Below are 49,043 nucleotides of genomic sequence, written 5' to 3'. Positions count from 1 at the left end.
AAGGCACTTGACAAGCTCACGCCGGAGCACGAGGCCCCGGAGCAAACGAAGGTTCGGGAGAGAATATACGTGATTCGTTTGCACTAGGTTTGCCAAGAACTGAACGTGCGTTTCTAGCTTGCAAAAGCTCTCCTTGACGAAGGCATAACATGTGGTACCCAACCCACGGATAGCAGCGTGCCGACCGTCGCTCGCATTTTTGCTCTCGCGCCACGTGCTCAGGCAGAAAAAATAGAGGGTTTGACAAAAACGTTCATAGCAACGAATCTCAGACACTCTATTTTGCCGTTTATCCTCGGTTTGGAGCAGTAAAGACTGAAATAACGTTGCCCAGCTTCGTTACATTTTGGGAAGGGTTATTTTTACACAGATAGCGATCAAAAGCTTCGTTATAAAATTTCGTTCACGTTCTGAGTCACATTTTCGATCAAGAAAAAAATAAACCAGTTTAACTGGTAAGTGAAAGTGACAAATAACACTGAGCCTGAACAGATTTGTGATCAGGCTAGCGTCTTTAGGCGCAGTTTGGCAACAGGGGTTATATCCCAACAGCAAACCACCCGCCCAACGGGTGGTCATGATTGCCCGAGGCTCATCCGTAACGGACTTTACCTCTGCTTGCTTATTTTAAAATAAAACCTCGACACTTCTCTCCGTAAGCATGTCCATCCATGCTTGTTCCGGCTCCTGATCGGTAATTAATACATCGATATCTTCAAATTCCATAAGCTTCACAAAAGCCGTTTTGTCGAACTTGGAATGATCGGCAAGAAGAAGAGCTTTGCCGGCCTGCTGGAGCATCGTTTTTTTTAGCTCGCATTCGGGTTCGTTTGAATCCATAATGCCCTTATCCAGGGAGAGCGCTTTGCAGCTCAGAATAACTTTATCTACATTGTATTTCATCACGGTTTCCTGTGCGCTGGTGCCGACAAGCGACATCGATCTGGCCCGCAAAGCACCGCCCGTAGAAATAATGTTGATTCCGGTGCTGATCAATTCCTGCAAAATATGAATCGAACTCGTGATGACCGTAATATTTTTGCGCTGGTTCAGCAGTTTCATAAGCTCCAAAGAGGTTGAGCTCGGATCAATCATCAATGTATCGCCATCGTTAATTAAATTTAATGCCTTGGCGGCGATTTGCCGTTTAATTTCCGAATTGGTTGCGTTACGGGTAGTGAAGGGCAAGTCCTCATTAGTGTGACTATTCGTAATCGCGCCGCCGTATGTCCGGGTGACAATCCCTTCTTTCTCCAGCTTCTCCAAATCGCGGCGGATCGTCTCTTCAGTCACATTGAATTTCTGGCTGAGCTCGGAGACGAGAACACGCTTATCTTTTTGCACCATATTTATTATAATTTGTCGTCTTTCAGCTGCAAGCATGAGAACTCCTTTCTTCGTTCTTCTTTGTTTTTTATTAATTATATGTTTAAAAAACAGAAAAGTATAGGTTTGTTACAATTGTGTTAACGAAGTCAGATAAAAACAGAAGAAACAACATTTATTTATGTTTGTTTATGTTGACTTAAAAGACAAACGCAGGTACGATGAGTTTAAGGAAAGGGAAAACCACACTTTTTGATCTTGATTGCAAGGGGTTGATCTCATGAAAAATTATATCGCTGTTGATATCGGGGCTTCCAGCGGCAGACTTGTTCAGGCGCGGCTTCAACAGGGGCAGCTAGAATTGTGTGAGCTCCACCGTTTTCCCAACGCTTTTAGTGATAAGAATGGCCGTAATTATTGGGATGTTGACTATCTTTATCGTGAAATTATTGCGGGCTTGCAGAAGGCAAAATCGAAGGGCATCGAGGAGTGCTATTTAGGAATTGATACGTGGGCCGTAGACTACGTGCTTTTGGATCACGCCGGACACCAGCTGGAGGACGTTTATGCTTACCGCGACGCCCGAACAACCGGGGCGCCTGACCGATTCCACAAAATGATATCCCGGGAGGAGGTCTATGCAAAAACGGGGATACAGGAGCTAACCTTTAATACGCTGTATCAGTTGTTTGTGCATGACCGGGCCCAATTGCGCCAAGCCGATAAAATCGTACTTATACCGGATTATTTATATTATCGATTGAGCGGACGGCTAATGAACGAGGCGACCAATGCTTCCACCACGCAAATGCTGAATTTGGGCACGCGGGAGTTTGATCTCGAATTGCTGGAGCTGCTGGAGCTGCGGAGAGACCAGTTCGCCGAACTAACAGAACCAGGCCAAGCTTTGGGCAGCATCTGGCCGGAGCTCGTGAAGCAATATGATCTGCCGGAATGTGAGCTGATTGTGGTCGCGACCCATGACACGGCATCGGCCGTAGCCGGTGTTCCGGTACAGCGGGATCGCTCTTGGGCTTATATTAGCAGCGGAACCTGGTCTTTGCTTGGAACGGAGCTCACCCAGCCGTTAAACAACAAGGCAGCAATGGAAGCTAATTATACGAATGAATGGGGCGTCTACGGCACTTACCGGTTTCTGAAAAATATAATGGGCCTTTGGATGATCCAGGAAGTCAGGCGTGAGTGCGGAGAGCAGTACAGCTTCTCGCAGCTGGCCCAGCTTGCAGCGGCAGAAGTTCCGTTTCGCAGCCTCGTTCCGTGCAATGATTCCCGCTTTCTTCATCCTAGCAGCATGACCGCAGAAATTCAGAACTGCTGCAAGGAAACGCAGCAGCCTGTCCCGCAAACAGTCGGCGAAATCGCCCGCTGTATATTCGACAGCCTGGCCTTGACCTATTTGGATGCTTTGCATGAGCTTGAAAGGCTGCAGGGAGAAGCCGTTGAAGTTCTTCACATTGTGGGCGGGGGTTCCAACAACGAGCTGCTTTGCCAGCTGACCGCAGATGTGCTGGGAATTACCGTACAGGCCGGTCCAACAGAATCGACGGCGCTTGGAAATGTTGCCGTGCAAATGATCAGCTCGGGAGAGATTGACGGAATCGCCGAGGCGCGAGAATTGATCGGCCGTTCGTTTCCGGCCAGCGTGTACCAGCCTAGGCCGCTTGCCGATCTGGACCAAGTGCGGCAGAGATGGGAAGAGCTGAGCTGTCACTTTTCAAGCTGATACAACAAGCTGATACAATTAATAAATTTGAAATTTACAGGCAAAGGGGCAGCAGACATGAATCAAACCGTTCGCAACAGTTATCTTGAAGCCAAAAATCTATATGCTGAGCACGGCATCGATACGGATGAGATTTTGCAGAAACTGGGAGAAATCAAAGTTTCTCTCCATTGCTGGCAGGGGGACGATGTCAAAGGCTTCCTGTTTAAGGATAAGCAGCTTAGCGGGGGCATTGCGGTAACAGGCAGTTACCCTGGCCGTGCAGAGACACCGGAACAGCTGCGCCAGGATTTAGAGAAGGCGCTGTCCCTGATCCCCGGCAAACATAAGGTGAATTTGCATGCGATATATGCGGATACCGATGAACAGGTCGATCTCGATCAGCTCGAGCCCCGTCATTTCAGCAAGTGGGTCGATTGGGCAAAGGCGCAGGGTTTGGGACTGGATTTTAATCCGACGTTGTTCTCTCATCCTTTGGCCGAAGACGGTTTTACACTTAGCCATCCGGATGAAAAAACCCGCCGCTTCTGGATCACACATTGCCGGGCAGCGCGCAAAATTGCCGAATATTTCGGCAAGGAGCTGGGACAGCCGTGTGTCACCAATCATTGGCTTCCGGATGGATATAAGGATACTCCAGTTGACCGTTTGGCGCCGAGGGTGCGATTGCAGGAATCCCTGGATGAAATTTTCAAGGATGAGATCAGCGAGGCTTACAATATTGACGCCGTGGAAAGCAAGCTGTTTGGCATTGGCTCCGAGAGCTATGTCGTCGGTTCGCACGAATTTTATATGGGGTATGCGATTAGCCGCGATAAAGCGATTTGTCTGGATGCCGGGCATTTTCACCCTACGGAAGTCATTTCCAACAAAATATCGTCTGTACTGATGTTTACAAAGCAACTATTGCTGCACGTAAGCAGACCGGTTCGCTGGGATAGCGATCATGTGGTGACGATGGACGACGAATTGCTTGAAATCGCCCGTGAGCTGGTGCGGGGCGACTTTCTATCCCGGACCCACGTCGGTCTCGATTTCTTCGACGGCAGCATTAACCATGTGGCAGCCTGGGTCATCGGCACGCGCAATACAATCAAAGCGCTGCTTCGCGCGATGCTTGAGCCTGTTGAATTGCTGCGCAAGCTGGAGAACGAACGGGATTATACTTCCCGTCTTGCTCTGGTGGAAGAATTCAAATCGTACCCGTTCGGAGCGGTATGGGATTATTATTGCGCGACAAAGGGTGTCCCTGTTCGTGAAGAGTGGCTGGCAGAGGTTAAGGACTATGAGCGGGACGTACTGTTGAGGAGATAAATATAAACAGGAGAAGGAGAGAAACGACGATGACGACTTTTAAACAGCAAAATGTATTATCGGACACGCCAGGCATGAATATCCCTTTTGTACAGGAAATGGCTGAAATTACGCAGCATATGTGGAGATTTGGCTGGGATGAACGGAACGGGGGCAATGTAAGCTGTATACTCGAAGAAGCGGAGGTTGCTCCATATGTAAATATTAACAAGGTCATTCGCACGATCAAGCCGGCGTTTCCGGTGCACGAGTTGGCGGGCAAATATTTTATCGTAACCGGTTCAGGTAAATATTTTAAAAATGTAGTTTCCGATCCGGAAGCCAATCTTGGGGTGCTTCGTGTCTCCAAGGATGGTCAGCAGCTGGAACTGCTGTGGGGTTTAAAAAACGGCGCCGTACCGACAAGTGAGCTGCCATCGCATTTTATGAGTCATATCGAACGGCTGAAGGTCGATCCGGATCATCGGGTCGTCATTCATAATCACGCGACGAATGTCATTGCCATGACTTTCATTCACGATTTGAACGAGGACAAGTTCACAAAGACGCTTTGGGAAATGTGCACGGAATGCATCGTTGTTTTTCCTGACGGAATAGCCGTTATTCCATGGATGGTGCCGGGCTCCAGTGAAATCGGGAGGGAAACGGCTCAGAAAATGAAAGATCACCGGGCGGTGGTATGGCCGCATCACGGCATCTTCGGCACAGGCAGTTCCATTGATGAGGCGTTCGGGCTCATTGAGACGGTTGAGAAAGCCGCGCAAATCTATATGCTGATTGTAAATCAGCCGATCAAACAGTGCATTACAGATCAGGAGCTGGCTGATTTGGCCAAAGCATTTGGCGTAACGCCGCGGCCAGGCATCTTAAATGTCTAATACAGACAGAGTCCCGCCGTTGAGAATAAATTCATAATCCAGCAGACGCAGTGAAGGGCATGCTTTCGAGCAGGCCCTTCACTGCGTTATTATGTGATCTCACTTTTCATTTTCGTGTATGCTACATACGCTATATACGCCACGACTATTCCTAAATTCGTTCGGCGTGATGCCGGTAAATTTTTTGAATATTTTTGAAAAGTAGCTTTGGTCATGATAATTAAGCAGCGTGGAAATTTCCGAGATCGGCTGGTCGGTGAGCATTAGCAGGGAGCGGGCTTCTTCTATTTTGGTTTGCTGGATGTAGTCCCGCAGGGAGCAGCCAACCTCTTTCTTGAATAGCCCTGATAAATAATGGGGATGCAGCGCTGCCTTTTGGGCGAGATCAGCCAGGCTGATTTTGTCGTAAAGATGCTTGAAAATATAGTCTAGGCAAATGTTAATCGGTTTGGAGTATCGGTTTCGCTTCGTTTGATGGACGCGTTCGGCAAAATCGGCAAGCATTTCTTCAATAAAACTGTCTACAGCTTTACTGTCTTTAATTTCTTCGACGCTTTGAATATATAAATCGCTTATCGTCAGCGCGGTTTCATATTGTAATCCGCCCTCCACGGCAGCCCGGGTAGCCAAGGTGATCACCGTGATGGCTAAATTTTTCTTGTTTCTTAGCTGGCTAGTCTTGGCCAGCAGCCCCACTTGGCCGGAACTGGGAAGGTGTCTCCAATGGCGAACGACCTCTGCTTTATTCCCCTCCCTGATCGCTTGCATCGTTTTTTTCTCAAACAAGGCGTCATGATGCATGGCCGTATTCTGGCGATTTTCCGAAATCGTCAGGCTGGGTGCTTCGATGGAAACAGGCTGTCTTGTCAAGGAGTGGCTCAGCGCATAAATTTGCGCGGGATCAAGCTCCTCCTGGTACAGCATGTAATGCAGGTGCATGGCGGCGTAGACGTTATTAATGATCGATAGGACTGGCAGAGAAGCGTAGTAGGAGAACAGCCCGGCCTGCCGGTCGCTCGGTATCTGCAGATCGCTCAGCAGAGATTGGATCATGCCTTCGGATAATTCAGAGTCTGTTGAAGGCCCCAGCATAATTACGCTGTCCGCGCGATCCGCTGCGGATGGAATAGGAACGGAAATGATCGTTTCCAGGTAATCGGTTCTATACAGGGCAGGGAAACGTTGGGCCGCTTTTAAATCATAGATTTGATTCAACCAGCTTAGTTTGGATGAATAGAGAGGATTGAGAACAAAGTTGGCGGAAAATTCAAGCTCGATCTCCCGTTTATCATTGAAAACGAACAGGGGGATTTTGAACGATTGCCACATTAGTTTACATATGTAGTTCAACTGCTGACTCGTTAGAATAGACATCCGTGATCACCTTTTGATTAAAATATCCGCTTTGATAACAACATAGCATACTTGCTTGGGAAGAGCGATGGATATAACAAAATGATGTGAAATTAACACCTAGAAAGTGAATAAAACACCATAATAAAACGTGGAATGAACTTATAATATTAGCTATATGCAGAATGAAAGCGATTACTATATTCAGCGGCAGGAGGAGCCTATGAAAAGAGATCTGAAGTCGTTAGTTGCGCAGATGACCCTGGAGGAAAAGGCTGGATTGTGCTCTGGCTTGGATTTTTGGCATTTAAAAGGAATTGAACGTCTCGGCATTCCATCCATCATGGTGACGGACGGTCCGCACGGCCTGCGCAAGCAGGCAGAGGGAGCGGATCATTTAGGCTTGAATCAAAGTGTTCCCGCAACGTGTTTTCCTTCGGCGGTAGGTTTGGCAAGTACATGGAACAGGGAGCTGATCGGGCAAGTCGGAAAAGCGCTCGGCAAAGAATGCCAGGCCGAAAACGTAGCGGTCCTGCTGGGACCAGGCGCCAACATTAAACGCTCGCCGTTATGCGGCAGAAATTTCGAATATTTCTCCGAGGACCCGTTCCTTTCATCGGAAATGGCTGCTAGTCATATTACAGGCGTACAAAGCCAAGGGGTGGGCACGTCACTAAAGCACTTTGCCGTCAACAATCAGGAGCATCGCCGGATGTCGACCGATGCAATTGTGGGTGAGCGAGCGCTCCGGGAAATCTATTTGGCCAGCTTCGAAGGCGCTGTAAAAAAAGCGCAGCCATGGACGGTCATGTGCGCGTACAATAAAGTTAACGGCGAATATGCATCAGAAAATAAACGGTTGCTAACAGATATTTTGCGGGAGGAGTGGGGCTTTGAAGGGGTCGTCGTCTCTGACTGGGGAGCGGTGAATGAACGGGTGCAAGCTCTGACAGCGGGCCTGGAGCTGGAAATGCCGTCAAGCTCCGGCGCGGGCGAGCAGAAAATAATCGCAGCGATTCAGGATGGAACGCTCGCCGCAGAAGTACTGGATCAAGCGGTGGAGCGGCTGCTCGGTCTTATTTTCAAGGCCGTGGACTATAAGCAGGCGGAGGCCGCTTACGATCAGGAAGATCACCATCGGCTGGCCAGAGAAGCCGCTTGCGAAAGCATGGTTCTATTGAAAAATGAAGACCAGCTTCTGCCGCTGGCCAAAGAGGGGACGATCGCTGTAATCGGTGCGTTTGCGAAGGAGGCAAGATATCAAGGGGGAGGCAGCTCGCATATACTGCCCACAAAGCTGGACAACATCTATGATGAAATAGTTCAAGCTGTGGCTGGTGCTGATGTGCTATATGCCCAGGGCTATCCCCTCGAACATGATGATATCGATCACAAGCTTATCGAGCAGGCCAAGGAGACGGCAGGGAAGTCAGAGGCAGCGGTACTGTTTATCGGCTTACCTGATCGTTATGAATCCGAAGGCTATGACCGGGAGCACTTGAGCATTCCTGCAAATCAATTGGCACTCATTGAGGCCGTAGCTTCTGTTCAGCCCAACCTGATCGCTGTACTTAGCAATGGAGCACCGATTGAAATGCCATGGCTGCCTAAGGTGAAATCTGTACTGGAAGGTTATTTGGGCGGACAGGCGCTCGGCGGAGCTATTGCTTCCTTGTTGTTCGGAGATGCCAACCCATCAGGCAAACTGGCCGAAACGTTCCCCGTGAAGCTAAGCGACAACCCGTCGTATTTACATTTTCCGGGGGATGGAGATGTGGTGGAATATGGGGAAGGGATATTTGTCGGATATCGTTATTACGATACTAAAAACATTGAGCCTTTGTTCCCGTTCGGTCACGGTCTCAGCTATACAGAATTCAGTTACCGCAATCTATCTATTAGCTCCAAGCAGGTAAGGGATACCGAACCGGTGGAGATCAGCGTAAATGTGAAGAACGTGGGGGCTCGGGCTGGAAAGGAAATCGTGCAGCTTTATATCAAGGACGTACAAAGCAGCGTAAGCCGGCCGGAAAAAGAGCTTAAGGGCTTTGAAAAGGTGCATCTGGAGCCTGGGGAGGAAACCAAAGTTACTTTTACGCTGGATAGGCGTTCGTTTGCGTACTATGATGTGTCTCTAAAGGACTGGCATGTGGAAGCAGGCGAATTTAAGGTATTGATCGGGAAGTCCTCGCGGGAAATTGTAATAGAAGAATCGTTATTCGTAACTTCCACTACGCCTGTGAAGAAGATAAGGGTGGACAGAAATACATTGGTCGGAGATTTGCTGGCGGATCCGCTGCTGTCTTCCCGCGCGTCGCAAATGCTGGATAAAATTAATGAAACCCATCCGTTCGCACAAATGGCGGGGGACGGAAACATGTCCGACATGCTGGCGGCCATGATGAAGTATATGCCGCTGCGCGCACTGGCTAATTTTAGCGGGGGAACCTTTACGGAGGAAATGCTGGAGGACATGATTGCCAAATTAAATGAAGTCAGCGCATAAACGAGGGCAATTCAGAAAACGCAGCAGCCGCAGCAGGAGGCTAACTCCTAACTGCGGCTGCGATGTTTATTGGGATGCCGGTTTAAAGCGAGGCTTCCTATTTGTTTTTTAACAGATCGCGGATTTCGGTTAACAGTTTTTCCTCGTTGCTGGGTTCGGCTGGTTTTTCCGGTTCCGGTTCTGCTTTATTTTTAAATTTGTTGAGCAGCTTAATGAAGAGGAAGATGGAGAAGGCTATGATCAGAAAATCGATGATCGTCTGAATGAAGGAGCCGATTTTAATCGAGGCTTCATTCACCTCAATGACTATTCCGGAAAAATCAAGGCCGCCTAATAGAATGCCCAGCAATGGCATAATAATATCGTCTACGACGGAGCTAACGATTTTTCCAAAAGCGGCACCAATGATAACAGCGATCGCCAGATCCAGCACATTTCCTTTAAAAGCAAACGTTTTAAACTCTTTCCACATGAAATTCCCTCCTGAATGATAAGTTAATGCCTCTTGGTGAAAATCTACTAAGTTAACAAGCTTATTTTAGATTAAATGAAGCTCTTCTTTTAGACAAGAAGAAAAAGCCCCAAATTCGTAGCTTTATCGACCCTATCTCAACCGCTCCAGCAGCGAAAAAGCATTTGGGAAGCTTGAACAGTGATCAATTTGATGGTCATTATTCAGGATGATGGTATAATTGCAAGAATAATGCTAATGATCAGAACAAGTTCAAGCAGAAGAAGGAGTATGCAAAATATGTGGCTGTTATTCGCTTCGCTCGCCGCGATCAGCTTTGGGATGCGCGGTATTTTGTACCATTGGTCTTCCAAACAAGGGATGGATCGTAATCTGATGCTATTCGGAGTGTTTTTTACCGGGGCGATCGCCAGCTTGGCTGGCAGTATGATTTTTGGACAAACCTGGACGATTAGCGCATTAACAGGTTTGTTTATGGGGGCTTTTTCATTTATAGCTAATGCTTGCATGTTCCAGGGGTTTGCTGTAGGCAAGCCGTCGCTTATTGCAATTTTAACCGGGCTCCCGCCTGTTGTAGTAGTTACTCTTGCCTATGTTATATGGGGGGAGACGCTCTCCATCGGGCATATGCTCGCTTTTATACTCATCATTGCTGGCATATTGACCGTGAGGTATTCGAATGACCTTAAGGTCGGCAATCTTCAGGGCGCTCAATGGGGATTGCTGGCGATGTTATTTTTCGGCTTTAACGATATGGCTGGCAAATTGTCTACTAGACTAGAAGCCGAGTTATTTCCTACCTTGTTTTATATGTTTTCTATTGGCTCGCTTTGTTTTGCTGTTTGGTGGCAAATTGATAAAAATCGTAAACGAAAAGCTGGTTCAACTACATATTCTTCTGCCGCTAGTCAAGGACGGTGGAATGAACGAAATACATTTTTTAGCGGCATGGCAATCGGTTTAACGAATTTCTTCGGGATGATTCTGATTATTACAGCCTTTAAATTCGGCATTACCGGCTTGGTTTCCGCCGTCGTCGCAATGAACGTGCTGTTAATATTGCTATATACTCGCGTATTCGTTAAAGAGAAATTCAAAAGGCTGGAAGTGATCGGGATGACGATATGTATTGTCGGTATGATTGCTCTCAGAATTTTTTAAAGACGGAAACTTGAGTGGGCAATTGATAGTGAGAACAAGTAGTAAAGTTGTTTAATAAGGGAACAGATGTGGACTGAATAATAAGGGGCTGCCCGAAGCAGCATTTCTGCGGGGGAGGGCTCCTTTTTTGCTGTCTTGTAACCATCTGCTAGGAAATAGAAATATATTTATGTAAAATATAGTAATTAATAGATTCATATGGTATATTCAACTTGTGGACGTGCTATAAATTGGTAAAAATGGAATGGTCCATAATAAATCGAAGGAAGGTGAACGCCAAAGGTAGGGATCATGTAGCTGGGCCTAGCGTTCGAGCTGTGATTGCCGCTAAAATTACGTCTATACATGACAAAGTACAATCTATTCAACGTATACAGTGCTCCGCTATATATCGAGACGGATGGCTATTGCTTTAAGATGTAAAAAAAATTGCTGATTGAGAGGATGAGAATAAGGATGAGATGGACAGCATTCAAAAAAACCGCTTCGATCTTTATGGCTGCAGTTATGTCATTTACGATCGTATCGGGTGTATTCACCGTCAATTCAAGTAAGGCTTTGGCCGCACCATCTGCAGAGGAAACAAGGTTTCTTCAACTTTATCAGCAGCTTAAAGATCCAGCGAATGGATATTTTTCGCCGGAGGGCATTCCGTATCATTCTGTGGAGACATTGATGAGCGAAGCTCCAGATTATGGGCATATGACGACCTCAGAGGCATACAGCTACTGGATGTGGCTGGAGGTGTTATACGGTCATTATACCGGAGACTGGAGCAAGCTCGAAGCAGCATGGGACAACATGGAGAAATACATTATTCCTATAAATGAAGGCGACGGCAAGGAAGAGCAGCCCACGATGAACTATTACAATCCGAACAGCCCCGCGACTTATGCCGCAGAGTATCCGCAGCCGGATCAATATCCAAGCTTGCTTAGCGGACAGTATCCGGCAGGAAGAGATCCGCTGGACGCAGAGCTGAAGGCGACTTATGGCAACAACCAGACGTATTTGATGCATTGGCTGCTGGATGTCGATAACTGGTATGGGTTCGGAAATCTGCTTAATCCGTCCCACACGGCAACCTATGTGAATACATTCCAGCGGGGGGAACAGGAATCGGTATGGGAAGCAGTGCCGCATCCATCCCAGGACAATAAGACGTTCGGCAAAACCGGGGAAGGCTTTATGTCCTTGTTTACGAAGGAAAGCGGGTCTCCAGCCGAACAGTGGCGCTATACGAATGCCACCGATGCCGATGCACGGGCAATCCAGGCCATGTACTGGGCCAAGGAACTGGGCTACAACAATACAGTATATTTGAACAAAGCGAAGAAGATGGGCGACTATTTGCGTTACGGTATGTACGATAAATATTTCCAAAAGATTGGAAGCGCTTCAAATGGGACGCCGGCCGCAGGTACAGGCAAGGACGCCAGCCATTATTTGATGGCTTGGTATACGGCATGGGGCGGCGGTCTCGGCGGGTCAGGCAACTGGGCTTGGCGGATCGGAGCCAGCCATGCTCATCAAGGCTACCAGAACGTTGTAGCGGCATATGCCCTTTCCGATCCGGATGGGGGATTGATTCCCGCATCTCCAACCGCAGGTCAGGACTGGAGCACTTCCCTGAAACGGCAATTGGAATTCTATGCCTGGCTTCAATCTGCTGAAGGCGCTATCGCCGGCGGTGCAACGAACAGCTGGGATGGAGCGTACAAAGCGTATCCCGCAGGCAAGAGTACGTTCTACGGGTTAGCTTACGATGATGCGCCTGTCTACCATGATCCGCCATCCAACAACTGGTTTGGCATGCAAGCCTGGCCGGTAGAGCGGATTGCAGAGCTCTACTACATTCTTGCTGCCAACGGGGACACGGCTTCGGAAAATTTCCAACTCGCCAAGCAGGTCGTTCAAAAGTGGATCGACTGGTCGATAGACTACGTATTCGCTAACCAGCGTCCTGTAACCGATTCGGAAGGTTATTATTTGGATCAGCAGGGGAACCGCGTACTTGGCGGCAGCAATCCTTCCATCGCGACTGTAGCTGCGCCGGGTGAGTTCTGGATTCCTAGCAATCTCGAGTGGTCCGGCCAGCCGGCAACCTGGAACGGTCTGGGCAATTATAACGGCAATCCAAATTTGCGCGTCGTCACAAAGAACCCGGGTCAGGATGCCGGGGTGCTGGGCAGCTATATTAAGGCGTTAACGTTCTTTGCCGCAGGCACTAAAGCCGAGAACGGAAGCTACACGGCGCTCGGCAGCCAGGCGGAGCAGCTGGCTAAATCGCTGCTGGACACCGCATGGGGCTATAACGATGGTATTGGTATTACGACCATCGAGCCGCGTGAAGACTACTACCGCTATTTCACGAAAGAAATTTACTTCCCAAGCGGCTGGACAGGCACGTTTGGCCAAGGCAATACGATTCCAGGATCGTCTACCGTACCGTCTGATCCGGCCAAAGGCGGCAACGGTGTTTATGCCAGCTACACCGATGTTCGCCCAGCGATCAAGAACGATCCGCAATGGTCGTATTTAGAAAACAAATATAATACCTCTTGGGACCCGCAAACGCAAAAATGGACGAACGGAGCCCCGGAATTCACTTATCACCGTTTCTGGTCGCAGGTTGATATGGCTACGGCTTATGCCGAATATGACCGTTTGATTAACAACGGTCAAGGCGGGCCGGTTGAGCCAACAGCTCCAAAAGCCCCGTCCAAGCCGAATGCGGCAGCAGGAGATGCGGTCGTTAATCTGTCCTGGAATAATGTCAGCGGATCAGATATCTACACGGTGAAACGGGCCACGACAAGCGGAGGACCGTACACTGCATTGGCAACGACAACTGAGCCTGCTTATATCGATGCCAGCGTAGTGAACGATACAACTTATTATTATGTAGTTAGTGCGTCCAATGATGTGGGCGAGAGCCCGGACTCCCCCGAAGCAAGCGCAAAGCCAACTGCTGCGCCGACTCCGGTGGAAGGTGATTTAATACTGGAATATCGCACAAACGATACCAACCCCGGGGATAATCAGTTCCGTCCCCAATTCCGCATCGTCAACAACGGCAGCACAGCAATTTCATTAAGCGACGTGAAGATTCGTTACTTCTACACCATTGATGGTGACAAGCCGCAGCAGTTCCATTGCGATTACGCTGCGGTCGGCAGCGGTAACGTAAGCGGTACTTTCGTCAAGCTGGAATCTGCCAAGACAGGCGCCGATTATTACGTGGAAATTTCATTCGGCTCAGGCGCAGGGAGCCTGGCTCCAGGCGCCAGCACGGGAGAAATTCAGGTTCGGGTCAACAAGACGGATTGGTCCAACTATAACGAAGCGGATGATTATTCCTATGATGGGACGAAAAGCAGCTTTGCCAGCTGGGAAAAAGCACCGCTATACTTGAACGGAAATCTTGTCTGGGGGATGGAGCCGTAAGGTGAGGAGTTTGATATTATTTTAACTAGCTTCCAGTCTCACTTTATAGGGTGCCTAATTTGCGTATGTCAGCAAACTAGGCACTTTTACTTTTTTGGAATATACTGATTTCATGTTAAGCCGTGTTTTGGTTAAATGTGATCATTGTTGTCATCTTATCAGCGTACAGCTGTGATAAAATTTAAGTGGAAGGATCAGGAGGTTGATCGATGGAATGACATTCGTGCGCAAGCTGGCAGTATTTACGTGGCTTCAGGCATTATCCTGCGTGTTCCCTTTGATTATTTTCGGAGCGCTCGCTCTTACGAAGGTTGTTGCATTGCCAGGATTGCCAAGATATGATTGGATTTTGCTTATTTGCCTACTCGCCCAAGCAGCGATGATGATAACCAAACTGGAAACATGGGATGAGCTTAAGGTGATTTGTATGTTCCATGTGATCGGGTTAGGCTTGGAGATATTCAAAGTGCATATGGGGTCATGGGCTTATCCGGAAGCAGCCTGGAGCAAAGTGTTCGGGGTTCCGTTATACAGCGGGTTCATGTACGCCAGCGTAGCAAGCTATATATGCCAGGCATGGCGGCGGCTCCAATTGCAAATTACGGGCTGGCCGAAATCGGGCTATGCGGTTGCCATAAGCGCGGCCATTTATTTGAATTTTTTTACGCATCATTTTATCGGCGATTATCGCTATATACTAATGGTTCTCTTATTTATTGTCTTTTTACGCTGTACAGTGTATTTTACGCTAGAGGAAACAACGCTGCGAATGCCGCTGCTTTTATCGTTTCTGCTTATCGGCTTCTTCGTCTGGATTGCGGAGAATGTGACGACGTTTTTTGGAGCATGGAAGTACCCGGATCAGGAAGACGTATGGCGGATGGTTCACATCGGGAAAATTAGTTCCTGGTTTTTGCTCGTTGTGATTAGCATCATCATTGTGGCCCAGCTCAAGCATGTCAAAATGGGGAGCAGCATTGCTCCGCATGGTGGGCGGACGAAAGAATGGGAGAGTCGGACATGAACAATTCAAAAGGGATTTCGTATTACATCCTTTGGCTCATCGGTGCTTGTTTGCTCGTTTATTACAGCAGCAGCTTCTTCGCTATGATGGGGAATAAGGGTACGATTTTGTACAAAATGGACAACATGCTCCTGGCCAACATCTTGTATGCCTTTGCATTCGGGATATATTTAAGTTTGCTGAATGGACTGCCAGGACGGCGGAAAATGAACAAACCGCTGTTTTTCGGCGTGTTTTTACCTTGCTTGCTCATTTTGATTTATCCGATGGTTGTTACATATTTGAAGCAAATTTATGTGGAGGAATATTTTAAAATTGTTCGCGAACGGGAATTTTTCTTTTTTGGCCTGATGAGCGGTCTTACGTTGATCAAGAGCTTGTTTGCTTCGAGATAGAGGTGGAGTGAGTAAAAAAGGATAAGCGGGACTTCGACTTAGCTTAAGAAGTTGTTATTAAAGGGGGACTTTGACGAGGATGTCATTCGATAACCTAGTAACATTAGTCACCGGCGGAGCACAGGGGATTGGGAGGGGCATTGCTGAAGCCTACGCCAAGCGCGGAGGTACGGTCGTTATCGCTGATGTCAATTTGGAGCAAGGTGAGTCGGCCGCAGAAGCCATCAGGCATAACGGCGGAAAGTCACAATTTATTTTGTGCGATGTTCGCCATGAACGGGATATTATTGAAGTAATTCAACATATTGAACATGAGTATGGGATCATAGATATCGTCATCAATAATGCGGGCGTGTCGAGGTTCAAATCGCCTTTGGAGCTGACGGCCGAAGAGTGGGATGACGTGCTTAACACTAATGTGCGCAGTTGTTTTCTTGTGGCCCGGGAAGCGGCCAAGCTGATGAAGCGGAATACCCAAGGAGGCGCCATAGTCAACATTGCTTCCACACGCTCGGTCATGTCCGAACCGAATTCCGAAGCCTATGCGGCATCAAAGGGAGCGATTGTGGCCCTTAGCCATGCGCTGGCGGTCTCGTTAGGCCCTGATCGTATTCGGGTGAATTGCGTCAGCCCCGGATGGATCGAAACGGGAAGCTATGAGGAGCTGCGCAGGGAGGATCACGCCCAGCATCCGGCAGGCAGGGTAGGCAAGCCTGAAGATATTGCTCAAGCCTGCCTGTATTTAACCCATCCCGACAATACTTTCGTCACCGGAACGCATCTCATCGTGGACGGGGGAATGACCCGAAAGATGATTTACGAACAATAGTCATTAGGCAGCACAGTGTGTCACCGTTAAAAGTTTTAAAAGCTGCCTCATCAGATGAATCCCATCAGCATCCCGCACATAGCGCCTGCAATGACAACGCACCAGGGAGGCAACTTCCAGACGACAAGCATTGCGAACAGGCCTAAGACTACAATAAAATCGTACGTGGAAACGACCGCTCCGGTCCAGATCGGATCGTATAATGCGGTCAGCAGCAGGCCGACGACAGCGGCATTGATGCCCTGCAGCGCTCCCTGAACCTTTTCGCTGCTGCGCAGGTTGTCCCAAATCGGCAGAACGCCGGCCACTAGCAGAAATCCCGGCAAGAAGATGGCTGCGGTTGCGATGACCGCGCCGGTAATTCCGCTATGCAATGCACCTAAATAAGCGGCGAACGTAAATAGCGGCCCGGGCACAGCCTGGGCTGCGCCATATCCGGCGATAAAATCGGACAGACTAATCCAGCCGCGCGGGATGACCTCCTCCTGAAGCAGCGGAAGGACAACATGCCCTCCGCCGAAGACGAGGGACCCTGCCCGGTAGAAGCTGTCAAATAAATGTATTTCTTCTCCGCTTGACCATCGGCTCAACAGGGGAAGAAGCAGGAGCAAGGCGAAATACAGCGCCAAGCAAGTTGCCGCCTGTATGCGGCGGCTGCGGCTATATGACGTATCGGCAGGTTCAACGACATGCCCTGCGACGACAGGCTCACGCTGGGCCTCTTTACGATATAGATACAGCCCTAACCCTGCTGCTGCCGTAATAAGGACGACCTGGCTGATAGCGCTCTGCCATAGCAGACTTATCCCAGCGGCGGCCAGTGCAATAGAGGCTCTGCTTCGGCCATAGGCGAGCTTTGTCCCCATATTCCATACAGCCTGGGCAACAATAGCTACAGCTGTCAGCTTCAATCCATGAAGCCATAAGGCATCCCCTAAATTCATCCCGCGCATGATGAAGGCGAACAGCACTAAAATGAGGACGGAGGGCAGCGTAAATCCGCACCAAGCGGCAAGTGCGCCGGCCCAGCCTGCGCAGCGGAAGCCGATGCCGATGCCAACCTGGCTGCTGGCTGGACCGGGCAGAAACTGGCATAACGCTACCAGGTCGGCAAAAGCTTTTTCATCCATCCATTTGCGCCGTTTGACATATTCATGGTGAAAGTATCCAAGATGGGCGATAGGTCCTCCAAAAGAGGTCAGTCCTAATTTGAGGGAGGCAAGGAAGATTTGCATCGTGCTTTGCCGCATGCCCTGCCCCATGTCTTGCCGCGAATTATTTGTCATTACTGTTTTTGTTTGTTCAGGCATAATTCCCTTTATCCTTCCAAAGTATCGTCACCACACACAAAAACGTTTTCTGCAATTTTATAATACTATAGACGTGTTAACTGACTGTAAACGGATCTGGCTTCTGGCGGACTACTGTTTAATTGCGATGTAAAAAGAGGTATACTGAACGTAATTATCTTAAAGGGGGAAGTTGTTGCAATGCAGGAAATTGCTGTCTACAAATCCATAGCGCTTGATATTGCTCAGAGAATCGTTAGTGGGGAGCTTTCCGTTCAGAGCAAAATATCAGGGCGTTCTTTGTTGGCGGCTCAATATCATGTTTCCCCAGAAACCATTCGCAAGGCGATCGGTTTATTAAAGGACGAGGGAATCGTCTCCGTCTCCCAAGGCAAAGGCATTGTCGTCATTTCGGATCAAAAGGCCCGCGAGTACTTAACAAGCAGCAATTATTTGAAATCCGCCTATTCTTTGAAGCGTGACCTTGAGCTTCTGATGTCCGAGAAGAAAGAAGTCGACCGCAGGTTTGAGATTTTGCTGGGCAAAATTACGAAGGCATCGGACCGGCTGCAAAACCTGACGCCTTATAACCCGATGGAAATCCAAATTCAGGAACAGTCCCATGCCGTCGGCAAAACGATTGGGAACCTGCAGTTTTGGCAAAATACAGGTGCTACCGTCATTGCGCTGCGCAGAGGGACGGGAGTATCCATTTCGCCAGGGCCGCATGTTATTTTAAGGGAAAACGACTATCTTGTTTTCGTGGGAGACGCTAAAATTTATGAAAAAACAGAGCGCTTTGTAAATCAAATTATGGATCAATAGACAGATTATAAATAGACGCTAAGAGGTTGTCGGCACTGGCTTTCAGGCCATGACAGCCTCTTTTTTTTTGCATGAAAGACCATTAATTAACATACAACTTGTCCATTGTTAGTAGGTTGTCAGTCGTCGGCAGGTTTGTTATAGTAGTACCTATTGGTGGTTGCGGCAGCACATAAACTCTTTTACATTTGCTTGATTGGCCATGAAAAGGGGATCAAAGAAAACATGATTTTAAACGGAAGAGGAGGCAAAATGCTAAAATTTGAACAAGTGAGCAAGACGTATCCTAACGGGTATGAAGCGGTCAAAAACATCAGCTTTGAAATTGAGGCTGGCGAAATTCTTGTTTTGATCGGCCCAAGCGGCTGTGGCAAAACAACCTCGATGAAGATGATTAATCGCCTTATTCCCCATACTTCAGGAAAAATTTATGTCCAAGGCAAAGACATTACTCAGGAGAACCCCGTAACACTCCGCAAAAATATCGGTTATGTCATTCAGCAAATCGGATTGTTCCCCCACTATACGATCGAAGAAAACGTAGGTCTGATTCCTGAATTAAAAGGATGGAGTACAAGTAAAAAGAAGGAACGAGTGAACGAAATGCTGCGTATGGTTGGGCTTGATCCAGCGATATTCGCCAAGCGTTATCCGAAGCAGCTATCAGGCGGTCAGCAGCAGCGTGTAGGCGTCGCTCGGGCACTTGCTGCCGATCCGGATATTATTCTTATGGATGAACCCTTTGGCGCGCTCGATCCGATTACTCGGGAACAGCTCCAGGATGAGCTGCTAAGACTGCAGCAGGAAGTAAAGAAAACGATCGTGTTCGTAACGCATGATATGGAGGAAGCCCTGAAGCTTGGCGATAAAATTGCCATACTCAAAGATGGCGAACTGGTACAGATCGCTACGCCGGACCAACTTCTAAGTCATCCGGCTAACGAATTTGTGGAAGGCTTCGTCGGGAAAAACCGGCTGTATCAAAACCCCGAATATATTCCAGTCACCGAAGTTATGCGGGATAATCCGTCGACTACTTTGCCTGAACGCAGCTTGGGCAGAGCGCTTACGTTTATGCGGCAAAGAAAGACCGATACGTTGTTGGTAGGCGACAAGACAGGGAAGCTGATCGGCATAGTTTCGGCCTATGACGTGGCCGCGCAAATGGACAATGTCCAGACTATTCAGGAAATCATGGTCCCGCCTGAAGTCGTATTGGCCAATACTGCAACCGCCAGAGATGCGCTATCGTTAATTACCCAGGCGCCATTCGGCATTATTCCTGTAGTCACCGAAGAAGGGGAAATTAATGGCATCGTCACGAGAAGCAGTCTGTTAACGGCATTTGCCGCGCAGTGGGTAGGAGTTGAGGGGGAAAAATGAGAAATAAATCGTTATGGGAGCAAATGATTCACCAGTTCGACATGCGCAAAGGTGAATTGGTGCAGTCGTTATGGGTACACATTGAGCTAGTTTTTTTATCGATGCTGCTGGCTATCATAGTGGGCATCACTCTAGGAATTATGATTACTAGAATTAAATCGCTGAAAGGCCTTACTCTCGGTACAGCCGGTATTCTTCAGACGGTCCCAAGCTTGGCGATGCTAGGATTTATGATTCCGTTGTTCGGCATCGGGATGAAGACCGCAGTAGCGGCCTTGTTTTTGTATTCTCTGCTGCCGATCATCCGCAATACGTACACCGGCATTACCGATGTCGATAAGTCGATTGTGGAAGCGGCCAGGGGGATGGGGATGAAGGGATGGCAAATTTTGTTCCGCGTGCAGCTTCCGCTTGCCTTGAATGTAATTATGGCGGGAATTCGAACGGCGGCGGTCATTAATGTCGGTACGGCTACTTTAGCCTCTTTTATCGGAGCAGGAGGGCTCGGTGAATATATTTTCCTCGGCATCCAGCGTAACATTGAAGCACTTACCTTAATGGGGGCTATTCCAGCGGCGATGCTGGCACTGGTGATGGATTACTTGCTCGGTTTGCTGGAGAAGGCAGTGACGCCGAAAGGCTTGAAAGTATAAACAAAAAAACAAATCGAATTGAAAACAATACAATGATCAATAGGTATTCAAAATGGAGGTTCAAATGGTTATGAATGCAAAAAGATGGATGACAGGGATGTTGGCGCTGGCTTTGCTGGCGATGCTGTTAAGTGCATGCGGCGGCGGGGCAGTCAGCAGAGGAGAGGCAAACGGTGCCAAAGAAATTACGGTAGGGTCGAAAAATTTTACAGAAAATATGCTGCTCGCTTTGATGATGGCAGAGCTGATTGAACATAAAACGGACATTAAAGTAAAACGCCAGGTTAACCTGGGCGGCTCCAATGTCGCTTGGAGCGCACTGAAGAATGATGAAATTCAGTTATACCCGGAATATACTGGCACGGTTGTCGCCAACTATTATCAAGAAGAGACCGGAAATTCCGCAGAGTCACTGGCTAAAACAAGAGAGCTGCTTGCCGAGGACAATTTGGTGTTCCTGGAGCCGTTCGGCATTAACAATACGTATACGCTAGCTGTTACACGCGAGACGGCAGCACAGTACAATCTCGAAACCTTTAGCGATTTGGCTGAAGTGTCAGAACAAATGGTGCTTGGCGTTGAGTTCGAATTTCTTGACCGCGATGACGGTTTTCCAGGGATACAAAAGCTGTATAATATGAATTTTAAGCAGCAAAAAGGGATGGATCACGGCATCATGTATCAGTCGATTTCAAACGGGGAGACGGATGTAACGAACGCCTATGCTACGGACGCGCAAATCAAGGTGCATGACCTGGTCATATTGAAGGATGACAAGGAGTTTTTCCCGCCTTATGATGGAGGACCGGTGATCCGTCAAGAAACGTTGGATAAGTATCCGGAATTGGAACAAGTTTTGAATCAAATGGGCGGATTAATCAGCGATGAAGAGATGCAGAAGCTGAATGCTGACGTGGATGTAGAAGGTTTAAAGGAAGAAGAGGTTGCCCGTAATTTTCTTATTGAAAAAGGACTGATTGAAGGCTAGTATATTAGTATTAAATACTTGAACGGATAGGAGTCTACGATGAGACCGATTTGATTTTGAACTGTAAGCTGCATCAAATTGAGATATTGCTAAATAAAATTTAATGCAATGGAATACGGAGGCTTACAGTTCATGTTCAAGAAGTCTTTTTATTACTTGTGGGGCTCGCAGGCGCTGTCCAATATGGCAGACGTCTTCTACCTTGTCGCGCTGATGACATTCGTGCTGAGCACCACCAACTCCATTATATTTGCAACCTTGGTTCCGTTCATCCGGGTGACGGCCCAGTTAACAAGCGGATTTCTTGCGCCGCTTATGGTTGCCAAGTATAAGCTGCCCTTTCTGCTAGCGATATCGCAGTCCGGGCAGTTTCTCTTGTTTAGTCTGTTGGCTTTCTATTTGTCTCCATGGAGCGAGGGGAGCAATTTCCTGCTTATCTATGGAATCATTGCTTGCATCTCTTTCTTGGACGGCTGGACGACTCCCGCGCGAAATGCGCTCGTTCCGCGTCTTGTATCGGATGAGGTGCTAATGAAGGCCAACGGAATGGTGGCTACGACCGATCAGATCATTCAGTTTGCTGGCTGGGCGTTAAGCGGCTTGATGGTCGCGAAGCTGGGAGCTTTTCCAGTTCTGGTTATCGTTGCTGTTGGCTATGGATTGGCTATGTTCGTGACATTCTGGATTGAGGATCCGCTAGAACCGCAAAGGCGGGGAATATGGGATTGGCGAACTGCGTCTCGACAAGGCCATGTGACGATGAATGAGGCGCAGACAGCGAGTGATCCGAGCGGCGAGATCAAGTCGCCTTCCCGCTGGGACACGCTTAAGGAAGGCTGGGTGCTAATCTGGAAATCGCCGAGGCTGCGAGCTTTAACGGTCATGGATATGACGGATATGCTAGGAGGTTCGGTGTGGGCCGGTGCGTTTATGCTTGTATTCGTCAAAGAAGTATTGCTGAAGGATGAGCAGTGGTGGGGTTATATCAATGCGAGTTATTTTGCTGGTGCTGTGCTTGGCGGGCTGCTTGTCGTAGCGTTCGTCGACCGGCTGGAAAAGAGGATTTTTACGGCGATGCTGGCAGGCATGCTCGGCTATGCTATCCTGACGGTACTGTTCGCCATGAATTCTAATGCTCCGCTGACGTTGCTGCTCGTGTTGTTAACAGGACCGTTAACCGAACTGTCTGCTGTATCTCGCCGCACGTTAATTCAGCGCAGCGCAAGCAAGGAGCGGCTGCCTCAAGTGTTTTCGGCGCAAGCGACGTTGCTGAATACAGTATTCGGCATATCACTAATCGCGATGAGCGGCATTGCTGAGTGGCTTGGAATCGTAAATATGTATTTGTTCGCCGCTGGAATTACAGGTCTCGCGATATGCACAGGAATTGCAAATCAAGGATCCTTCCGAAGGGAAGGTCATATAGAAGAACTTCAATAGAGAGAGGGCGCCTTATTGGCGCCTTTTTTACTTGTACGCAAAAAAATACATATAATCAATTGATTATATAACTGAGTAATTATATAATCGGTGTAGCTAAAAATAATGAAGGAAGGAGGCTCTCTATGGAAGAGATCATTCGGGATTTGAAGCTGCTGGCTGACAGAACACGCTTGACGCTATTAACGATTTTGCGAGAAGGGGAGCACTGCGTATGTGATTTGGTGGATGCTCTGCAGACGACGCAGCCGAATGTCAGCCAGCATTTGCGCAAGCTGAAGGAGGCAGGTCTGGTAGGTGAAGATAAACGCGGGTCATGGGTGTATTATGATTTGACGCTGGAGGACAAGCCTCATGTCCAGGCTCTGATGGAGCATGTTCCTGTACCTGTGGAACAACTGGAGTGGATTAAGAAATGCTCAGCGAACAACTGCTGTTAATGGAAGAGGAGAACGGATGGTTTACATTGCTTTTAGCATATTCGCGCTTACAATAACCTTGGTTATATGGCAGCCCAAAGGGCTTGGCATCGGCTGGTCGGCAATGGGGGGCGCGATACTTGCATTGCTGTTTGGCGTGGTTGGCTTTCAAGACGTGCTTGATGTCACAGCTATCGTTTGGAATGCCACACTCGCCTTTATTGCGATTATAATAATTTCTATCTTGCTGGACGAAATCGGATTCTTCGAATGGGCTGCACTGCATATGACCCGGCTGGCGAACGGCAGCGGAAAATTGATGTTCGTCTATGTCATTCTGCTTGGTGCGCTGGTTGCCGCGTTATTCGCCAATGATGGCGCTGCGCTGATACTTACACCGATTGTATTGGCAATGGTTAGGGCGCTCAAATTCGAGGACCGCATGGTGCTGCCATTCATTATGGCGAGCGGTTTTATAGCGGATACGGCGTCGCTGCCGCTTATCGTGAGCAATTTGGTCAACATCGTGTCAGCGGATTATTTCGGGATCGGGTTCGGCGCCTATTTTATCAAAATGATCATACCTACTTTATTTTCGATTAGTGCCAGTGTGCTCGTGTTGTACCTGTTCTACCGCAAACAAATTCCTGCCTATTATGACGAGGCGCAGTTAAAAAATCCGCAGGACGCGATCCGGGATCCCCAAATGTTCCGGTTATCCTGGATCATCCTGCTTCTGCTGCTGGCGGCGTATTTATCCAGCGAGTTCATCGGTATACCTGTATCGGCGGCGGCGGGGGCAGTGGCGGTCCTATTCATCATCGCTGCCCGGCGCAGCCCGGATATACGGACATCCAAAGTCATCAAAGAGGCGCCATGGTCTATCGTTGTCTTCTCCATCGGGATGTATGTCGTCGTATATGGGCTTCGCAACGCCGGGTTAACCGATCAGCTCGGAAGCTGGATACAGGAAATTGCGAATCTGGGGCTCTACGCGGCCACATTAGGCATGGGCCTTCTGACGGCGCTGCTGTCATCCGTAATGAATAATCTGCCTACGGTCATGATTGGCGCATTAGCAATAGATAGTACGAGTACAACGGGTGTTATGAGAGAAGCACTTGTTTTTGCAAATGTGATCGGCTCGGATCTCGGGCCAAAAATAACACCGATCGGTTCCTTGGCCACCTTACTGTGGCTGCATGTGTTGTCCAAAAAAGGCATTAAGATTACGTGGGGCCAGTATTTCCGGACTGGAATTATTCTTACGATACCAACGCTGGTCATTACGTTAACTGGACTTTATTTATGGCTATTGTTAATAGGATAGATTACGTTGTTATTATTTTCGGAAAGAGGAGTTCGATATGAATCATAAAAAAAGCGTATATTTCCGGATTACATTATTACACTGTGCAGCCATGCAGACGACCACTCCCCGGCCGTTCCTAACCCAGTTGGAGTGAAATGGCAATAGAACGATTTGTTGCGGAGGGGCGGTAATGCAAGTTATATATCATTTGAAAAAAGGATCACAAGGCACCCGAAAGGTGCCTTTTTTATGTAACTTTATAAGGGTAAATGCGTACTACATGGTAAGCGCTATTACAATGACCAATTAGGAGGAACCCATTTGCCCATAGGCATCATCGGTCTTGGAGACATTGCGCGCAAAGCGTATCTGCCGGTCATATCGGTATTCGAAAATATAGTACTTGTATCGTGTTTTGTTTAGAAGGAGAGGATACGGCATGTTTGAGGATATGAATGAACGCCTGGCGGAACTGAAGGAGATGGGGCGGAAAAAAGAGAAGTGGGAGAAGCGCCATCAACAGTTGGAGGAAGAGCTCGCCGGGTTGGAGCGTGCGAGAGAGGAAGCTAGCCGGAGACTGGCTGCAGAGGAGAAGGATGTCGAGCAATTGAGCGGCTTGTCCTTGTCCAATTTACTGTACACGATTCTCGGCAAAAAGACGGAAAAGCTCGATCAGGAGCAGCGCGAGGTGCTTGAAGCCAAGCTGAAATACGATGAAGCGGATCGGGCGCTGCAGCATACGGAACAGCAGATCGCCGCAGCCAAAAAACAGCTGGCGGAAGTGAAGTTCTGGAAGCTCGATTATGATCAAGTGTTTGAGGCCAAGGAGCGTCAGGTATTGCAGGAAAATGAAGAGCTGCGGACTTTGGCGGAAGAACAGGCGGCCCTAAGCGTACAGAACAAGGAATTGGAAGAAGCGCTGCGGGCGGGGCGTTCGGTTGCTCATGATCTGGACAGCGCCGTTGACAAGCTGCGGTCGGCTAAAAACTGGGGTACCTATGATATGCTTGGCGGCGGCATGATCTCGACGCATATTAAGCACGGCCGTCTGGATGAGGCGATGAATGATTTGTACCGTGCCCAGAACAGTATGCGGCATTTCGAGAAGGAGCTGCGGGACGTGGGCGAGCAAATGCCGGTCCATATTGAGATTGGCGGATTTCTTAAGTTCTCGGATTATTTCTTTGATGGCTTCATTATGGACTGGATCGTCCAGGGGAAAATCAACGACATGCTGCATCAGGTGGAGGGCAAGCGGTCGGAGGTAAACAAAATACTGTCGGATTTAGCTGCATTGCAGCGCAGAGTCGAAGCAGAATTGAATTCCTCGCGGCGAAAATATGTCCAGACCGTCGAGCAATATATATAGCATTGTAGCAAGCACATGTAGCTTTATATAAGGCGTTGTTTAAACCTTAATGTTGACATTTGATAATTACGAACGAATGTTCTGAAATGAAAGTAACAATTCGGTTCGGAGGTGATTTGTCTATACAGATTCCAACCGAATCTTTTCAAGGTATCGTTGAAATAGACGAGACCTACTTTCTATACTCAGAAAAGGGCAAGCGGAACATCACCGAACACAAGCCAGTAAACGAGGCGGAAAAGCCAAATATTGTGGCATAAGCAAGGACCAAAACGAACACAAAACTTCGGCTTTCTGCTTCTTGTTAAGTTAACGGGCAGATTAGTTTAACGGTAGTTATGATAATTTTTAGAACGAATTTGTATCTAAGGGGCGCTGTTTGATGTATCCACGGGCTAATACTTTAGGTCTAATCATTAAGGATAATCATATTCTTTTGGAGGAAAACGAAGGTAAACATTCTAAAGGAATCGGTTATTACTACCGCCCAATTGGGGGAACAATCGAGCTTGGAGAAAAGTCAAATGAGACATTAATAAGAGAATTTCATGAAGAATTAGGCATTGAGGTAATTATCAAACGGTACATTACATGTTTAGAGAATATCTTCCGTATAGACGAGAATATAGGTCATGAAATAACTCAAATATACTTAGTAGATTTTAAGGATACCAAGCTGTATAACAAAGAACGTTTTACGTTGGTTGAGGGAGAGAAGACTACCAGTGCAAAATGGTTAAAAATTGATGAAATATTGTCAGGGAAAAAGATACTTTATCCCAACGGACTAACGGATGTATTGTACGAAATGCAAAACTAACGGGTGACGATAGCTCAACAAACCGCCTTTCACCCAGGCGGTTTTCTTATGGTAAAATATCAACATTAGAATTTAACATAGCCTTATATAAAGGGACCGCGTATCGCTTGTTGCGATCGCGGTCCCTTTATCATTGGTTAGAACACCTAGGCCTGCAAATCAATTTCAAAAGTAGTGATTTCATAAGGCTCAAGCACAAAATTGATGATTGACTGATGCTGCCAATCCCCTTCCGGCTGCTCCATCAGGTTGCACGTTCTCCAGGCGGCGAGCGTAAGATCGCTTTCGAGCGTCAGTGCATTTCGGCTGCCAGAAAAATCATGAACCCGCACAATAACGGTATTGCGGTCTTCTGATTTCTTCACTGCAGAGATCATCGCCGTACTGCTGGACAGCTTGAACATTGATCTTGCCGGAGCATCCGCGGCGCCTTCCGTGTAGCGAAGCGGGTTATTCAGTGCCCAGGCATGGCGCACGGTATCCCCTTGCAGCCAGTCGCCCTGATGCGGGAACAAGGAGTAGGTGAAGCGATGATGTCCTTGATCCGCTTCAATATCCGGATGAATCGCGCATTTAATCAGCGATAGCCGCAGGACGTTGTCCTTGATGTCGTAGCCGTATTTGCAATCGTTCATCAGGCTGACGCCATAACCTTTATCGGACAGATCCGCCCATTGATGGCCGACGGTTTCAAAGCGGGCCATATCCCAGCTTGTGTTCCAGTGGGTCGGACGCTTCACGTTTCCGTATTGGATATCAAAGGTCGCTTCCGTTGAGCGCACGTTTACAGGGAATGCAACTTTAAGCAATTGCTGACGCTCATGCCAATCCGCTTCCGTTGCGAAGTCGATGCGGCGGTTGTCACTGTATACAATCATGTCCTGTTTCAGCGTTGATTTGCCATATTTCCAGTTGAAGCGAATGACGGTGCGCAGCGCACCGGATTCGAGGACCTCGACACCTTGCAAATCATTCAATTCCTTGGACTTCTGTTGATAGAAAATATCAATATCCCAAGCTTCATGGGCCAGCGGTTTGTCTTCAAACAGTTGGAACACATTGCCGCGAGCGCCGCTTGCCAGTACTTCGCGCTGTTCCTCCAGATCGAAAATAGAGGTCAGTTGTCCCTGCTCGTTCCAGGCCAGCTCATAGTATGGCGTGACAATCCCGTTGTCTTTCAGGATGAAAGGGTTCTGCCCTTCAGAAGCGGGCAAAGCACTATGGAATTGGATCGTTGTATGTCCAAGCGAAGGGATCTCCTCCACCCAAATCACCCAGAAGTCCTGTGTACGCTGTGCGGTAAGGGACCGTCCTTCATGATCCTGCCAGACGCCTTGCTCCAATCCTTCTGTGACCGGAATTTCAATAAGTCCGCTCCAGCTCCAGGGGGAGGAATTCCATACGGTGTACACCTGATTTTGATCATTGGTTACAACACCATGCTCAGCTTTATGCCACACCCCTCGCCCGATTTGCTCGGCGTCCGCATATTCAATCGTGCTGTCCTCGTACACCTCACGGATCGATGAACCGGGAATGATATCGTGAAATTGATTGCGCAGGATGATTTTCCAGCCATCGTTCAGCGCCTGGCCGCTATACTGCTCCCAATCCCTGCTCAATACACTGTTCATGACGCTCAGCCACTCCGCATCACGATACAGCAGCTCCAGCTTCCGGTTCATTCGTTTGTTGTATGCCTGGCTTGTATATGTTCCGCGATGGTATTCCAAATACAGCTCGCCATCCCATGTATGCACATAGCTGTCGGTTTGCTCCACCGTCTCATTCAATTCCCGGAAAAATTCATCCGCTCGGCCTGTTTTCAGCTTCGGCATGCCTGGAATCCGATCCAGTCTGCGGCGCATTTCCAGCATTTCGCGGTTCACGCCGCCGCCGCCGTCGCCATAGCCATACGACAGAAGCAGCTTCTGATTCATCTCTTTGTTGCGATAGGCGTCCCAGCTTCCTTTAACGGTCTTCGGGATGATCTGACCATTGTAAGTATAGAACCACGATCCCGGCTGTGACCACGGCTCAGTCGTCGTGATGAAGTGAGTCAGCACCTCTGTACCGTCGATTCCGCGCCAATGGAAGGTGTCGTGCGGCATCCGGTTGTATTGATTCCAGCTGATTTTCGTCGTCATGAATGTCCGAATGCCGGACTTTTGTAAAATCTGCGGCAGAGACCAGCTATAGCCAAACACATCGGGCAGCCACAAATAATCGCAATCGACATCGAATTCCTGCTTCAGAAATCTAGTGCCGACTAGCAGCTGACGAACAAGCGACTCGCCCGAGGTCAGGTTGCAGTCTGCTTCCAGCCACATGCCGCCTCCGGCTTCCCAGCGGCCTTCGGCCACCCGGTCTTTAATTTTTTCATAGAGCTCAGGGTAGTCATTCTTGACATACTCGTACAGCTGAGGTTGTGTTTGCAGGAAAATATATTCCGGGAACATTTCCATTAAACGCATCACCGTAGAGAAGGAGCGGGCGGATTTCTCGCGGGTGTGCTTGAGCTGCCAAAGCCAGGCCACATCGATATGCGTATGTCCGATACAAGTAATTTCCACCGGAGAGGCTTTCTCCATCCGGTCAATCGCTGCCGAGAGGTAATCTCTCGCCTCGTAAACCGACTGATAGAACGTTTCCGAGCCCGGTTCGCTCCAATCGATAAAAGTCAGAGACTTGTCAGCGAATTTGAGCAATTGTGCGCGCTCAGGCATATTCTCATCCAGCACTTTTACAGTTTCCGTGACTGCTTTCAGGGTATAGTAATAATCATCAGCAATTTCATCCAACCAGCAAATTTCGGCAAGACGAACGCCATGCGTTTGATTTTTCCGCTGTCCTCCGCCTTCTAGCCCCGACCATAGACGGAACAACAGATGCTGCTTGCTTCCGGATAAATCCTCATTGAAGAATACTTCCATATGATTGGAATCGACGCCTTGATACGGCTTGCCGTGCAAATAGAAGAGCGATTCGAACCCGGAGTTGTTGCCGGCGCCGGTTTCACCGAAATCAAAACGGCCAAGCACTTTTTTGCCGGCCCATGCGGATGGAATTTCTACCTCCGCAGACAACCATAAATACAAATCGCGGCCGCTCCAGGTATCGCCGGTGTTCATTACAGACCAAGAATCATCGACCTGGGGCAGAGCGGGATTAATCTCTTTGCGAGTATCTTCTAAACTAAGAAAAGATGGGATAGGTTTGGCTTCACGGTAACGATAGCCGGACAATTCATGGAGACGCGATTGGAGTTTATGTTCTGTCAAAAACATAGGAAAGTTACCCCCTCATAGTAATCTGGGGGCAAGCGTATAGGAAGAACCTTGTGTTCGCATGGCGATTCGCCATAGCTCAAGGTAAAGTGAAGCGGTGATCTAGGGGATCAACGTCCATTATAAGCAGGCCCGGCTGTTTTTTCAAATATAAAAAAATATTGACAATTTCGATTTGCCCATTTGGCTAAGACGATGTTACACTGTATCGCGTAAATGACCACATGAGAACAGGATGTGTTCCGGATGTCAAAGTTACGCCGTTTTTATCTGAATCACCTGAAACGAAAAATGTTCAACAAGATTATTATGCTCTATTCGACGGTGATGATCGTATTGTTTGCGACCGCGGCAATCTTAGTTTATCAATACCAAACCCAGCGGATGATCAGGGAGCAGACCGATGCGAACTTGAAGACAGCGCATGTGCTGAGCATCTACTTGAGCCGGCAGTACGATAGCGTACAAAACGTCATTCAGCAAATTTACGGAGATGCCACGTTAAGCGATGAATTAATGTATTTTTTAAATCATAAATATGAGAGCTACCTCGGGTATCGGCTTAATTTATTTTCCAGAACGGGAGAGCAAAGCTTGCGCTCCTTCAACGCTTTGCTTAAAGCTTATTTGGAACAGGAGCCGGGAGCGGAAAGCGTGTCGATCCACAGCTATCCCCGCAATTTTTACATGTACATCAGCCGCGAGAACCAGCAACTCAACGGTGAGTTCGGCTCAAGGAGCACTTGGGAGGAATGGTTTACCCACCGCAGACTGCATACGTGGGACACGATGCTGCATGCCGAACAGTTTTCATCGCCGGGTAAGGAGAAATCGCAGCTGTACTCCTATTCCAGAGAGCTTCAGGATCCCTGGACGCTCGAAAAAGTGGGGATGCTAAATGTCGAATTTGACACCAAACAGATTACCTCCTGGCTGCAGAGCAGAGCCCCGGTCATCAACGGGCGCGTCCTTGTCCTGACTTCCCAGGGAACCGTCATATACGATTCGGAAGATACATATTTCGGACAAACCTATCCCTACCGTTCAGAGCTGGAAAACACGGGGGATTGGGTAGAGCTGGATGAACTGTCGAAGGTGAATGTATTGAACATCGGGAACGCCGGGCTTTCCGTCGTTGGCATCGTGTCCAAATCATCCATACAGCAAAACATAGAGAGCCTAAGGAATGGCTTGATTGTCGTAACGATCGTATTTATTACGGCAAGCTTCGCAATTACGTCTACAATTATTCGGAAATTCTCTAAAAAAATTCAGCGGATTATCCGCTCGATGAACCGCATTGGGGAAGGGGATTTGTCTACGCGGATTCAAATGCCGGGTGAAGATGAGCTGCAGCAAATTTCCCAGCGGTTTAACGATATGGGGGATCGGCTGGAGCAGTACATCGATAAAATGTACACGTCTGAAATCAAGCAAAAAAACGCCGAGCTGGTTGCTCTGCAATCACAGATTAATCCGCATTTTTTATACAATACGCTCGAGTCCATACGGATGAAGGCGCATTACATGGGGGCAAAGGACGTAGGCCAGATGATTTACAGCTTATCGGTACTGTTCAAAAATATGGTGAAGAAAAGCACGATTATTACGATCGAGGAAGAAATTGATATGTGTGCGAATTATTTGGACTTATTCCGTATCCGTTATGAAGGCCGGCTGGAAGTTAAGATTGAGGTCGACCCGTCTATTGCAGGCTTTAGCATCATTAAGCTGCTCGTTCAGCCGATCGTGGAGAACTATATCGTTCATGGCTTCCGTTCCCTGGAGTTCGATAATATCATTAAGGTCCGCGCCTATCGCTCAGACGATCGGGTACATATCACCGTATCGGATAACGGCTCGGGAATCCGCCCGGAAAAATTGGCCGAGATTCGACAGACATTGGCGAGGACACAGCCGCCGCCTGACAAGGATCACAGCTCGATTGGCCTGATGAATGTACATGAAAGAATCGTTATGAATTACGGTGAAAGCTACGGGTTGACCGTGAACAGTACGGAGGGAGAGGGAACGGAAGTACAGCTGGAAATTCCGATGATCCGGAAGGGGGAATAGGCGTGAGAAAAGTGTTTTTTGTAGATGATGAGCCCCTCATTGCTCAAGGCTTGACCTCGATCATAGAGTGGAGTCAATATCAATTGAAAATCGCAGGTTCGGCCAATGATGGCTTGCAGGCGCTGGAGAAGCTGAAGGAAGAATCGGTGGATTTGCTCATTACAGATATTATGATGCCGAGAATGAACGGGCTGGAGCTTATAAAAAAAGTCAAGGAAATGCATCCGCGAACTAAATTTATTGTGCTTAGCGGATATGAGGAGTTTGAATATGTGAAGGTAGGAATTACGCTAGGCATTCAAAACTATTTGCTGAAGCCGATCAATATTGATGAATTGGAAGCTACGATCAAGCATATTCGCGGCGATTGGGAACGGGAGGAACTGAAATTGTTCCGCTCGGAGGAAGATTGGAAGGTGCTGCGCAGCAATGTGCTGCAAAGATGGGTTAACGGCGAAATTGAGACTCATGAGTTCAGGCAGAGGGCAGAACTGCTAGGCATACCTATGAACTATTCATTTTACCATGTCGCTGTTCTTCGCTTAATCTCTGACGATAAACCGGTCTCGCAGCTGTACCGTTTGACTGGACTAGCGGATGAATTCAGCCAAATCGCTGCGCAGGTGCTCGTCGAAGGCCAAGAAGTCATTTGTTTTCCCGATGTGGATGATGATATTGTTGTTCTGTTCGCATCAATGGAAGTGCACAATGCCGTTGTTCAAGAGAGCCTTACAGCAGTGATGCAGCGCTTGCACGATATGACAACGCTTCGTCTATGGTGTTCAGAAGGCCATACTAACGATTTTAAAGGGGTACAGGAGGGCTACCGGGCTGCAAAAGGGCAGCTTGCCCGAAGCTTCATAGCTCGGGAGGGCGACATATTCTACTCGCTTGCTGATGCGCAGGGGGATACGGAAATTCCCCTGGAGCCATTGAATCAGGAGCAAATGAACAAGCTGCTCGTTGAAGGGAGCGAGCACACTCTTAAGGCGTACATTGAATCCCTGTTGGCTAGTCCGGGTGATGACCAGGCGGTATGCCGTGCACCGTACATCAATACGGCAATTCAACTAATGCTCACCGTAAAGGATATGGAGAGAAATCCTGATTATAGCGAAGTGTTCGCACCGCTGCCCAGAATCAGCACGATGCTTGGGCTGCAGCAGCATGTATGGGCTACGATTGCGCGAAGTTTGGAGCTGCAGCGGCAAAACGAAGCGGGCTACAGCGCCCATGTCTCATTCCTGATTGAGCAAGTCCAATATCATTATGCAGAGGAGCTCTCCCTAAAGACACTAAGTCAGCGGCTCAAGCTGCATCCGAATTACCTCGGTCAGCTCTTTCAACAGGAAGTAGGCTCCAGCTTTTCGGATTACGTTAACCAGTACCGCATTGAGAAAGCGACCCAACTACTGCTGCATACCGAACAGAAAACGGCGGAAATCGCTGTAAATGTAGGGTATATTGACAGCTCTTATTTCTACAGGCAGTTCAAGAAGTACGCAGGCGTGTCGCCTACGGAACTAAGAACGATGTATGCCAAATAAGCGCAAAATTGAACTGAGATAGGCTGCCCATCGGCTTAGAGGGCAGCCTTTTTCTCTTATGCTTTGGCCTCCTGGAATAAGAATAACGAATCGTAGGGAGTTTACGTCCGCCTTTGGGAGCCATTAGTTTCAATCAAATCTAATCAAGACAAATGGCGGACAACAGCGGCCCGTAGATCGTTATTCTTCTTCCATCCATTTATTTCTTTAATTTATCCATGACTTTCTAGTATTTTTCAACTTGTTGCAGGCAGCGCTTACTTGGCACAATAAGAGTAGTTAAGGGCAAGCGATAAGAAGCAGAGTATCCGCTGAGTGTTGCTGATCATAGGGGATCGAATAAACACGATAAATCAGCTTGTAATTAACAGGCATAAGGGGGAATGATCATGTCGGCATTTTTCAAGAAAGTTATTCGCAACCGGGCACTGCTGATCATGATATTGCCAGGGACGATCTGGTTTCTGATTTTTGCCTATTTGCCCATGTTCGGTACAATACTTGCGTTTAAGGATTTCCGCATTAGCCGGGATGGATTTTTCGCCAGTGTATTCAATAGTGAATGGGTATGGTTCAAAAATTTCGAGTATTTATTTACGACCAATGATGCTTTCATCATTACGCGCAACACCATTCTATACAACTTGGCCCTGATTATCTTGGGCCTCGTAATCGCTGTAAGCTTTGCGGTTCTGCTCAGTGAGCTGGTCAACAAGCGGATGGCTAAAATTTATCAAACCGGCATGTTCCTGCCGCATTTTCTGTCCTGGGTCATCATCAGTTATTTTGCGTTTACCTTCCTCAGCATGGACAAAGGGACTGTAAACCAGATCATTACCTTTTTCGGCGGAGAGCGGATTAGCTGGTATTCGGAACCGAAGTATTGGCCGTTCATCATTTTATTTGTCGGCATCTGGAAAGGAGTTGGCTATAACAGCGTCATCTACCTGGCCGCCATTACAGGGATCGACAAGTCTTATTATGAAGCGGCCGTCATTGACGGGGCCAGCAAGTGGAAGCAGATTCGTTACATTACGATTCCGCAGCTTAAACCGCTCATGATCATATTAACCATTCTGGCCATCGGCGGTATCTTCCGTTCGGATTTTGGACTTTTCTATCAGCTTCCGAAAGACTCGGGTGCGCTCTATCCGGTAACGAATGTTATCGACACATTTGTGTATCGCGGGCTGATTAATATGGGAGACGTAGGGATGAGCACAGCAGCGGGATTATATCAATCGATGGTAGGACTTGTTTTGATTCTGATCGCTAACTATATTGTTCGAAAAATCGAAAAAGATCATGCGATCTTCTAGGAGCGGAGGTGCTTTATATGACACAGTTATCGACACAAGCTGCCCCGCAACCGGGAAAGGTGAAGAAGAAGCGGGATTACAACGCCATTACTCCTGTATGGAATGTAATTTTTAACATCATCATCGGTTTGTTCTCCTTCTCATGTGTATTTCCGTTTCTGTTCGTCATTATCATTTCCTTGACCGACGAGCAGACCTTGGTGCAGGAGGGCTTCAGCCTATTCCCAAGCCAATTCAGCATAGCAGCTTACGACTATATTTTCCGGTCGGGCAGTGAACTGATTTCCTCCTTCGGAGTGACTTTGTTAGTAACGGTTCTGGGTACACTGCTAAGCTTGGTTCTAGTGACTTCATACGCTTATGCCTTATCCCGGCGCAGCTTTGAATTTCGAGGATTTTTCAGCTTTCTAGCCTTTTTCACCATGCTGTTCTCGGGCGGGATGGTGCCGGGCTACATCGTAATGACCCAGTTTCTGCATCTGCAAAATACGATATGGTCGCTGATTTTTCCATTGTCGATGAGTGCGTTTTTCATTATCGTCATGCGAACCTTTTTTCAGACGACAGTGCCTGATGAAATTATCGAATCTGCAAAAATAGACGGGGCCGGCGAGTTTCTCACTTTTGTCAAAATCGTGCTCCCTGTATCGCTGCCGGGCATAGCGACGATCGGCTTATTCAGCTCTTTAGGATATTGGAATGACTGGTTCAATGCCTTGCTGTATTACAATAATCCGCAAAAAACACCGCCGCTGCAGTTCATGCTGATGCAAATTGAGAAGAACATGGACTTCTTAACGAAAAACGCGCAAAATATCGGATCTTTCGATATGGCCGCCAGTCTGCCGACCGAAACAGTGAGAATGGCGATGGTCGTGCTGGCAACAGCGCCGATTGTTTTGGCGTACCCGTTCTTCCAAAGATACTTCGTGCAGGGGCTGACGGTGGGCTCCGTGAAAGGTTAAAACTTAAATACTTTATCCAGGTTGCAGCCAGCTACACACGGCTTGAGAACATGCGGGCTTTTGACACATCAGTTGTGTAGGAGGTTCAATATAGCTTAACTACTAAGTGATACAGGGGGAAAGAACATGTCCACGAAAAGATTCACATTAATGTCCTTTGCTTTAATGCTTCTGTTGTCCGTTGTTCTGGCCGGATGCGGCGGCGGCAAAGAGAATGCTGCACCAGCTAAGGAAGAAGAGGCAGTACAGAGTGATGGAACGGTCGATGTTTCCAAGCTTGATCCGGTGAAACTGAAGCTGTATCTGATTGGTCCAAATCAGAAGGACTTGCCTATGGTTCAAGAAAAAATCAATGAATACTTAACGGAGAAAATCAATGTTACGCTAGACATTAATATGATTGACTGGGGCGATTACAGCCAGCGCATGCAGGTCATCACGAGCTCCGGCGAAAACTATGATATCGCCTTCTCCAGCTCTTGGGCATTTGATTACTTGCCGAATGCTGCCAAAGGGGCATTTATGCCTCTGAACGATTTGCTCGACCAGTATGGGGAAGGAATTGTAGAAGTACTTGATCCACGCTTCCTTGAAGGAACCAAAGTAAACGGAGTCAACTACGGTATTCCTGCAAACAAGGAGTTGGCGCAGCAATTTGTATGGCGCTTCAACAAGGAATATGTAGACAAATACAATCTCGACATTTCCAACGTTACAACGCTTGAAGATTTAGAGCCGCTGTTGAAGACGATCAAGGACAACGAGACAGCGGACATTATTCCACTTGCCGTACCGAAAAGCTTCAAGCCATATATGCCATTTGACTACCAACTGGGCGACGAAATTCCGATCGGGATGTACATTGACACCGAGGATTTCAAATTTGTAAACGTGCTGGAGTCCCCAGAACTGAAAGCGGCGCTGACAACGATGCGCGAATACTATAAGGCAGGTTACGTACGTGAAGATATCGCTACATTAGATGGCATTGATAACTTCAAGACTGGAAAATGGCTAGTAGACCGCGAGATTACGCAGCCTTACGCTGATCTGGGATGGTCCAGAAATGCAGGCTACGAGATTGTGACTCGCCCGATGCATGATCCAGTCATCTACACGAGCTCTGCTGCAGGTTCCATGATGGTGATTTCGTCGTATTCCAAAAATCCGGAGCGGTCAATGATGTTCCTGAATCTGCTCAACACGGATGCTGAATTGCGCAACATGATTCAATACGGACTGGAAGGAACGCACTATACGAAACTAGATGGGCCATATATTGAAGATCTGCCGGCAATGCAAGAAAATTTCGCCATGCCTGGATTTGCACTTGGTAATATGTATTTGACTTATCTGCATGAAGGCGAGCCGGAGGATAAATGGGATGCATTTGAGAAATTCAATTCGTCCGCGATCGTGGCGCCTACTTTTGGATTTAACTTCGATACGGGTCCAGTAAAGACAGAGGTTGCGGCTATTACAAACGTAGCGAAGGAATTCATTCCTGCACTCTATACCGGTTCGGTTGATCCGGAAACGTATTTGCCGAAGGCCAAGCAGAAATTTAAAGATGCAGGCATCGACAAAGTCATTGCAGAAGCACAAAAGCAGTTTGACGAATGGAAGGCGAGCAATCAGTAAGCTGACAATTACAGCAATCAAGAGAAACGGTGATGTACATGCCGTTTCTCTATTTTCTCAATATAATTTATTGCTGGAGGGATATTATGAAACGAATCAATCCGAATTATTTTACACGTACAAAATGGAAACGGAAACTGACACTAGCACTGGGCACGGCTCTGCTTGCTGTCTCTTTGACAGGCTATGCGGGAAAGGTGGAGGCGGCTCAGCCGTATTCCTCGTACTGGTATCCGAGCACATTGCTGGAGTGGTCACCATCGACGGATAAAGATGCTCCTTTTAATAGAGGAACAGTGGAGCTTAAGGCAGGCCGAATTCAAGGCGATACAATCAATCCGCATGCGAAAAGTGAAGCGAAGGTCATTTCCCTGGCATCGATGTATCCAAGCACAAGCGGCGCTCCTTCCCAAGGATCTGATAAGTTTCATACGTATACTTTCAGTTATTGGCAGTATGTGGATAAGCTCGTGATGTGGGGCGGTTCGGCAGGAGAAGGGCTTATCGTTCCACCAAGCGCAGATGTCATCGATGCGGCCCATAAAAATGGCGTCCCGGTTTTTGGAACCGTTTTCTTGCCGCAGCGGGAGCATGGCGGGAAAATCGAATGGGTGCATGATTTGCTGCAGCAGCGCGATGACGGATCGTTTCCGGTAGCGGATAAGCTCATTGAGGCTGCCGGGTATTATGGATTCGACGGGTGGTTTATTAACCAGGAAACTCAGGGAGGTACGACGCAGGATGCAGCGAAGATGGCGGAGTTTTTAACCTACTTGCAGAACACTATGGCGCCAGGTATGGAAGTCATTTGGTATGATTCGATGGTCGATACCGGTCCGGTAGCCTGGCAGGGAGGTTTGACTGATCGGAACAAAATGTTTTTCCAAAATGGGGAGCAGCGTGTGTCTGACAGTATGTTCCTGGATTTCAGATGGCAAAGCAATGTCAATTCGTTATTAAATTCCCCAGGCAAAGCCCAAGAACTGGGACGCAGTCCTTATGATTTGTACGCGGGCATTGATGTAGAGGCCAGAGGATATCAAGGCAACTATAATTGGCCAGTCTTATTCCCAAGCGGGAAGGAGGCTCCGGTATCGCTCGGCATTTATCGTCCGGACTGGGCTTATAACAGCTCGGAAACCCATGAAGAATTTATGGAGAAGGAGCAAGTTTTCTGGGTAGGCCAGCACAAGAATCCGCAGAACACACAGCTGCCTGAAGGAACAAGCCCGCTCGCCTGGAGAGGGATTGCTAACGATATCGCCGATAAAAGCGTGCTGACAGGATCAGAGTTTCTAACTCATTTCAATACCGGCAATGGCCATATGTTCGCGATTAATGGCAAAGTCATGAGGGATAAAGACTGGAGCAATCGCAGCTTGCAGGATATCCTCCCGACCTGGCGCTGGATTACCGAGACTAAAGGCGACGGGGCAGCACTTGTGCCGAGCTTTGACTTCAGCAAGTCATATTATGGCGGAAGCTCTTTACAGGTAGCCGGCTCAATGAGTCAAGGCGCAGCCACCCATGTGAAATTGTACAAGGCGCAATTGCCGGTGCAAGCGACGACGGAAATTTCGCTCATTTATCAGGATAACTCGAATGCAGCCAAAGTAAAGATCGGTTTGGCATTCTCCGATGCACCGGATAAATATGAATTTTTTGAGCTTAAAAAGTGGGAGAAGACCGGGGAGCAGTTGGACTGGAAACAGGGCAGCTTCAGACTGAATCAGTATGCTGGCCGTACGATTACTGGCATTTCATTGCAGTTTGAAGCTGGTGCGGCGATTGACAATTACAGCGCGAATATCGGGCGGCTTGCGGTTACACAAGTGAATGATAAGGCGAAGAAGCCGGGGGATGTCACGGGACTGCAGGTGATCGAAAATGACTTCCGCGACGGCATATACGGCGATGCCCGCCTATCCTGGAACGCTCCGAAAAAAGATAGCGACGTGCTGTACTATCAAATCTATCGCGTGCATCCGGACGGTAAATACGAGCTGATGGGCATGACAGGCAACACGGTGTACTATGTGCCTGAAATGAAGCGGCTGGATAAAGAAAAATCGACTAAAATGGCCGTTATTCCGGTAAACCGTCATTATGAACAGGGCAAGGAGGCAACCGTAAGCTTCGATTGGCCGGAATATCCACAGCCGATTGCCGCATTTGAAGCTGACAAGACGCTGATTGCACCGGGCGAAACGGTGCAGTTCACCGATTTATCGTCGGAAGTAACTGAAGAATGGAGCTGGAGCTTCCCTGGCGGGCAGCCTGAGCAGAGTTCAGAACGTCATCCTAAAGTGACTTATCATGAAGAAGGTACGTTCGAAGTTACTTTAGTCGCCAAGAACTTCGTGGGAGAGAATGAGGTCAGAAAGCAGCTTATTACTGTAACTAAAGAAGCCGCGAATGGCATCGGCAATCTTGCGCTCGGGAAGAAGGCTGCCGCATCCAGCTATGTGAATGAGCAGGAAGCTCCTGCATTTGCTTTGGATGGAAACGCGAAGACAAAATGGTGCGCGGTCGGTGAAGGACCTCATACGATAACGGTAGATTTGGGCTCAGTGCATAAAATTAGTGAATTCGTCATCAAGCATGCCGAAGCGGGCGGTGAGCCGGCGGCGTTTAATACGCGGGCCTTTACGATTCAGCTTAGTTCGGATGGAGAGCATTGGGACAATGTCGTCAGCATCAATGACAATACTTTAGGCGTCAGCAAGCATGCAATCGGGCTAACCGAGGCCAGATACGCACGTCTGCAGGTGGATAAGCCGACGCAGGGCGGAGATACTGCAGCCCGTATTTATGAATTTGAAGTGCTGGGGCTGAAATAGTTGTATTGAACAGAGAAGCAAAGTAAAGTAAGCAAAGGAAAAGTAGCAAAGCGCAATTCGGATAACTGTTTATCCGGATTGCGCTTTGTTTGCTTTAATGCTATGAAGCCGATACGTTACTTGCTAATAAGTTTTGGACGGACCAGAAGCAAATAGCTGCATACGGCGCCAAGCTCGGCAATCGCGATCACGATGCCCAGCGGTACCGCGGTGTGCTCGCCGCCCAAACCTACGAGCGGGGCGACGGCAGCTCCAAGAATATAGGGGATGAGTCCGAGCAGGGCGGAGGCGCTGCCAGCCGCTTTCCCCTGGCTCTGCATCGCCAGCGAGAAGCTTGATGTAGAGATGATCCCTACGCAGGATACGACAAAAAATAAAGGAATAAGGACAGTGATCAGCTGGCCTCCAAGCAGTATCGCCGTCAATAGGCCTGTGGCGCCGGCTAGCGCCAGAATCAGTCCGAATTGCAGCATCTTGGCTTCTTTGATTTTTCCTGCTAAGCGGCCCGTAGTTTGGCTTGCAATGATAATGCCGACGCCGTTCGTGGCAAAAATAAAGCTGAACATTTGCGGCGACGCCTCAAATACATTTTGCATAACGAAGGAGGAGCCGGATATATACGCGAACATTGCGGCGGACACGAGCCCTTGCGTCAGACAGAAGCCGATGAACAGACGATCTCCCAGCAGACGCCGAAAGGTCGTCCACGTCGCCGTGAAGCCGCCGGATTGCCTGCGTTCTTTAGGAAGCGACTCGGGAAGTCCGAATAACACCGCGATCATCATAACGACGCCGATCAAAGCTAATACTACAAATACACCTCGCCAAGACGTAAACTGCAGCAGTTGCCCCCCAAAAATCGGCGCGAGAATCGGCGCAGCACCATTGACGAGCATGAGCAGCGAGAAAAATTTCGTCAGCTCCGTTCCGGAGTAAAGATCGCGTACGACGGCGCGGGAAATCACAATTCCCGCTGACCCGGACAAGCCTTGGACAAAACGCAGGGCAATCAGGGCCCAAGCCGAGGGCGCAAATACGCACAGCAGCGAGCTTATCGCGTAAATGCAAAGGGAGATGATCAGCGGCGCGCGGCGGCCGCGCACATCGCTCATCGGCCCTGCCGCCAATTGGCCCAGCGCGAGTCCAAGCAGGCAGGAGGTCAGGCTAAGCTGAGTAACGGAGGCTGTCGCATTTAGCTCTTCGGCGAGTTTGGGCAGTGCCGGCAAATACATATCGAGTGAAAGCGGGCCGAAGGCAGACAGACTGCCGAGAATAAAAGCCGTCTTCAAGCGTGCGGAACGGGATAAGGGACGTGATGACGATGAATAATCGCTGGTGAATGAATTCATTTGCTGTAATGACACCCTTTCAAGACAAAACGATAATTGCATAACGTGGCGTATAGACGCAGATTATTTCATTATACTATATCAGTAAAAATAAGCGGCAAAAAGATGCAATTCCGCCGAAAGTTCTTTTTGTCTGTTATACCGGACGTTTCCCTTGTTTATAGATATAACAAAGCGCATATCAGGTTTAGTTGCAATATAGGAAGAATGAATTATCCGCTGGCATGCCCGTTTGGCTCAACCCGGATAAGGAGGCAGAGTAGACAATGAAACCGAAATGGTGGAAGGAAAGCGTAGTATATCAAATTTACCCGATTAGCTTTAAAGACAGCAATGGCGACGGAATCGGCGATCTTAAAGGGATTATCTCGAAACTGGACTATTTGCAGGAGCTGGGGGTCAACGTCATTTGGCTGAGCCCCATTTATAAATCCCCCGGCCATGACAATGGATATGACATTAGTGATTATTGCGATATTATGGAGCAGTTCGGCACGATGGAGGATTTTGACCAATTGCTTCAGGACATACATTCCCGGGGGATGAAGCTGATGATGGATTTGGTGCTGAACCATACCTCGCACAAGCATCCATGGTTTATAGAGTCCCGTCAATCCAAAGATAACCCGAAGCGGGATTACTACATATGGCGGAAAGGGAAAAACGGAGGCCCGCCCAACAACTGGGAATCGTACTTCAGCGGCTCGGTCTGGGAATATGATGCGCAGACGGATGAATATTATTTGCATTTATATTCCAAGTACCAGCCCGATTTGAATTGGAACAATCCCGTGGTGATTGATGAACTCCATAACATGGTGGAGTGGTGGCTCAAAAAGGGAGTGGACGGCTTTCGTTTCGATGCGATATCACATATCGTCAAAGCTGAAGGGCTTCCAGACGCAGACAACCCTCATCAGACGAAGACGGTGCGGGCCTATGAAATGTTCTCCAATCTGGAGAACGTCCACACCTTACTGCAGAACTTGCATGACAAGGTGCTATACTTTTACGATATCATGACCGTCGGAGAAACGTCGGGACTCGGTCCAGAGCAGGCGCTTGATTATGTAGGAGACGGCCGGCGAGAATTGAATATGACGTTCCAGTTCGAGCATATGTTCATCGATGCCGCCTCCACGGGAATCGGCAAATGGAACGTCGTTCCCTGGAACCTGCTGGAGCTGAAGAAAATCATTAGCAACTGGCAAAACGTTCTCCATGACCGGGGCTGGAATGCAAATTACTGGTGCAACCATGACCAGCCGCGCTCCGTGTCACGCTTTGGGAACGATGTGCTGTACCGGGTCCCTTCGGCAAAAATGCTGGCCACCTTTATTCACACGCTGGAAGGCACGCCATATATTTATCAGGGTGAGGAAATCGGAATGACGAACATCGCTTTCGAGTCTATCGATGATTACCGTGATGTGGAGACGCTGAATTACTACGAGGAACAGCGCGATAATGGGGTGCCGGAAGAAGAAATCATGCAAGCGCTCCGCAAGAGGAGCCGGGACAACGCGCGAACCCCGATGCAGTGGGATGCGACTGCTAATGGAGGTTTTACTACGGGAACTCCCTGGATTAAAGTCAATTCCAATTACATGGAGATTAACGTAGCGGAGGCGCTTAACGATCCCGATTCCATCTTTCATTATTACAAAAAGCTGATCCAGCTTCGCAAGCAGCATAAGGTTTTCGTTTATGGCAGATATAAGCTGCTGCTGCCGCTGCATTCGGAAATTTACGCTTACACTCGAACGCTGGATAACGATCAGTTGCTCGTCATCCTTAATTTTTTTGAACGGGAGCCGCTGTTTGAACTGCCGAAGGAGTTATTGCCGGAGGGAATGGAGCTGCTTATTTCGAATTATCGCCCGCAAAAAAATGAAGATTTATGCAAACTGAAGCTTCGCCCTTATGAAGCCCGGGTATATTTGCAGCGATTGCCCAAATCTGCCGAATAGACGATAACGCCGGCAAGATGCGGCCGTTATGGCTTGTCCGCTTATTCGTTTTTCAACAACTTCAGCTTCAGCGCTGTATACATCTAAAAAAGAAGGAGAAAATCGCTTATGCTGCAGGATTGTATCATCGTCGGAGGGGGAATCGCCGGGCTGCAGGCTGCGATCCAGCTAGGCCGTTATTCCGCTTATGATGTTCTGGTCGTTGATGCCGGAGAGGGCAGATCAACGCTCTGCCGCTGTTATCACAATATTTTAGGCTGGCCGGAGGGAATTTCGGGGGAAGAATTGCGAACAAGGGGAAGGCAACAGGCTGAGAGCACCGGCGTCCGCTTTGCCCGGGACAGGATAGTTACAGCGGCTCGAACCGCAACCGGGACGATACTCCTTGAGGGGGAAGCGGGACGAAGATACGAGGCTTATACGATGCTGCTTGCGACCGGTGTGAGCGATCGCATTCCCGAAATACCTGGACTTGTCCCGCTGCTCGGAAGCAGCGTGTATATTTGCCCGGATTGCGACGGGTATGAGATCGAAGGCAAGCTTACAGTTTTGATGGGCGCTGGAGATGCCGGTGCCGGTATGGCGCTTCTTTTGGCCGAACGCACAAATAGACTGACCTATGTGAACCATGAGTCCTCGCGTGTATCTCCAGAGCTGCTGGAACAGATTCGTCTTGCAGGTATTACTTATATTGAGCGAGCGATTACGGAAATACGGCCTGCCGCGGAAGGGCAAATTGAGCAGGTCGTGCTTAGCGACGGTACTGTTCTGCCCGCCGAACGGGGCTTTATTGCCTTTGGCGGAAACCAAGTGCATTCCGAGCTCGCGGGGCAGCTTGGAGCTGCACTAAGTGATAACGGCCATGTGGAAAGCGATTCGCGAAGCAAGCTTACAAGCGTCGATAACGTGTGGGCCGCCGGCGATATCGCCCTGCATGCGGAGCAGGTCACCGTTGCGATGGGCGAAGGCTCGATCGCTGCGATTTGGATCAATAAGGCCTTGCGGGGGCAAAAAGAAAAACTCGATCAACTCAAATCAAATAATGATGGTATAATAAGGACAACGTAGCAATTTATGCTTTTTTCAAGCTGGGAGGGGGAAAGAATGATCCTTGAAGTAGCTGAACTGCATGTTAAGCCGGGGACGATCAATGACTTTGAGAGCAGTTTTCGGCAAGCGTCCAAAATCATATCGGGCATGCCAGGGTATATCGACCATGAGCTGCATAAATGCGTAGAAGAGGCTAATAAGTACATACTTCTCGTCAAATGGCGGTCGATTACCGATCATGAGGTTGGATTCAGGAAATCGGAGCAGTATCGAGAGTGGAAAGCGCTGCTTCATCATTTTTACGACCCGTTTCCCGTTGTCCAGCACTATGTTAAGATAAGGCAGCATATCGATTGATCATTAATTAGGCAGCATTTCGATAAGTCAAGGGGAGGTAAAAGCATGGGAGAGATTATTTTTAGTCAATTGGAATTCATTCGTAGTCAGACATTAAAAATAGTTCAGGATTTATCGGAGGAACAGGCCGATATTATACCTGCAGCGTTCCGCAACAATATTCGCTGGAATCTTGGGCATATCGCCCTTGTACAGGACGTATTTGCATTTCAGCTAAACGGACGTCCTTCGCTAATTCCAGCTGAATATAGGAAATTTTTTGGTAACGGGACCTCTCCGGAAAACTGGACGGAAGACGTGCCAAAGTTTGCTGAAATTGCTGAGGTTCTGGAGCAGCAGCCGAAGCAGATTGCTTCGATTTTAACAGGAAAACTGGACGAACGCGTTAGTAAGCCGTATACGACGTCGTCGGGCTTTACGCTGGACACGATCGAGGGATTTTTGAATTTCTGCCTTTATCATGAGGGGATGCATTTTAGCGTTATTAAGATATATAAAAAGTTGATCCAAAGCTAGCCTTCGAGGCTAGCTTTTTCTCTAGCTATTTCTGCGTCTGTTTGCTATCTTAGTTTAAATTAGTACCTAAAGCGGTTAGGAGCAATCATCATGTTGACAACATATCGTATCGAGCATGCAGCAATTAACGATTTACAAGAGATCGTGGACATCTATAACGAGACGATCGAGAGCAGAATGGTTACGGCTGACCTGAAGCCGGTGACTGTAGAAAGCCGGCTGAAGTGGTTCGCGGAGCATACGCTGGATCGGAGGCCACTGTGGGTAGTGAGGCCTGGGGAAAGTGGCGCGGGGCAAATCGGTGCTGCGGCAATTGGCACTGAGGCAATCGGGACTGGGGTAATCGGCGGGACAAGCTCTGCGGGGGAACACGGCAACCGGGTGATCGCCTGGCTCAGCTTTCAGTCCTTTTATGGGCGCCCTGCTTACGACGGGACAGCGGAAATAAGCATTTACATTTCCTCAACGTTCCGCGGCCAGGGCATCGGCAGCTTGTTGATCGGGAAGGCGATTGCAGCTTGTCCAGAAATCGAAGTAAAGACGCTGTTGGGGTTCGTGTTCGCCCATAACGCCGGAAGCATGGCGCTGCTGCGCAAGCACGGCTTCGAGCAGTGGGGGCTGTTGCCGCGGGTAGCCAACCTGGATGGAACGGAGAGAGACCTTGTCATACTGGGGAGGAGGGTAGAGGCCGATTAAGCGCCTGATTCCATGAACAATAAAGTGAGTTTGCGTTTGTATTTGCCGGGTGACAAAGAGTCATTGGAGCGCTTCGAACTTCCGGAGGAACAGGTTCTGTTCAGCGCTTTGCCGAAGGACGTACTTCCCATAGCCATTCAGGATGAGCATCAGTACCCGGTGGTAATTACATATGAGGAAAGCGCTGCGGGCTTTTTTATCCTGCATGAAGGGCCGGATATCGGGGAATTTACCGCAAATCCCCATGCGATGCTGCTCCGTTCCTTCTCCATCGATTTCCGATATCAAGGGCAAGGGATTGCCAAAACGGCGATGCTTCAGCTTCCCAATTTTATGAAATCCCACTTCCCCGGGCGGAATGAAGTCGTATTGGCTGTAAATAAACGCAATAAAGCAGCCCAGGCCGTATATTTGGCAGCGGGCTTCGAGGATAAAGGCAGGCTGATCGACGGCCCGATCGGTCCGCAGCATATTTATCATTTGCAATATAAAGAGCGTGTTATTTAAACGAGGGCATTTCGCGCCATAAATAGAGCTGTTCCGGAAGAGCAGATTACACTGCTAAGAGGAACAGCTCTATTTATACCATCCATCTATAACTTAAATAAACTCTGAAATTGTATAAATAAAGCTGGAGATAAAATACAAACCAAAATTTATAACGAGATAAAGAATGGCATAAAGCGGAAACTGTCCTGTTCTATATGCTCTAATAAACAAATAAACAGGCATAATTAAAACCCACCAGAGCGAAGGAGGCTGGTATCCTGCTCTTCTCACTTCGTTTCGGTCCAAAGAACAGAACAGAATATTCAATGCTAGGTGCACGATGGCCAACAAGAAAGATTTTCCCAATATTGTCATCATCATTGCCATACTTATGTAAGAATACGGATAGCCAAAGCCCGAAATCAACAATCCGATAAGCCCCATCAACGCGGTAACTCCGACGATAACCCAAATATAAACATTATTTACGTTGCCTTTAGGCGTTTGAACTGGGCGGCGCATGTAGGGCGGCGCGAACGGAACGGATTGCGCGGATGACGAAGGCGCCGGAAACATAATATGGTGGATCAGCTCACTTGAAGACAGGGGCCGCCAATCCGGGAATCCCTCTGTCCATACCATGGTGCCGGGGTGCAGCTCCCGGTGAATGTAATAATCCTTCTGCATTTGCTCAATCGTCACGGGTCCTTTAGTAACGTCCTGATAAATGTAATACCAGAGAGCAGAACTTTTGTTGTAATTATAGCCCATTGCTTATCATCCTGCCTTTTTAAAAAAATGATTGCTAAATATATACTTTTATCCATTATAGTACCATGAAATGGCTTATGCGCAACTGAAATAAAGAAATTTCAAGCGATGAAAGTCATTTTTTGTTATCATTATTCCATAATTGAGGAGACTAATGGCATAAAAGTCATAAAACAAATAAATAGATCTTAGGAGTGGGAAAAATGAGCTTACTGGAAACGATCCGGCAGCCAAAGCAGCGCAAGCTGCTGATGAGCGCCGGGCTGAGCTGGATGTTTGATGCGATGGATATCGGGATGCTATCGTTTATTATTGCGGATCTTAGTTTGAAATGGCAGCTGACACCTCAGCAAACCGGTTTTTTTACAAGCATTAATTCAATCGGGATGGTATTTGGAGCAGCGGCTGCGGGCTATTTGGCAGACCGGTATGGACGGAAGTCGATTTTGCTCTGGACGCTGCTCATATTTTCTATTGCGACAGGGTTGTCGGCAGCAGCGACTGGATATGCCGTTCTCTGTATCCTGCGCTTTATCGCAGGCTTTGGGCTGGGAGGGGAACTGCCTGTCGCTTCTACGCTTGTCTCCGAATCAGTCGCTGCCAAGGACCGCGGCCGAGCGGTCGTGCTGCTGGAAAGCTTTTGGGCCGCTGGTTGGATCGCTTCTGCGCTGATCGCTTATTTTGTCATTCCGAAGTACGGCTGGCAAGCGGCCTTCATTATAGGTGGTCTGCCTGCTTTTTATGCACTCTATTTAAGAAGATCCATTGAGGATCCACCGAGATACAAGAAGCAGGCAGCCCAGCAGAAAAGCGACTCCGTTTCGTTCCGGCAGAAGTTTAAATCCGTATGGGCGGGGCCTCACCGCCGCGCAACAATAATGCTGTGGGTGCTTTGGTTTACCGTCGTATTTTCTTATTACGGCATGTTCCTATGGCTGCCATCTGTCATGTTACTCAAAGGGTTCAGTCTCGTTAAAAGTTTCGAATATGTCCTGATTATGACACTGGCCCAGCTTCCCGGCTACTTTACAGCTGCTTACCTGATCGAGAAATTAGGCAGGAAGTTTGTCCTCGTCCTGTACTTGGTGCTGACGGCCATCAGCGCAGCATGGTTCGGCATCTCTACAACGGAGGGGGCGCTGATCGCTGCAGGCATATGCTTGTCCTTTTTCAATCTTGGGGCTTGGGGCGCTATGTATGCCTACACTCCAGAGCTGTATCCA

38 protein-coding genes and 1 pseudogene (1 of these 39 cut by a window edge) are annotated in these 49,043 nt (G+C 48.4%); 32 read left to right on the top strand and 7 right to left on the bottom strand.

Going from position 1 to position 49,043, the window contains the following annotated elements; genetic code table 11:
• Positions 1-627: 627 nt before the first annotated feature.
• Entirely contained in the window at positions 628-1,383 is a 756-nt protein-coding gene (locus G358_RS0114790; RefSeq protein ID WP_019638016.1) for a DeoR/GlpR family DNA-binding transcription regulator, read from the bottom strand.
• A 223-nt stretch (positions 1,384-1,606) separates the two neighbouring features.
• Here G358_RS0114790 and rhaB point away from each other — a divergent pair, with 223 nt between their 5' ends.
• Genes rhaB through rhaD form a run of 3 tightly spaced genes read left to right on the top strand, consistent with a single transcriptional unit; the run spans position 1,607 to position 5,262 of the window.
• Positions 1,607-3,070 (top strand): rhamnulokinase, encoded by a 1,464-nt coding sequence (gene rhaB / locus G358_RS0114785; protein WP_019638015.1) that lies wholly within the window; start codon positions 1,607-1,609, stop codon positions 3,068-3,070.
• A gap of 57 nt (positions 3,071-3,127) precedes the next feature.
• A complete protein-coding gene (gene rhaA, locus G358_RS0114780; RefSeq protein ID WP_019638014.1) occupies positions 3,128-4,384 on the top strand; it encodes an L-rhamnose isomerase in 1,257 nt (418 codons plus the stop codon).
• Between the two features lie 29 nt (positions 4,385-4,413).
• Positions 4,414-5,262 (top strand): rhamnulose-1-phosphate aldolase, encoded by an 849-nt coding sequence (gene rhaD / locus G358_RS0114775; protein WP_019638013.1) that lies wholly within the window; start codon positions 4,414-4,416, stop codon positions 5,260-5,262.
• Positions 5,263-5,361: 99 nt separating this feature from the next.
• Here the strand turns inward: rhaD and G358_RS0114770 are convergent, their stop codons facing one another.
• Positions 5,362-6,636, bottom strand: a complete 1,275-nt coding sequence (locus tag G358_RS0114770; RefSeq protein WP_019638012.1) for a helix-turn-helix transcriptional regulator — start codon at positions 6,634-6,636, stop codon at positions 5,362-5,364.
• Between the two features lie 202 nt (positions 6,637-6,838).
• Between G358_RS0114770 and G358_RS0114765 the strand changes: the two genes are divergently transcribed.
• Positions 6,839-9,121 carry a glycoside hydrolase family 3 C-terminal domain-containing protein gene (locus G358_RS0114765; RefSeq protein ID WP_019638011.1) on the top strand — a complete coding sequence of 761 codons (2,283 nt, stop codon included), beginning with the start codon at positions 6,839-6,841 and terminating at the stop codon, positions 9,119-9,121.
• 97 nt (positions 9,122-9,218) lie between these two features.
• Here G358_RS0114765 and mscL read toward each other — a convergent pair whose 3' ends face one another.
• Positions 9,219-9,593: a large conductance mechanosensitive channel protein MscL gene (gene mscL, locus G358_RS0114760; protein ID WP_019638010.1), complete on the bottom strand. Its 375-nt coding sequence runs from the start codon at positions 9,591-9,593 to the stop codon at positions 9,219-9,221.
• 279 nt (positions 9,594-9,872) lie between these two features.
• On the opposite strand from mscL, the gene G358_RS0114755 reads away from it, so the two are divergent.
• The 5 genes from G358_RS0114755 (at position 9,873) to G358_RS0114735 (ending at position 16,449) form a co-directional block, all read left to right on the top strand.
• The gene (locus G358_RS0114755) at positions 9,873-10,754 is read left to right on the top strand and encodes an EamA family transporter (protein ID WP_019638009.1); all 882 of its coding nucleotides are present in this window, start codon (positions 9,873-9,875) and stop codon (positions 10,752-10,754) included.
• A 507-nt stretch (positions 10,755-11,261) separates the two neighbouring features.
• A complete protein-coding gene (locus tag G358_RS0114750; protein ID WP_420836061.1) occupies positions 11,262-14,201 on the top strand; it encodes a glycoside hydrolase family 48 protein in 2,940 nt (979 codons plus the stop codon).
• Between the two features lie 214 nt (positions 14,202-14,415).
• Positions 14,416-15,225: a DUF817 domain-containing protein gene (locus G358_RS0114745; protein ID WP_019638007.1), complete on the top strand. Its 810-nt coding sequence runs from the start codon at positions 14,416-14,418 to the stop codon at positions 15,223-15,225.
• Positions 15,222-15,620, top strand: coding sequence for a hypothetical protein (locus G358_RS0114740; protein WP_019638006.1), 399 nt, complete (start codon positions 15,222-15,224; stop codon positions 15,618-15,620). Before G358_RS0114745 ends, G358_RS0114740 begins: the two co-directional genes overlap by 4 nt.
• Positions 15,621-15,699: 79 nt before the next feature.
• Complete coding sequence (locus tag G358_RS0114735) at positions 15,700-16,449, top strand: SDR family NAD(P)-dependent oxidoreductase (protein WP_019638005.1); 750 nt, start codon at positions 15,700-15,702, stop codon at positions 16,447-16,449.
• A 50-nt stretch (positions 16,450-16,499) separates the two neighbouring features.
• On the opposite strand, the gene G358_RS0114730 is transcribed toward G358_RS0114735, so the two are convergent.
• Positions 16,500-17,759 carry a chromate transporter gene (locus G358_RS0114730; RefSeq protein ID WP_019638004.1) on the bottom strand — a complete coding sequence of 420 codons (1,260 nt, stop codon included), beginning with the start codon at positions 17,757-17,759 and terminating at the stop codon, positions 16,500-16,502.
• Between the two features lie 180 nt (positions 17,760-17,939).
• Here G358_RS0114730 and G358_RS0114725 point away from each other — a divergent pair, with 180 nt between their 5' ends.
• From G358_RS0114725 to G358_RS0114675, 10 genes and pseudogenes are all read left to right on the top strand, one after another.
• Entirely contained in the window at positions 17,940-18,563 is a 624-nt protein-coding gene (locus G358_RS0114725; protein ID WP_019638003.1) for a GntR family transcriptional regulator, read from the top strand.
• 252 nt (positions 18,564-18,815) lie between these two features.
• Complete coding sequence (locus G358_RS0114720; protein WP_026342270.1) at positions 18,816-19,946, top strand: ABC transporter ATP-binding protein; 1,131 nt, start codon at positions 18,816-18,818, stop codon at positions 19,944-19,946.
• Positions 19,943-20,599, top strand: coding sequence for an ABC transporter permease (locus G358_RS0114715; protein ID WP_019638001.1), 657 nt, complete (start codon positions 19,943-19,945; stop codon positions 20,597-20,599). Before G358_RS0114720 ends, G358_RS0114715 begins: the two co-directional genes overlap by 4 nt.
• A gap of 70 nt (positions 20,600-20,669) precedes the next feature.
• On the top strand, positions 20,670-21,587 hold the full coding sequence (locus G358_RS0114710) for a glycine betaine ABC transporter substrate-binding protein (RefSeq protein ID WP_157274376.1): 918 nt from the start codon (positions 20,670-20,672) through the stop codon (positions 21,585-21,587).
• 132 nt (positions 21,588-21,719) lie between these two features.
• Positions 21,720-23,027, top strand: coding sequence for an MFS transporter (locus G358_RS0114705; protein WP_019637999.1), 1,308 nt, complete (start codon positions 21,720-21,722; stop codon positions 23,025-23,027).
• Positions 23,028-23,152: 125 nt separating this feature from the next.
• Positions 23,153-23,467 carry an ArsR/SmtB family transcription factor gene (locus G358_RS0114700; protein WP_019637998.1) on the top strand — a complete coding sequence of 105 codons (315 nt, stop codon included), beginning with the start codon at positions 23,153-23,155 and terminating at the stop codon, positions 23,465-23,467.
• A gap of 16 nt (positions 23,468-23,483) precedes the next feature.
• A complete protein-coding gene (locus tag G358_RS0114695) occupies positions 23,484-24,776 on the top strand; it encodes an arsenic transporter (RefSeq protein ID WP_019637997.1) in 1,293 nt (430 codons plus the stop codon).
• Between the two features lie 421 nt (positions 24,777-25,197).
• A complete protein-coding gene (locus tag G358_RS0114685; RefSeq protein ID WP_019637995.1) occupies positions 25,198-26,127 on the top strand; it encodes a hypothetical protein in 930 nt (309 codons plus the stop codon).
• A 125-nt stretch (positions 26,128-26,252) separates the two neighbouring features.
• Positions 26,253-26,398, top strand: a pseudogene (locus G358_RS33115) (IS1595 family transposase); the annotation flags it as partial.
• Between the two features lie 111 nt (positions 26,399-26,509).
• Positions 26,510-26,947: an NUDIX hydrolase gene (locus tag G358_RS0114675; RefSeq protein WP_019637994.1), complete on the top strand. Its 438-nt coding sequence runs from the start codon at positions 26,510-26,512 to the stop codon at positions 26,945-26,947.
• 146 nt (positions 26,948-27,093) lie between these two features.
• On the opposite strand, the gene G358_RS0114670 is transcribed toward G358_RS0114675, so the two are convergent.
• Positions 27,094-30,234, bottom strand: a complete 3,141-nt coding sequence (locus G358_RS0114670; protein ID WP_019637993.1) for an alpha-mannosidase — start codon at positions 30,232-30,234, stop codon at positions 27,094-27,096.
• A gap of 246 nt (positions 30,235-30,480) precedes the next feature.
• Between G358_RS0114670 and G358_RS0114665 the strand changes: the two genes are divergently transcribed.
• The 6 genes from G358_RS0114665 to G358_RS0114640 all read left to right on the top strand — a co-directional run bounded on the left by G358_RS0114665 (position 30,481) and on the right by G358_RS0114640 (position 40,622).
• A complete protein-coding gene (locus G358_RS0114665; protein WP_019637992.1) occupies positions 30,481-32,310 on the top strand; it encodes a sensor histidine kinase in 1,830 nt (609 codons plus the stop codon).
• A gap of 2 nt (positions 32,311-32,312) precedes the next feature.
• Positions 32,313-33,857: a response regulator transcription factor gene (locus tag G358_RS0114660; RefSeq protein ID WP_019637991.1), complete on the top strand. Its 1,545-nt coding sequence runs from the start codon at positions 32,313-32,315 to the stop codon at positions 33,855-33,857.
• Positions 33,858-34,246: 389 nt separating this feature from the next.
• Positions 34,247-35,176: an ABC transporter permease gene (locus G358_RS0114655; RefSeq protein ID WP_019637990.1), complete on the top strand. Its 930-nt coding sequence runs from the start codon at positions 34,247-34,249 to the stop codon at positions 35,174-35,176.
• 17 nt (positions 35,177-35,193) lie between these two features.
• Positions 35,194-36,141 (top strand): carbohydrate ABC transporter permease, encoded by a 948-nt coding sequence (locus G358_RS0114650; protein WP_019637989.1) that lies wholly within the window; start codon positions 35,194-35,196, stop codon positions 36,139-36,141.
• A gap of 126 nt (positions 36,142-36,267) precedes the next feature.
• The gene (locus tag G358_RS0114645) at positions 36,268-37,782 is read left to right on the top strand and encodes an ABC transporter substrate-binding protein (protein WP_019637988.1); all 1,515 of its coding nucleotides are present in this window, start codon (positions 36,268-36,270) and stop codon (positions 37,780-37,782) included.
• A gap of 86 nt (positions 37,783-37,868) precedes the next feature.
• On the top strand, positions 37,869-40,622 hold the full coding sequence (locus G358_RS0114640; RefSeq protein ID WP_019637987.1) for an endo-beta-N-acetylglucosaminidase: 2,754 nt from the start codon (positions 37,869-37,871) through the stop codon (positions 40,620-40,622).
• 116 nt (positions 40,623-40,738) lie between these two features.
• Here G358_RS0114640 and G358_RS0114635 read toward each other — a convergent pair whose 3' ends face one another.
• Positions 40,739-41,971: a multidrug effflux MFS transporter gene (locus G358_RS0114635; protein WP_019637986.1), complete on the bottom strand. Its 1,233-nt coding sequence runs from the start codon at positions 41,969-41,971 to the stop codon at positions 40,739-40,741.
• Between the two features lie 266 nt (positions 41,972-42,237).
• Between G358_RS0114635 and G358_RS0114630 the strand changes: the two genes are divergently transcribed.
• From G358_RS0114630 to G358_RS0114605, 6 genes are all read left to right on the top strand, one after another.
• Complete coding sequence (locus G358_RS0114630) at positions 42,238-43,941, top strand: glycoside hydrolase family 13 protein (RefSeq protein ID WP_019637985.1); 1,704 nt, start codon at positions 42,238-42,240, stop codon at positions 43,939-43,941.
• 108 nt (positions 43,942-44,049) lie between these two features.
• Positions 44,050-45,009: an NAD(P)/FAD-dependent oxidoreductase gene (locus G358_RS0114625; protein WP_019637984.1), complete on the top strand. Its 960-nt coding sequence runs from the start codon at positions 44,050-44,052 to the stop codon at positions 45,007-45,009.
• Positions 45,010-45,045: 36 nt separating this feature from the next.
• Complete coding sequence (locus G358_RS0114620; RefSeq protein ID WP_019637983.1) at positions 45,046-45,348, top strand: antibiotic biosynthesis monooxygenase family protein; 303 nt, start codon at positions 45,046-45,048, stop codon at positions 45,346-45,348.
• Between the two features lie 45 nt (positions 45,349-45,393).
• Positions 45,394-45,864 carry a DinB family protein gene (locus tag G358_RS0114615; protein ID WP_019637982.1) on the top strand — a complete coding sequence of 157 codons (471 nt, stop codon included), beginning with the start codon at positions 45,394-45,396 and terminating at the stop codon, positions 45,862-45,864.
• Between the two features lie 90 nt (positions 45,865-45,954).
• Positions 45,955-46,560 (top strand): GNAT family N-acetyltransferase, encoded by a 606-nt coding sequence (locus tag G358_RS0114610; protein WP_019637981.1) that lies wholly within the window; start codon positions 45,955-45,957, stop codon positions 46,558-46,560.
• A 12-nt stretch (positions 46,561-46,572) separates the two neighbouring features.
• The gene (locus tag G358_RS0114605) at positions 46,573-47,067 is read left to right on the top strand and encodes a GNAT family N-acetyltransferase (protein ID WP_019637980.1); all 495 of its coding nucleotides are present in this window, start codon (positions 46,573-46,575) and stop codon (positions 47,065-47,067) included.
• A gap of 93 nt (positions 47,068-47,160) precedes the next feature.
• Here G358_RS0114605 and G358_RS0114600 read toward each other — a convergent pair whose 3' ends face one another.
• The gene (locus G358_RS0114600) at positions 47,161-47,820 is read right to left on the bottom strand and encodes a DUF4339 domain-containing protein (RefSeq protein WP_019637979.1); all 660 of its coding nucleotides are present in this window, start codon (positions 47,818-47,820) and stop codon (positions 47,161-47,163) included.
• A gap of 203 nt (positions 47,821-48,023) precedes the next feature.
• On the opposite strand from G358_RS0114600, the gene G358_RS0114595 reads away from it, so the two are divergent.
• Positions 48,024-49,043, top strand: partial view of an MFS transporter gene (locus tag G358_RS0114595; RefSeq protein WP_019637978.1) — the 5' portion only. The gene runs 207 nt beyond the window's last position; the window shows 1,020 of its 1,227 coding nt (coding positions 1-1,020); the start codon lies at positions 48,024-48,026; its stop codon lies beyond the right edge, outside the window.

The organism is Paenibacillus fonticola DSM 21315 (genome assembly GCF_000381905.1).
GTDB classification, from domain to species: domain Bacteria; phylum Bacillota; class Bacilli; order Paenibacillales; family Paenibacillaceae; genus Fontibacillus; species Fontibacillus fonticola.
The sequence above is the reverse complement of the archived record's forward strand: the minus strand, read 5'-3'. Positions and strand labels throughout refer to the sequence as shown.

What these genes read in the sequence shown, in the direction of transcription:
- G358_RS0114655 (WP_019637990.1), top strand. Translation starts at nt 34,247, where the DNA reads ATGTCGGCATTTTTCAAGAAAGTTATTCGCAACCGGGCACTGCTGATC.
- G358_RS0114600 (WP_019637979.1), bottom strand. Translation starts at nt 47,820, where the DNA reads ATGGGCTATAATTACAACAAAAGTTCTGCTCTCTGGTATTACATTTAT.
- G358_RS0114645 (WP_019637988.1), top strand. Translation starts at nt 36,268, where the DNA reads ATGTCCACGAAAAGATTCACATTAATGTCCTTTGCTTTAATGCTTCTG.
- G358_RS0114605 (WP_019637980.1), top strand. Translation starts at nt 46,573, where the DNA reads ATGAACAATAAAGTGAGTTTGCGTTTGTATTTGCCGGGTGACAAAGAG.
- G358_RS0114720 (WP_026342270.1), top strand. Translation starts at nt 18,816, where the DNA reads ATGCTAAAATTTGAACAAGTGAGCAAGACGTATCCTAACGGGTATGAA.
- G358_RS0114750 (WP_420836061.1), top strand. Translation starts at nt 11,262, where the DNA reads ATGTCATTTACGATCGTATCGGGTGTATTCACCGTCAATTCAAGTAAG.
- G358_RS0114700 (WP_019637998.1), top strand. Translation starts at nt 23,153, where the DNA reads ATGGAAGAGATCATTCGGGATTTGAAGCTGCTGGCTGACAGAACACGC.
- mscL (WP_019638010.1), bottom strand. Translation starts at nt 9,593, where the DNA reads ATGTGGAAAGAGTTTAAAACGTTTGCTTTTAAAGGAAATGTGCTGGAT.
- G358_RS0114695 (WP_019637997.1), top strand. Translation starts at nt 23,484, where the DNA reads ATGGTTTACATTGCTTTTAGCATATTCGCGCTTACAATAACCTTGGTT.
- G358_RS0114735 (WP_019638005.1), top strand. Translation starts at nt 15,700, where the DNA reads ATGTCATTCGATAACCTAGTAACATTAGTCACCGGCGGAGCACAGGGG.
- G358_RS0114770 (WP_019638012.1), bottom strand. Translation starts at nt 6,636, where the DNA reads ATGTCTATTCTAACGAGTCAGCAGTTGAACTACATATGTAAACTAATG.
- G358_RS0114665 (WP_019637992.1), top strand. Translation starts at nt 30,481, where the DNA reads ATGTCAAAGTTACGCCGTTTTTATCTGAATCACCTGAAACGAAAAATG.
- rhaB (WP_019638015.1), top strand. Translation starts at nt 1,607, where the DNA reads ATGAAAAATTATATCGCTGTTGATATCGGGGCTTCCAGCGGCAGACTT.
- G358_RS0114755 (WP_019638009.1), top strand. Translation starts at nt 9,873, where the DNA reads ATGTGGCTGTTATTCGCTTCGCTCGCCGCGATCAGCTTTGGGATGCGC.
- G358_RS0114670 (WP_019637993.1), bottom strand. Translation starts at nt 30,234, where the DNA reads ATGTTTTTGACAGAACATAAACTCCAATCGCGTCTCCATGAATTGTCC.
- G358_RS0114705 (WP_019637999.1), top strand. Translation starts at nt 21,720, where the DNA reads ATGTTCAAGAAGTCTTTTTATTACTTGTGGGGCTCGCAGGCGCTGTCC.
- G358_RS0114675 (WP_019637994.1), top strand. Translation starts at nt 26,510, where the DNA reads ATGTATCCACGGGCTAATACTTTAGGTCTAATCATTAAGGATAATCAT.
- G358_RS0114630 (WP_019637985.1), top strand. Translation starts at nt 42,238, where the DNA reads ATGAAACCGAAATGGTGGAAGGAAAGCGTAGTATATCAAATTTACCCG.
- rhaA (WP_019638014.1), top strand. Translation starts at nt 3,128, where the DNA reads ATGAATCAAACCGTTCGCAACAGTTATCTTGAAGCCAAAAATCTATAT.
- G358_RS0114790 (WP_019638016.1), bottom strand. Translation starts at nt 1,383, where the DNA reads ATGCTTGCAGCTGAAAGACGACAAATTATAATAAATATGGTGCAAAAA.
- G358_RS0114745 (WP_019638007.1), top strand. Translation starts at nt 14,416, where the DNA reads ATGACATTCGTGCGCAAGCTGGCAGTATTTACGTGGCTTCAGGCATTA.
- G358_RS0114610 (WP_019637981.1), top strand. Translation starts at nt 45,955, where the DNA reads ATGTTGACAACATATCGTATCGAGCATGCAGCAATTAACGATTTACAA.
- G358_RS0114715 (WP_019638001.1), top strand. Translation starts at nt 19,943, where the DNA reads ATGAGAAATAAATCGTTATGGGAGCAAATGATTCACCAGTTCGACATG.
- G358_RS0114730 (WP_019638004.1), bottom strand. Translation starts at nt 17,759, where the DNA reads ATGCCTGAACAAACAAAAACAGTAATGACAAATAATTCGCGGCAAGAC.
- G358_RS0114685 (WP_019637995.1), top strand. Translation starts at nt 25,198, where the DNA reads ATGTTTGAGGATATGAATGAACGCCTGGCGGAACTGAAGGAGATGGGG.
- G358_RS0114640 (WP_019637987.1), top strand. Translation starts at nt 37,869, where the DNA reads ATGAAACGAATCAATCCGAATTATTTTACACGTACAAAATGGAAACGG.
- G358_RS0114740 (WP_019638006.1), top strand. Translation starts at nt 15,222, where the DNA reads ATGAACAATTCAAAAGGGATTTCGTATTACATCCTTTGGCTCATCGGT.
- G358_RS0114710 (WP_157274376.1), top strand. Translation starts at nt 20,670, where the DNA reads ATGAATGCAAAAAGATGGATGACAGGGATGTTGGCGCTGGCTTTGCTG.
- G358_RS0114615 (WP_019637982.1), top strand. Translation starts at nt 45,394, where the DNA reads ATGGGAGAGATTATTTTTAGTCAATTGGAATTCATTCGTAGTCAGACA.
- G358_RS0114650 (WP_019637989.1), top strand. Translation starts at nt 35,194, where the DNA reads ATGACACAGTTATCGACACAAGCTGCCCCGCAACCGGGAAAGGTGAAG.
- G358_RS0114725 (WP_019638003.1), top strand. Translation starts at nt 17,940, where the DNA reads ATGCAGGAAATTGCTGTCTACAAATCCATAGCGCTTGATATTGCTCAG.
- G358_RS0114620 (WP_019637983.1), top strand. Translation starts at nt 45,046, where the DNA reads ATGATCCTTGAAGTAGCTGAACTGCATGTTAAGCCGGGGACGATCAAT.
- G358_RS0114635 (WP_019637986.1), bottom strand. Translation starts at nt 41,971, where the DNA reads ATGAATTCATTCACCAGCGATTATTCATCGTCATCACGTCCCTTATCC.
- G358_RS0114765 (WP_019638011.1), top strand. Translation starts at nt 6,839, where the DNA reads ATGAAAAGAGATCTGAAGTCGTTAGTTGCGCAGATGACCCTGGAGGAA.
- G358_RS0114625 (WP_019637984.1), top strand. Translation starts at nt 44,050, where the DNA reads ATGCTGCAGGATTGTATCATCGTCGGAGGGGGAATCGCCGGGCTGCAG.
- rhaD (WP_019638013.1), top strand. Translation starts at nt 4,414, where the DNA reads ATGACGACTTTTAAACAGCAAAATGTATTATCGGACACGCCAGGCATG.